Raw genomic sequence first — 57671 nt, 5'->3', positions numbered from 1 at the left:
GCCGCTGCAATCTTTTTCTATTCGATGCGACACCTGGGGGCGGCACCGGAATACACCCAGAAGAAGCTGCCACTGGCGTTGCTCGAAGGCTTTACCGAAGTGCGGAAAAGCCGCGCGATTTCAGAACTGGTGCTGCTCGTGGGCTTTAACGGGCTGGTGCATATCGGCGTGTTCCTGGTGGTGCTGCCCCTGCTTGCCGACAATTACGGTCGCGGTGCGGGGTATTACGCGACCCTGCAGATTGCGTTTATCGCCGGTACCGTGGCGGCTACGGTTGTCATGTTGCGGCGAGGGCAGGGGGAGTACCCGGGGCGGGGCGTACTGATGTGCCTGCTGTATAGCGCGGCTCTGCTGATCGCGATCAGCTTCGGCCCAACGCCGCTGGGGCTGATGATGCTGTGTGCCTGCTGGGGGGCGGTTGCCGCGGCTTCTGCAGCTTTGGGCAAGGCTATCGTCCAGTTGCTGGCGCCGGAGCAGGTGCGCAGCCGTATCATCTCGATTTACCAGTTGTCCCTGTTCGGCTCCGCCGCCGTTGGTGCTTTGCTGGCGGGCGCGATCAGCGAGTTCGCCGCACCGCTGGCCACGTTGCTTTGGGCCGGCATCTTTAGCCTGGGTGCGTTTGTCCTGGCATGGTTCAGTGGCGCACTGCGCCAGCTGTGTATTCACCAATCGGAAGTATCCGGGAACTGATCCGTTATGTTGACTCAATTCAACTGGCGCCGGCCAGAAATCCTGCTGCTGTTGCTCGCGCTCGCCATGCCTCTGTCATTTGGTGTGTGGCAGGCGCTGCTGAACAACTTTGTCATCGAGCGGGCGCAGTTCACCGGGGCCGAAATCGGCCTGCTGCAAAGTGTACGGGAAGTCCCGGGGTTTCTGGCCTTTACCGTAGTGTTTGTACTGCTCCTGATCCGGGAGCAGCGGCTGGCTTTCATCTCGCTGATTGCCACCGGCATCGGTGTGGCTGTTACCGGTTTTTTCCCGAGCACACTGGGATTACTCTTGACGACACTGCTGATGTCAGTGGGATTCCATTATTACGAAGCACTCAAGACATCCCTCGCGCTGCAGTGGCTGCCGAAAGAAAGCGCACCTATCTGGCTCGGACGGATCATGGCCGCGGGCTCCTTTGCCTCGCTGGTGGCCTACGCACTGGTATGGTTGACGTCTGAGCAGTTGCAGCTGGATTACACCTGGATCTACCTGCTCGGCGGCTGCCTGACGGTGTTCATTGTTGCGGCCCTGTGGGTGGCATTTCCCGCGTTTGCACAGCCGCACGTGCAGCACAAGAAACTGATATTGCGCAAGCGCTATTGGCTGTACTACGCGCTGACGTTTATGAGTGGTGCGCGCCGGCAGATTTTTGTGGTTTTTGCCGGTTTCCTGATGGTGGAAAAGTTCGGCTACAGCGTGGCCGACGTTGCCCAGCTGTTCATTGCCAATCACCTGCTGAACCTGTACCTGGCGCCAAAGATCGGCCGCTTGATCGTGCGTTTTGGCGAGCGCCGCGCGCTGACGCTGGAATACGTTGGTTTGATCCTGGTGTTCGGCGGCTATGCCCTGGTGGAAACCGCAACGGCAGCGGCCGCCCTGTATATCATCGACCACCTGTTTTTCTCGATGGCGATCGCCATCAAGACTTACTTCCAGAAGATTGTGGATGAGCGCGACATAGCCTCTTCGGCTGCGGTGAGCTTCACCATCAACCATATCGCGGCCGTGGTTATTCCTGTGCTGTTCGGGCTCCTGTGGCTGGTGTCTCCCGCGGCCGTATTCTGGTGTGGTGCTGCCATGGCGGGTTGCTCGCTGCTACTGGCGCAGAATATTCCTTCGCTTCCCGGCAAAGGCAATGAAGTCAGGGTTGGGCACTGGGCGCCACCGGCGCGTGAGCAGAACCCGGGCTGATCGGCCTGATACTGTTTTTGCCGGCCGCCTGAGGTGAGCCCGATACTTTAGGTGGCCCGAAACAGATCGGGACGAGCTGATTTTCCGGCACCCCCGCTTTATTTTCTCCCTATCCGCTGCCGCACCAAGCTGCCTAAGAGAGCTTTTGTTACTTTTGGTTTGGTATGAAAGTGCCAACCCATTCCCATCCTGAACACTTTCCGGCTTCGAAACAGGAAACGTTGGCGCGGCGTGTTGCCGTTTCGGATGTTATCTTCTAACTTTGTGTTGATGTATTTGTGGTAGTTATTTTCATTGCGCGTTTTGCAGTCGTCGCCATTGCGGTCGCGTAGTTTGAGTGACGGCAACCTGCCTGGCGCGCGCAAGGGCTCCAATGCATATGGGCCGCAGCTCACAAGGATAACAAGATGCAAAAACACGCAACCGCAGTACTTCTCACCTGTATCGGACTTTTCATGGCAATACCGGGATTTGCCTTCGACTGTTCCGGATTGCCAGCCTGGGACAGGCATGTCAGCTATCAGGCTGGCGATCAGGTGCAACACAACAGCACCGCATACGAGGCGCTCGCCGCCACCAGTACCAAAGACCAGCCACAGAGAGGGGATCCCTGGGTTTCCCTGGGGGCCTGTGAGGCAAGTGGATCGTCCTCCAGCTCCGGCGGCGGCTCCTCATCGTCCAGCTCCTCTTCGGGAGGCTCGTCCTCTGGCGGCAGCGGTACCCCCATGTCGATTTATGGGGTGTGGCACTGTGGCAACCACTATTGCGACTGGAGCCAACCGCGGGACACGGCGGCCGGTGCGGAATTCGATCAGGCAAATCACTGGATCATCGACCGCGGCGATGGCACCCCGTCGGTCAACCTCGTGGTTCTGAGTTTCCTCGAGCCGATGAAGCTGCTCGAACAGACCACCGATGAAAACTTCCTGAACGGCGTCCCGCGGGGCATGACCAGAGATGTCGTCGACTACTTCAAGGCACACGGCATCCGCGTCATGGTCTCCATGGGCGGTATCACCTACACCGATGCCTGGGATACGGCACTCACCACCGATGCCGCCGGGCTGGCGATGTTGTCGCACCAGTTGGTGCTGGATCTGGGCCTGGACGGTTTTGAAATTGACTGGGAAAACGGCACGCCTGCCCCTGAGCACCTGGCTGGAATCGAGACGTTCATCGATACGTATCGCTCGTTGAGTGGCGGCGGACTGTTGACCATGGACCTGGCGGTGGGCAATCGCTATCTGCAGGAACTCAGCCGGCGAGCGTCTGCGGACTGGCTGCCAAACGGCAAACTGGATTACATCAATGCCATGGTGCCGAGAGGTGAGCCGACCACGGATCAGTGGCAGGAGCATGTGGATGGAAAATTCAACTACAACCCGCCCATACTGCCCAAGGCGCCGGCCAAGGTCGCTGTAAGCATGTGGTTGACCGATGGCAACCAGCCAAACGAAAACTGCGTGGATTTCCTGAACTCTACACAATTGCAGAAGGCTGAGTATGTGCAGACGGTGCAGCCGAACGGTGCCGGCAGCACTGCCGGCTTCCTCGGTTATATGTTCTGGGCGGCGGAATGCCCGTCTACCCGCAACGTATGCACGCTGCCGCCGAACAGTTGCGAAAGTGGCATGGGTGCGGGGGCTGACTACTTCGATATTCCAATCCCCATGGGGACTCTGCGTCAGGACTGATGCGTAGTCTGGAACTGCGATAACCAGCGGGCCCGGCACCTGTTGCCGGGCCCGCTTTTTACTTTAGTGCCGATTTGTAATCCATAGCGTTTGATAGGGATCAAGCGTTACGGATCCCAGCATATCCTCAAAAATTTCCTCACTGATCAGATCCTTCCAGCGGTCAGTGCCGATCAGGTTGATGGCATTGAGGGAGATGGTCTGCGGCTGATCGGAGATATTGTTCAGGCAGAAAATGCTCTGCCGGCGATCCAGGCTCTGGCGCCAGAATGCAAATACCTGTTCACCGAGGTGCAGGGTGAACTGGGTGGCATTGGGGTGGAATGCGGGCTGCTCCCGGCGCAGCTGGATCAGCCGGCGCAGCTGGTAAAACACCTTGTGGTGGTGGCTTTCCGGGTCGGCGAGTTTTTGATTCAGCTCCTGCTCCTGCCACTGGCGGCGGTTGATCGCGCGGTTGTGACCATGCTCTTTCATGCGCTCATAGTCGTTGGTGGTGCCGACCAGGCTGTGCAGGTAAAACGCCGGGATGCCTTCCAGTGCCAGCATGATGGCATGCGCACAGATAAAACGCCGCAATTGCCAGTCGTCTTCGCCTGCGGTGGTTCCCTTCAGGGCATCGAACAGGGAAATGTTGATTTCGTAGGGCTTGTTGCTGCCATCATCCAGCGCACGCCAGGAAATCTGGCCACCGAAATTTTCCATGGTCTGGATCAGCGCTTCCTGCTCGTCGTCTTCCAGCAGCCCCTCCACCGGGCGCAGGCCGATACCATCGTGGGATGCAATGAAGTTGAAATAGGTGGTGCCGTTCTGTGCCGGCGGCATGCTCATCAGCCAGTTTTTCAGGTGTCTGCAGTTTCCGGAAATCAGCGTATTGACCAGCAGCGGAGGCAGGGAAAAATTGTAGATACAGTGCGCTTCGTTGGCATTGCCGAAATACGACAGGTTTTCCCGGTTGGGAATGTTGGTCTCGGTGATGATCACCGCGTTCGGGTCCGCATGCTCTATCAGGGTGCGCAGCAAGCGCACAATTTCGTGGGTTTCCCTTAGGTTGATGCAGTTACTGCCGGCGCGCTTCCAGATAAACGCGACGGCGTCCAGGCGGAAAATGCGAACCCCCATATCCAGGTACAGGCGGATGATATCGACGATTTTCGCCAGCACTTTCGGGTTGCGGAAGTTCAGGTCGACCTGATCGTGCCCGAAGGTACACCAGACATGGCGGGTTCCCCCTGGCGTAGAAGTGGCGCGCAGCAGGGGGCTGGTGCGTGGGCGCACCACCAGGCTCAGGTCCTCTTCCGGATCAACTTCGAGGAAAAAGTCACTGCCTGGATCCTTGCCTTGCTGGTAGTTCACAAACCATTCGTGCTGGGCAGAGCAGTGGTTGATCACCAGGTCGGCCATCAGGTGGAAATCCGTACTGATCCGCAGGATGTCATTCCAGTCACCCAGTACCGGATCGACCTGCTTGTATGCCGACACGGCGAAGCCGTCGTCACTGGTATAGGGGAAAAACGGCAGGATGTGCACGCTGTTGATCAGCATGGGGAAATGGGTTTTTAGGAAATGGTGCAGTGTTTTCAGCGGCGGCTGATCCTGGCTCAGGATGGTGTTGCCGTAGGTGATCACGGCTACATCGGTCTGATCCCAGAGATTTTTGTGTGCGAGAGGGCTCTGGCAGTCTTCGTCGAGGCGCAGGGTGTGCACCAGTTCATGTGCGATCGCCTGGGGGTCGAGATCCGGATAGATGACGTTCAGGTGGTCGACCACTTTCTGGTGCAGTACTTCTCTGATGGGTAACTCGGCCGAAGGGTTTGTCACAATGGCTCCCCAAATACTTGGATGTTGTCGTATGCGGGTTATCGGTTGAACTCGTCGTAATCCGCTTCCACGGCGTGTTTCAGTTGTTGCAGAAAGCCGGGCTCAGCGCTGGTGATCCGGTTCCAGCTGGGAATAAACGGCGTTTCCATGGGGTTTTCGAGAAACGCCTGCCCGGCTTTTACCAGGTTACTGGCGAACAGCTCTACGGTTTGCTCCTCTTTGTGTATATCAAAATTCAGGCCATTTATGATCGCGTCGTTGCGGTAAGTCTCGACGAAATCCAGCGCCACGCGGAAATAGGTGGCCTTGATACTGCGGAAGGTTTCGGACGAAAACACGGTGCCCTGGGTGGCAAGTTTGCGAAACAGCGACTTGGCAATATCGATGGACATCTTCGATAGGCCACCGTGTTCGTCATCGAAAGACACATCCTGGTGCTTGTGATCGTAAGCGTGCGCGATATCCACCTGGCACAGGCGGTTGGTGGAATAATTGCGGTGCATTTCCGACAGTACACCAATCTCCAGGCCCCAGTCGCTGGGGATGCGCAGGTCGTTGATCACATCGCGGCGGAAGGAGAATTCACCGGCCAGGGAGTAGCGGAAACTGTCCATGTACTCGAGATATTCTGTGTGCCCGTAAATTTTCTTCAGCGTGCGTATGAGCGGGGTTACCAGCAGGCGGCACACGCGGCCGTTGATCTTGCCTCCCGCAACGCGCGAGTAATAGCCCTTGCAGAATTCATAGCTGAAACTGGGATTGGCCACGGGGTAGAACAGGCGCGCCAGTAACATGCGGTCGTAGGTGACGATATCGCAATCGTGCAGCGCGATGGCTTCACCTCGCCCGGATGCGAGAATGTAGCCGAGGCAATACCAGACGTTGCGCCCTTTGCCAGCTTCTTTCGGGGCGAGTCCGTCCCTTTGCAGTTGTTCATCCAGCGCCCGCAAGCGCGGCCCGTCATTCCACAGCACCCGCACGTGCTGCGGAAGCACGCTGAACTGGCGCAGTGCATCCCGGTACTGCGATTCATCGGCGCGGTCGAGGCCGATGACGATCTCCGAGAGATAGGGCACTTCGGCCAGAATACTCAGAATACGCGGCAGGGCTTCCCCTTCCAGCTCGGAATAGAGCGATGGCAGCAGCAGGGTCATGGGGCGCTGGCGCGAAAAGCGCATCAGCTCGGACTCCATATCCTCGAGCGAGCGATTGCAAAGGTTGTGCAGGGTGGTGATGGCGCCGTTCTGGAAAAAATCTGTCACGGGTTACTCCCTCCGGTGTGAATTTGTTGGGTCTCTGGCGATAAAACGCCCTGAATGGCCTGGCCCCAGCCAAATGGACCGAGTGCCCGGGTGACAATAAGTTGGGGGTGGGCAAGTGGCGGTGGCGGGTGGGCCGGAGAGCGGACGAGGATGGCAATATCCGCTACTTTCAGCATGTCCAGGTCGTTGGGGCCGTCACCGCTGGCGATCAGCCGGTACGTCTGGTCGCTGAAGTGCTGGTAGGTTTTTTTCAGCAGGCGGGTGGCGACCCCTTTGTCTGTTTGTCCCAACAGGTGCAGGAAGCGGCCGCCCTGCAGGGTGGTAAATCCGGCGGCATTAGCGCGAGCGACAAACGCCGCTTTCTGCTGTTCGTTCCCCTGCCACAATAAAGGCTCGGAATAATCCCGCGCCTGCGCCTGCTCGGCTTCGGCGCCGGACAGCCCGGTAGCGGCGACGATCTCCTCGGTAGAGGCGGCATGGAAATTCAGGTAGGTGCGTGGGTGTTGTTGCTGATCCCGCTCGAGAAAATCGAGCAGGCTGGCGCGCGGCGTGCCGGGCTCCAGTATCCAGTACCCGCTTTCTTCGCGGGCGTGCTGGGGTTTCTGCGGGAAATAGCCGACGGGAATAAAAATGGCGGATCCGTTCTCAACGATAAACGGGTGGTGATTGTTCAGGGATCGCCGGAGTTCCTGCATTTCATCGCGGGTTTTACTGCTGTTCAGAATGAGGGGGATGCCCTTTTCTTCCAGAAGTTTCAGTGCGGGTTCCGCCGCCGTATGGGAATAAGTGAAGTGATCGAGAAGGGTGCCATCCAGGTCGGTGACGATCAGCCATGGCTCCCGTTGTGGTACTTGCTGGTTGGTTTTGTGCGGCATCGTTTCCAGTGTCTGGTTTTATTTTGAGGCGACGATGAATCGCGCCTGGTTTGTTTGGTAATCCAAAAATAGTGCCAGTCCACGGAATGTGAGCCACGGCGGTGCTTTCCGGGCGGTATTTGGCGGACTTTTGCCTATTTGGCCAGGCGAAAACTGCTTTGCCCTCAGAGAGTGCACAAAGTTGGTGATTGCGGGTGTTTGCTGGAAATGGCGTGCGCAACTGTGGTGCAGGCGGGATTGGTGCGGGCGCCGGTGCCTGGGAGTTGGAGGGGAATGCTGGGAGGTCGAAGGAGTCCGGGCTGGACAGACAAAACCGCCGGAGGCCGGCGGTTTTGTGCGGGGGTGGGGATCAGTAAGCGCGGACCCAGGAGCCGTCCTGCTGTCGACAGGCGGTACCCTGGGTGCTGCGGCTGTCGCCAGTTCCGAACATCTCTGCGGTAAAGTCACGGCAGTAGCGGTCGCCGCGCATCTCCACGGCGCCGGGGGTGACCGCGTAATTTTGGCCGCCCTGGTCGTTCTGCCAGGTAATGCGCTCACCTTCGGGGGCAAACTCCAGCGCCTGGGCAACGCAGGCCTGGTTGCGCTGATCCATACGGTTGCCCACTTCTCCGCCGATCAGCACGCCGGCAATGGCTCCGCCGATCGTGGCCGCGGTATTGCCCCGGCCGTCACCAATCTGGTGCCCGATCACGCCGCCAATCAATCCGCCCAGCACACTGCCGACCTGGCGGCTGTTGCAGCGGGCTGAGGAGGTCTGCACGGCAGGGCGCCACTCCGGGCGGTACTCCGGCTCCGGGGCCTGCTGGTTGAACCAGGGCGGCAGAACCACTACGCGAACACCGCGGTCGTGGTGGTGATGGTGATTGTCCGCGTAGCGGCGGTTTTTGCATTTGCGCTCTTCTTTGTAGTCACCGTTGCGCTTCCAGGTACGCTCTACTTTGCAGTGACCATCCCAGTACTCTTCCTTGCGCTCGTGACGGGAATGCTTGTCGTGCTTTTTCCAGCCGCGCCCTTCGGGGGGATCAGCGTACAGGGCCGTTGATAGGCTGCCACACAGCAGCGCGGCGAGAATGGTCGAAAAGTATTTCATGTCGAATCACCAGGTCGCATTCGGTTTCTGTCAATGGCGGGAAATATAACAAGAGTCATCTGAACCGGGAGTGAATGCGTCAACATTATTGGCATCTTGCCAGGAATATTTGTGTGTGAAATTTGACCAGGATGCGGCGCAGGAATGGCCTGCGGTGTGCCGGGATCACATCGGGGAGGGGAGCGCTTTGCGGCAGCGGGCTACCGCAAAGCGATCTGGGAGGGGTGCCCGGTTAGGGCGCCGCGCAGTTCATGCAGCGCACATAGAGTGCGCGGGGATCGCGGAAAGTCTTGAGCTCGCGCAGCGGGTTCAGGGCCGGCTGCACGCTGTTGAACCAGGCGCCCAGCGGCAGGTTTTGCTCCACACTGGCGGCGATGCGGGCGTCCACATTCTCTGCCAGGGCGCGCATGAATTTTTCGCCCGGCGTCAGCTGGCGTTCGATTTCCACAACCTCGTAGGACTCGAGCTTGGCAATCTGGGCGGCGTCGGCAATGGCATCGTTCAGGTTGCCAAGTTCGTCCACCAAGCCCAGTTCAAGCGCTGCTCTTCCGGTCCACACCTGCCCCTGGGCAATTTTGTGGACTTCTTCCGGGGTGCTGTTGCGGGCTTCGGCTACCAGTCGCAGGAAGCGCGCATAGGTATTTTCGACACCCTGCTGAATGAGGTCGGCGGCGGCCTCCGGCAGCGGGCGGTCGAGGCGCATGGCGCCGGCAAGTTCGGTGGTGCCGATACCATCGTTGTAGATACCCAGGTGCTCAAGTGAATCCTCAAACGTCGGGAAGGCACCGAAAACCCCAATGGAACCGGTAATGGTGGAAGGCGATGCCCAGATACGATCGCCGGCGGTGGCGATCCAGTAGCCACCGGATGCGGCAACACTACCCATGGAAATGATTACCGGAATACCGGCTTCACGGGTAGCCAGCAGTTCCTGGCGGATGGTCTCGGACGCAAACGCGGATCCGCCCGGGCTGTCGACGCGCAGCACCAGCGCTTTGACTTTTTTGTCGCGCGCGTCGGCAATCAGGTCACTCAGGGTTTTGCTGCCAATCTGTCCTGCGGGCGCCTCGCCATCAATGATCGCGCCAGCGGCGGAGATCAGTCCGATCTTGTCGGCATGGACGCGGGGATTGGACAGGTCGGCGAGTTTCTGATGGCGCAGGTAGTCGCTGGCATCAATAAACTTGTACATGCTCTTGTCAGCGTCGCTGACCCCGATGGCCTCCTGCAGTTCGGCGACGGCAGCGCGATGGCTGGCGAGCACATCGACGAAGCGGTGAGTCAGTGCGGTCTCGGCCCAGTTGCCTCCCTCGGCGCGCAGGTTCTGCGGCAGGTCGGCAATAAAGGCGTCGATGCTGTTGGGCGGCAGGTTGCGCAGGCCCGTAACCTGCTCGGTATATTCAGTCCACAGGCCGTGCAGCCAGCGCTGGTTATTTTCGCGGGAGGCGGGGGACATATCGTCGCGGGTGTATGGCTCGATAAAGTCCTTGTAATCCCCAACGCGAAACACATGGAAATTGATCTTCAGCTTTTCCAGTGCGCTCTTGTAGTAGTTGCGGTAGCTGCCAAAGCCAGTGAGCAGCAGCGAGCCCATCGGGTTGAGGTAGATTTTGTCCGCGTGGCTGGCGAGGAAATACTGTCCCTGGGTGAAATTGTCACCAATGGCGTAAACCGGCTTGTCGCTGGCCTTGAAGCGCTGGACGGCTTCGCCAACTTCTTCAAGCTTGCTCAGGTTGGCGCCCACCAGCGTGTCCAGCTCGAGCACCAGTGAGGAAATCCGGTTGTCTTTTGCCGCTGCGTCAATCGCGTCTACCAGGTCTTTTACCCGGGTTTCCTGCGGCGCGGACTGGCCGCCGAGAAACATGGGGATACCGGTAGGCTGGCTCAGTTCATCGACGAGATAGCCGCCGGGTGAGACTTTCAGTGCCGCGCCCTGGGGAACGGTAATCCGCTCCTCACCGCCAAAAATGGCTGCGCAGACAATGACCAGTAAAAAAAGGAACAGCAAGTTGGTTACCACCCGGCGCAACCAGGTGATGGCGGCGCCGATGCTGCCGAAGATGCGGCGCAACGGCCCGCGCTTGTGGGTCGACTCTGTCAAACCTGAAACTCCTTGTTTTCGATCCGTTTTAGGGAGACCGCTTCAGTTACCGGACGATTGGATTTTGACCTGCCAGCGGCTGGTCATCATGGCGGAAACAAACAGGGTAAGGCTGAGTGCTGCCAGGGCGCCATGCTGCCAGCCGCGTGTAGGCATCATTACGTCGACAATTCCTGCGGTGATATATAACAACAGGATAAAACACAGCCAGAGATAGCTGCGCTGATTGCCTTTTAACAGGCCAGGCAACACCAGCAGTAATGGAAAGCTCTGCAGCAGCCACCACTGGACAGAGCCACCGGGCAGGAACAGGTTCCAAACGGCAAACAGCACCAGCAATGCGATATAACAGAACCAGTTCAGGCGTTTTGCCAGTACCAGCTTGCGCTTAAGGGCGTTCAACGAATCGTGTTGTTCAGTCACTGGAAGCCTCCAGCTGGCGCGCCAATTTGCCAATACGCTGGCCGAGTGCCCGGCACAGGGTAATTTCATCTTCGCTCAGCGCGCCGTCATTGCCGGCGGCCCAGTGGGAGGCGCCATAGGGGGTGCCGCCGGTCTTGGTGTGCATCAGCGCGGCTTCCGAGTAGGGGATACCGGCAATCAGCATGCCGTGGTGCAGCAGTGGCAGCATCATTGAGATCAGGGTGCTTTCCTGGCCGCCATGGAGGCTGCCGGTGGATGTGAATACGGCGGCGGGTTTGCCGGTTAGGCTGCCGTCGAGCCACATGTCACTGGTCTGGTCGAGGAAATAGCGCAGGGGCGCGGCCATATTGCCAAAACGTGTCGGGCTGCCGAGCAGCAGTCCGGCGCAGTGGCGCAGGTCATCGCTGGTGCAGTATGGGGCGCCGGCGTCGGGCACTGGCGGCAGGCTGGCATCGGTGTCGGGTGATACCGATGGCACTGTGCGCAGTCTGGCGCTCATGCCACTGGCTTCCACGCCGCGCGCGAGCTCTGCGGCCATGCGCGCGGTGGCGCCACTGCGGCTGTAATAAAGGATAAGGATATAAGCTTCTGCAGGCGCCGCCATTTAGATCAGCTCCAGAACATTTTCCGGGGGGCGGCCGAGAACCGCCTGATCGCCTTTCACGACGATGGGGCGCTCGATCAGCTTGGGGTGCGCCACCATGGCATCAATCAGTTGTTCGTCGGTCAGCGCGGGATTTTTCAGGTTGAGCGACTTGTAGTCGTCTTCGCCCTTGCGCAGCAGGTCGCGGGCGCTGATGCCGAGCTTGGCCAGCAGTGTTTTCAGCGTGGCTGGGTCTGGCGGTGTTTCGAGATAGAGCACCACTTCCGGCTCTACCTGGTTGTCCTGCAGCAGTTGCAGGGTTTGACGGGATTTTGAGCAGCGGGGGTTGTGATAGATCGTCCACATTGCAGCGGTATCCTGTTAAGGTTTCGCGTATTCTAACAGTCTGCGGTGACTCGTCTACGCTGGGGGTTGTGGTATTTTTTCCGCGTGTTGGGCGCAATTGCTCGCAAGATCAAATACGGAACGGATTGACCGGATCACACCAAGAGAAGACCCATGACAGAAATGGTGCATCGTTGGCGTCGCTTTTTTACTTCGCTGTGGACGCTGTTTAACGAAAAAAACTGCCGGCAGAATGCCGCGGCCCTCACCTACATGACCCTGTTTGCGATAGTGCCGCTGGTCACGGTGAGTTACGCGATGCTTTCGCTGTTCCCGGATTTCGCCGGCCTGCAAAGCAAGATCCAGCAGCAGATTTTCTCGCACTTCGTGCCGGAAAGTGGCCGTGAAGTGCAGGAATACATCAGTAATTTTTCTTCCCAGGCCCAGCGCCTCACCGGTGTGGGGATCGGCTTTCTGCTGGTGACCGCGGGACTGATGCTGAAAAACATCGAGGGCACCTTCAACGCGATCTGGGACATTCCCCGCGGCCGTCGCGGCGTATCCAGCTTTCTGCTGTACTGGGCGATCCTGAGCCTGGGGCCAATCCTGCTCGGCGCCGGTATGGCCGCCAGTACCTATCTGTTCTCGCAAAAATTCCTGTTGCAGAACGACAGCCTCGGTCTTTTGCCGATATTTCTGCGGATATTGCCGTGGCTGTTTACCGCGACTGCCTTCACTCTGCTGTTTATTGCCGTGCCCAACTGCCGGGTTCCCCTTCGCCACGGTGTAGTGGGGGGTATCATCACCGCGTTTGTTTTCGAAGGTGCCAAGTACCTGTTCGGAACCATTGTTGCGCGCACTTCGGTGCAGGCGATATACGGTGCCTTTGCGTTTGTGCCGCTGTTTCTGATCTGGATCTATCTATTGTGGATGATCGTGCTGGCGGGGTGTGTTCTGGTGCGCACCCTTTCCGCATATCACGCCGCCGCCCAGGGGCGCAGCTATTCGGATCTGGTCGCAACCATGGTGCTGATGTGGAAGTTCTACAGCCAGTACCAGAAAGGGCTTCCGGTGTGCGATCAGGATATCTCCCGCGCCGGTATTCGCCCGAGCCAATGGCGGCGTATACGCCAGGTACTGCAGGATCGCAGCATCATTACCCAGACGGATCGCAATGACTATGTTCTGTTGCGGGATCTGGACGCGGTGACGATCCAGCAGATGATGGACTGGTTGCACCCAGCGCCGGTGCCGGAGCACGGCCACCGGGAGCTGGAGAACCGGCCCTGGTTCCGGGCCATGGCCGCGCGCTTTTCGGAATCCCGTGCCTACGCTCGCGAGCACCTGTCTCAGACCCTCGGTGAACTGTTCCGCGAGTCAATGGAAGAGGAAAACCGGGGCGAAGGTGGGCACGCCGACAGTGCAGGGTCCACCCAATCTGAACCAGAGGCTGCAGTCGGCAGCAAAAAAACCAACAGGAGAGGTGGCAGCCGCAATGCGGGATCATCAAATAGCACTGCGAAAAAAGGCGGCGCCAAAGGCGCGGACAAATCCAGCAAGGCGGATGAGGACAGCCGCGGCCTGGCTGTTGTTGGTCGCGGTGACGATAAGCGGGTGTGACGCGCCGTCACCGAAAAGCCAGTGGCGGGATCTGGAGGGCAATACCGTAGAGACCGGCGGGCGGGTACTGGTGGTCAACTACTGGGCAGAGTGGTGTGCGCCCTGCCGGGAGGAAATACCGGAACTGAATGCGTTTTACCGGCAGCACGCTGAGCGGGTGCTGGTATTGGGCATTAATTTCGACCAGCTGCCGGCGGATCAGGTTCGTGCCCAGGCAGAAAAATTCGGCATCGAGTTTCCTGTGCTGGCCAGTGAGCCTGCCGAGCGCTGGGGGCAGCCGCGGCCGCAGGTATTGCCGACTACGCTGTTTATTGATGCGGATGGTGTGTGGCGCCGAACCCTTGTCGGCCCGCAGACGGCGCAAAGCCTGCAAGAGGCTTTGGCTAACATGAAATAGGTTCGTCGCGTCAACCTTGGCATTTGCTTATAGCGCTATAACCAATGCGTCTTTAAATGAAATGCGTGCCAACTGCTAGGATGCGGCCGATTTCCTTTGCCCGCATTTGTAAAACTGGACGCTTTCCCCGATGCAACTGAGTGCACTCCTGCTCCTCGCGATCTACCTGTTTTTGCTCTGGCCGCTTGCCCGCTGGCACCGCAGTCGCCAGTCACTGGCACCTGCAGTGTTTGCCGGTTTGCTCCTTGGTTTGTTGTTTGGTGGCTCTATTCACCTGGCCAAAGGCTGGGGAGTCGATACGGAATGGGTGCTCGGCTGGGTCGGGTTGATTGGCGATGGGTATGTCAACCTGCTCTACGTGCTGGTGATGCCGCTGGTACTGGTTTCGATTCTCGGGGCGGTAGTGCGGGTCAGTGATACCCGCGCGCTGGGCAAAATCAGCGTATCGGTACTTGCGGTACTGCTCGGCACAACGGCTATTGCCGCGTTGATCGGGGTGGTCATCGCTCAGCTGTTCGGCCTTACCGCGGAAGGGCTGGTGGAAGGTGCGCGCGAGGCCGCCAGGGTCGAGGAGCTGAACGAGCGCATTGGCCGTGTGAGCGAGTTGAGCATCCCGGAAATCCTCACCGGCTTTATTCCGCGCAATATCTTTTTCGATCTCGCCGGCCATCGCGATAATTCGGTAATCGCCGTCGTTTTATTTGCTGTCCTTTTGGGCGTCGCAGCGCTGGGGGTGCGCAAGGACAGCCCGGAGCAGGGTGCGGCCATAGAGCGGTTTGTGGGGGTTGCCCAGGCCTGGGTGATGAAACTGGTACGCCTGGTAATGGCTTTTACGCCCTATGGCGTAATGGCGCTGGTGACGGCGTTGATTGCGGATTCAAGCTGGGCGGACATCTTCAATCTGTTCAATTTCGTGGTGGCCTCTTTCGTTGCCATCGCCCTGATGTTTCTGGTGCACGGCCTGCTGTTGTTCATCAATGGAGTCAGCCCGCTGCACTTTTTTGCCAAGGTCTGGCCGGTACTGGTTTTCGCTTTCAGCTCGCGCTCCAGTGCCGCCACCATTCCGCTCAATATCGAAACCCAGATCGACGAGCTGAAAAACGCACCGGCGATTGCCAATTTCTCTGCGTCCTTTGGTGCGACTATCGGCCAGAACGGCTGTGCCGGTATCTACCCGGCCATGCTGGCGGTGATGGTGGCGGTACCGATGGGTATCAACGTGTTTGATCCCGTTTGGCTGATGTCGCTGATTACTGTGGTGGTGATCAGCTCGTTCGGAATTGCCGGCGTCGGCGGTGGTGCGACCTTTGCTGCGCTGGTGGTACTGCCCACCATGGGTTTGCCGGTAACCATCGCGGCGCTACTGATCTCGGTGGAGCCACTGATCGATATGGCGCGCACGGCCCTTAACGTCAATGGAGCCATGACGGCGGGGACCCTGACCCAGCGCTGGCTGGGTGGTCAGCGGGAGCCCAGCGCGGTTTGATCCCGGTTCGGTCGCAAGGTTCAGCAAGTATTCAGGCACAGCTTATTACAGTGCTCCCATCGGCTGAGAAGCCGGACTGTTGCCATCGGCATATCGCTACGATGGCTGGCGGATGACTAAGGAACCGCAGGGAGAACTGAGATGGCTTACCCACACACATTCCAGAGCATCAAAAGGCTGGCTTTCGCCGGCCTCACCGCTGTCATGGTAGGCGTCAGTGCGACGGCCTCCGCTGGCGGCAGTGGCTACTACGAGGGCCACGATGGCTACGACTATGCCATGGTGACCGCTGTAACGCCCATCTACAACGATATCCAGGTGATTGAGCCCCGCACCCGCTGCTGGGATCAGCCTGTGACCTACCAGCAGCCTTCCCCGGCCGGAGCCATTATCGGCGGCCTTATCGGTGCCGCCGTCGGCCGCAACATTGGCCATGACGGTCACCGCCGTCACGGCTGGCGTCGCCACCATCATCACGCGAGCAAAGGTGCCAAAACGGTTGCGGGCGCCGCGGTGGGTGCGGCAATCGGCAGCGCCATCAGCCGCAGCAACGCCCCCGTGCAACACGGTACCCAACAGCAGTGCCAGGTAGTTGAAGAGGTGACCACCCGCCGGGAGCTGGTAGGATACGACGTAAACTACCGCTACAACGGGCAGGAGTTCTTGACTCGCACTGACCGCCATCCAGGGGATAGAATCCGGGTTCGCGTGGATGTGACACCGGTGTGGTAATCCCACCCGGGTTTACTGGCCGGCACTTTGAATTAACAGGAGCTGCATTGTGAAACTGACCGGCGCCATTATTTTTGTGGTCGCATTGCTGTTGAGCCTGACTCCGCCGCCTTCGCAGGCGGCCGCGGAGCGGGCTTATGATGTCCCGTATCGGGCGGGTCTGGAGCACAGTGCGGCCCCTCACCGGGCTATCCGGGTGCAACAGAAAGGCATTTCCCGGGATGAAGCCGCATCGATCGTGAAGCGGCGCTATGGCGGCAAGATTCTCGCGATCAAGGAAATACAGAAAAACGGCAAGAGCATGTACCGGGTAAAGGGGCTTTCGGACAAGAGCCAGGTTTACGTGGTGTACGTGGATAAACAGAGCGGTAGCATTTCCCGCTGAGCCGTGAGCGCCTGCCGAAGCGGGCTAAAAACAGAGGATTAGACATGCGCGCACTGTTGGTAGAAGACGAGAATGTCCTGCGCGATCAGCTGGCGGCGTCCCTGCGCAAGGCCGGTTATACCGTCGACGAAGCGCCGGATGGGGAGGAGGCTCTGTACCTGGGCCGGGAATACCCCTACGACGTAGCGGTAATGGATCTTGGGCTGCCGAAAATTGACGGTATTCAGGTGATCGAGACCCTGCGCAAGGAGTCACGGCACTTTCCCATCCTAATTCTTACTGCGCGAGGCCACTGGCAGGAGCGGGTGCGCGGGCTCGAAGCCGGCGGAGACGATTACCTGGTCAAACCCTTCCACAATGAGGAACTGCTGGCGCGCCTGAATGCACTGGTGCGTCGTTCCGCGGGTTTTTCTTCCCCCACCATCACGGTGGGCCCGATCACGCTGGATACCAGTGCGCAACGGGTAACCGTGGCCGATAACGAGCTGGAACTCACCTCGTTTGAATACAAAGTGCTTGAATACCTGATGTTGCACCCGGATGAGGTGGTGTCCAAGACCACGCTGACCGAGCATATCTACGAGCAGGATTGCGATCGCGACAGCAATGTCATCGAGGTATTTATCGGTCGGCTGCGCAAAAAACTCGACGCAGCTGGCGGTATCAAGCCGATCGAAACCCTGCGCGGGCGCGGCTATCGCTTCCGACCCGCGGATTAACCCTTGCTCGCGCGTCTGCTGCACTCCCTGTCTGGCCGTCTTTCGCTGATGGCGACGCTGGTGCTGCTGGTTTTCCTGGCGGTGCTTTCCAGTGTATTGGAGCGGGCCTATCGCACCTCGCTGGACGAGGCGAAGGCCCGTGAAATGCAGCTGCATATCTATACGCTGCTCGCCTATGCCGAACCCAATGGCGACAGCCTGGAACTGCCGCTTATTCTTCCCGAACAGCGATTCAACCAGCCGGACTCCGGCCTGATCGGTGCGGTGATGGATTCCCGCGGCCGGGTCATCTGGCGTTCCCAGTCTGCGCTCAGTATGCCAAATTTTTCCGCAATGCCACTGCCTCTGCCCCTGCGCCAGGGGCAGCAGGTATTTGCCGAAGTGCGGTTGCCGGATATGCCCACTCCCTACAGCAGTTTCCGCCAGGGAATCGCCTGGGGGCTGGACAATGAGCGGCAGTTTACGTTTGTGGTACTGGAGGATGCGGCGCCCCTGCATGCACAGGTGAGCCAGTTCAGCAGCACACTGTGGCGCTGGCTTGGCCTTGGCTCTCTCGCCCTGATCGCGGTGCAGTTACTGGTATTGCGCTGGGGACTTGCGCCGCTGCGCTCGGTGGCCAGCGCCCTCAAGCGGATGCAGCAGGGGGGCAGCGATACATTACAGGGCAACTTCCCGCGCGAGCTGGTGCCGCTCACGGACAACCTCAACCTGTTGATCGAGAACGAGCGCCGCCAGCGGGAGAAAACCCGGCACACACTGGCCGACCTGGCCCACAGCCTGAAAACGCCGCTTGCCGTCCTGAAGGGGATGGATCCTGTGGCTGACCCCAAGGGCGCGCAGGAAGTGTTGGCGGAACAGGTAAAGCGCATGGACAGCATCATCAGCTATCAACTGCAGCGCGCAGTGGCCAGCTCGCCCAAATCGATTTTGCGTGGCGTGGCGGTTCAGCCGCTGGCGGAGAAGATTCTGTCTGCTCTGGACAAGGTGTATCGCGATAAGACCGTGGATGCGGAACTGCTGTGTGGCAACGATGTGCTGTTCTATGGCGATGAAGGCGACCTGATGGAAATGCTGGGTAACCTGCTCGACAACGGTTACAAGTACGGCGGCGGCAAGTTGCTGGTGGAGATTGCCAATACGTTGGATCATCGCGGGCTTGAAATTGTGGTGTCCGACAATGGGCCCGGTTTGACTACCGCGCAGTGGGAACAGGTGATCCAGCGCGGAGTTCGGGCGGATCAGCAGCAGCAGGGGCAGGGGATTGGCCTCGCGGTGGTCGTGGATATTGTCGAAAGCTACCACGGCAAAATTGGCGTAGGCGCCTCGGCCCTGGGTGGTGCCGAGATCAAGGTGACGCTTTAAGTCGTCGGTGAGTGATCCCGGCGGTTGGGGAATTTTTTGCCCTGCGGATAGTTGGCGGCATGCGCACGCAGTGAATGGAACTCAAACAATAACCCGGCAAGGAAATGCAAATGTCTGGCCTTACGACGCACATCTACACTTTCACACTCTGCCTGCTGGCAGCCGCCGCGGCTCATGCCGCTGAAAAATCGTCTCCCTGGCCCGGAGGAGCGGAAGCGGCGGTGGTTCTGACCTACGACGACGCGCTGGATTCCCACCTCGATGTGGCCATGCCGCAGTTGGCACAGTTCGGCCTGACCGGCACCTTTTACCTGAGCGGGGCGCGCCCCTCCATCCGTCTGCGCCTTGAGGACTGGCGCAAAGCGGCAGTGGCGGGCCACGAGCTGGGCAACCACACCCTGTACCATCCCTGCAGCAAATCCGCGGCCGGTCGCGACTGGGTGAAATCCTGGCACGACCTGGATCGCTATTCCCTGGAACAGTTTATCGACGAGGTGCAGACCACCAACAGTCTGCTTACGGCCATCGACGGCGAGCAGGCGCGCAGCTTTGCCTACCCCTGTGGTGATATGCGTGCGGGGGGCGCGGACGTGGTAGAGGCAATCAAGCCAGTGGTGGTCGCTGCACGTTTTTTCTCGGAAGACGGCCTGCATGCCCTGGGCGACCCGGATTTTTACCGGCTGGAAGCCTATGACGGCGCCGGCAAAAGTGCGCAACAACTGATTGCCGTGGTGGAAGCGGCGCGGGCGAACAATAGCCTGGCGGGATTTATGTTTCACGGGGTTGGCGGTGACTACCTGAGTGTGTCCGCCGAGGCGCACCAGGCGCTGCTCGAACACCTGCGTGCGCACCCGGAACGCTATTGGGTAACCACCGTGCGCGAAGCCGTTGCGCACCTGGAACGCGCGCAGCACGTGCAACAAGAGTAAACGGGCCGGTTTATTGTTCCGTGGCTGCCGCTGTGCCCGTGGCGAAAGAGTGGCCGCGGCCGGGCGCCACGGCCTCCCAGAGACCGGCAGACAGGGTTTCCGGGGACTGGTGGCGACCTTCGGCAATCCAGCGCACGATCGTTGCCGCCACGTCCGGCCAGCGGATGCGGATGCCGGTTGGATCTTCTGTCAGCCACGCGCGAATACTGCGTGCATCGATCTTCTTTACCACCCGCGCCAGCCGCAGCTCCTGCAGCGCCATGGCGTTGGCCTCCTGCTCAAACTGGCCCTTCAGCGGGCGCGTGAGAATAGGTTTGCCGAGCGCCAGGGTCTCTGCGATCAACTCAAAGCCACTGTTGCAGATTACCCCCCGCGCACGGGCCACATCGCTGCGAAACCCGTCGACTGATGGCGCCTTGAGGGTAATGTTGTCGGCGTGAGGCAGTTCTTCCGGCAGGCCATAGACGACAAATGCGCAAGGCAGCTGCGCCAGTTCTTCCAGCAGCGGGGCGGCATGTTCAAACGGCAGGTATACCAGTACGTGATCGCCCGACGCAGTGACGTCGCTGGCGTGTGCAATCGGCGGCAGGATCGGATGTCCGAAGTGATACCAGTGCATCCCCAGCCCCACCTGCACCGGGGCAAAGTTTTTCATGATCGCGCGCGCCATCCAGCCGAACGCGGGGCGCGGGATGGCGTAATTGAATGCGTATTGGTGGCCGAGCCCGAGGCTGGGGCGCCGGTGTTTCTTTGCGGCCCAGGCACAGACGGGTTCAAAATCGCTGATGATCAGGTCGTAATCCTGCACCGGCAGTTCCCGGATATCTTTAAACAGGCGGCGCAGGTTCAGTTTCCGCGCCGTCGCCAGCTGGTCAATCCTGCCTTCACGGTGCACAAATGTGAGCCCCTCCCTCCACCAGTAATCGCCGAAGTCTTCCATGGCGAAGAGTTTTTCGGGCGGCCGGCCTGAAAACAGCCACTGTACTTCCAGTTCCGGGTACTGCTGAAACGCCCTGGCCATGGCGCGCGCGCGGGAAATGTGGCCGTTGCCGGTACCTTGAACGCCATAGAGAATCTTCAATGCAATGCTCCAGTCAGTGCCCGTGATGGGGCGGGTTTGAACTCAAGGGGGGCGCAAGTGTGGTGGCCAGCGAATCGCTACATCAGGTAGCCGCTCACAGCCAGCCCCACACCGGTACCGAGCAGGGCACCAGCGCATACATCGGTGGGAAAGTGCACACCCAGCCCGACGCGCGACATACCCACACCGGCCGCCCACAAGTAGCCCAGGGAGAAAGCGGGGTTGAGGCATTGGCTGAGCATAGTGACGAACAGGAAAGCGCCGGACGTGTGTCCCGAGGGCAAACTGAAACGGTCGTTGGCAATAATGATCGAGCGCAGGCCGGGGATGGCCTCGGGCGGACGGTTTCTTTTGGTGGTGTTCTTGATGGTCCAGTACAGGGATCTTTCCATCGCAAACGCGGCGCCACAGATGTACAGGAACTGCACTGCCACAGCGGTATTGACCAGCGCCAGGAGCAGCGGCGACAGCAGGTAGAGCCAGCCATCGGCCGAGCGCGACAGCAACAGGTAATTCCGGCGGGAGGCCGGCCTGGCAGCCCGCTCTGCCATTCGCAGTACCAGTGATACGTCTACTGCTTTAAGGGTGATAGGTAAGCTTCGCATGGGTCTAAAAGTACGAAGCAAATATTGCGCAGGCTTGAATGAAATATGTCAGGTATGTGAATTATGCGGAGGCAAGGCGGGCGGGGCGGCAAAATGGATGGGTTGGCAGGAGGCGCAGAAGCGCTTCCCGCCCGCTGGTTTATCAGTCGATCCCGAACTGGATTTTGCTGGAACCCGGTAGCTTTTCCACCAGATCGTGCCCGCAAAGTCTGGATGGGGTGAAGTAACCGCCGGATCCGTTGTAATTGAGCAGGAATTCCATAACGGCAAGCGAGCCGCTGACCGTTACATCGTAGCCGTTGGCGGTGGTGACTCGGCCTATCCGGCGCTCCCCGCGGCGATCGTTGCGTACCTCGCCCCACACCCAGGTTTTCTGTTCTGCGCGCTGGTTCTCGCTGGGGCCGCGCACTTTGCGATCTACCTTGCCCTTGAGCCAGTTCTGAACCCACTGCATACGCAGCAGCCAGCGCAGTTTATTCAGCTTTTTCATTTTCTTGGCCCGGCCCGGGCTCATGGGGATGTACACCTCGATATTCGGGATCTCAGTCGAGTAGTAGGCGGTGGCGACATCGCCCCAGGGAATGGCCACCGCGAATTTTTCGCCGCGCCCGAAATTGATTTGCCGCGTCAGTTCTCCGTGGGGGATGGTCTCGATCTGGCCGTTGCGGCGCACGGCGCCGCCAATGCCCAGGCTTTCGATCGAGGTTTTCGCGGTGCCGGGGCTCAGGCCTGAGTCCGAGTCAAACCCGAGGGTGAGATGCGTGGCGCTGGGCATGGCTTTGTGCAGTGCTGCGGCCAGGCAATCGGTGGGAATAACGTCGAAACCGGTACCCGGGCAGAGCACCACGTTGGCGGCTTTGGCCTCGCTGTCCAGTGCGTGGGCCTGCAGGTATACCGACATTTCGCCGGTGATGTCCTGGTAGTGGGTGCCACTGGCGATACAGGCGCGCATCATCGGCTCCGCGGTGGCCGAGAAAGGGCCGGCGCAGTGGATGACCACGGCGACATCGCGCAGTGTACGCGCCAGGACGTCTTCGTCATCGAGGCTCACGGCGATGGCCGGCAGGCCCAGCTCTGACGCGAGGGGCTGCAGTTTGCTGGCAGAGCGGCCGGAAAGAATGGGCTTCAACCCCTTGGCCACGGCTTTGCGCGCAATCAGTTCGCCGGTATAGCCGTACGCGCCGTAAATCATGATCTGCTTGTTGTTCACCGTGAATCCTTGTTGTTGTGGTTTTGTGGCGGCAACTGCTTGCGTTTTCGCTCAGTCGAGCGCTCGTTCGAGGGCGAAACGGGGAATGCGCTCGCCATCCTTCTCAATGGTCTCTGCGAACATGGCCAGGGGGCGGGCCCACACGCCGTACTCATCATACAGAGCGCGATAGACGGCCAGTTGTTCCCCGGTTTCACTGTGCGTGGCAATTTCCATCAAATGGTAAAGATTGCCCTTGTAGTGGCGATAGATACCTTTTTGCATACATTTCCTTGCGGGTCTGTCAGGCCAGGTGGTACGGGGAGAGCTGAATCTGGGTGATGCGCTGGCCGTGGAGCACGGCGATACCGCTGTAGCGGCGCTCCCCGGTGGAAGTGAACTCAAATTCGTACTGGCGCTGCAGGCGCACCTGGCCGCTGCGGTCGCGCTTGAGGCGGGTGCGTGTCAGCATGACGGTATCGTCCAGCAGCTGTACGCCGGTTTCTGCGCAGTGTGCCTTTACGATTCGCCTTACCCGGTCTTTGGCCGCCATCCCGGACCAGAAGTACCAGACAGCGAGGGTTATCAGGAATAGCCAGATCAGGTCGCCCAGTGAGTAATACATAGCCGTGTCGTTTTGCTATCTTTCGAGCGCGCAAGAATACCATTTGAGGAGGGACTATGCCCGGCACCATTTTCATCACCGGTTGCAGCCGGGGTATCGGCCTGGAACTGACGCGACAATTCAGTGCTGCAGGGTGGGATGTGATCGCCACCTGCCGAAATCCGGCCGCGGCCTGGGCGCTGGCCGATCTCGCGAATGAGTTTGGCAACATTGAAGTGCATGCACTGGATGTGACCGACTACAGGCAGATGGCGGATCTCGCCCGGCAGCTGGATGGCCGCCCGCTGGATATCCTCTGCAGCAACGCGGGCTATTACGGCCCCAAGGGGGTGGCTTTTGGCCATGTTGATATCGAGGAGTGGCGCAAGGTACTCGAGGTGAACACCATCTCGCCCTACAAGCTGGTAGAGACGTTCATGCCGAACCTGCTTGCGGGTAACAACAAGGTGGTGGGGGTGCTCAGCAGCAAGGTCGGCAGCATCGCCGACAACAGCTCTGGCGGTGGGTATATCTATCGATCGTCGAAAACCGCGGTCAATCAGGTCGTCAAAAGCCTGTCCGTGGATCTGGCGGGGCAGGGCATCACTGTGCTGGCATTGCACCCGGGCTGGGCCAGGACGGAAATGGGCGGGCCCAATGCATTGATCCCGGTAGAAGAAAGCGTGGCTGGCCTCAAAAACCTGTTACTGCAGGCAACCCAGGAAAGTAGCGGCCATTTTTACAACTACGACGGTTCCGAAATCCCCTGGTGATCGGCCAGCATCGCCGCGCCGTTCTGGATCAGCTGCTCCTTCTTTTTCTTTGACCAGCGCTTGATCTCGGCCTCCAGCTTGAGCGCGTCGGACTTGCTGCGCATACCGCACTGGAACTCCAGTGACAGGGGGCCGCGACCGCGCAGCGCCTTGGCCGCTTTCGGGCCTCCGCTGTCGTGCTCGGCAAAGCGGCGCGCTACATCGCGGGTAACCCCGGTGTACAGTGCGCCGCTATTTGTGCGTATTAAATAAATGAACCAGCCGGCCAAAACAATTCCAATATCCAGTTTTACTTACGTCACTCAAAAGAGACTCTGCTGATCCCCGGCCTTGGGTGGCACTGTAAATCTTTGGCAGTCGAGCGCAGACCTGATTTGGTTCAGGCCGAGCTTGCGACAGCTTACCCGAAACCGCTGTTCCAGTAATTGTGCAAAGACCCCGGTACCGGTCTGGCGCTGGCTGAAATCACTTTGGTAGTCGCGACCGCCGCGGCTCTGTTGCACCAGGCTCATGACATGCTCGGCCCTGTGCGGGTAATGCTCGGCGAGCCACTGCCGAAACAGCGGCGCCACCTCATAAGGCAGGCGCAATAGGATGTAAGCAGCCTGATCGGCGCCGGCATCCCGGGATCGGCTGAGGATTGCTTCCAGTTCTGAATCATTGAGGGCGGGAATGATCGGCGCCGCCATGACCGAGGTGGGGACACCCGCTGCACTCAGGGCCTCAATCATCCGCAGGCGCGCGGCGGGGCCTGCGGTGCGGGGTTCCAATGCGCGCTTGAGTCCGTTGTCCAGGGTCGTGACACTGATCGCGACCCGGGCCAGGCCGTCGGCCGCCATCTCGGCCAATAGGGGCAGATCCCGCAGGATCAGCTGCCCCTTGGTGACAATGGTCACCGGATGCTGGAAACGTTGCAGGGTCTCGAGGATTTCACGGGTGATACGCTTGTGCTTCTCAATGGGCTGATACGGATCCGTGTTGGTTCCCAGCGCGATCGGCGTGCAGCGGTAGCCGGGTTTGCGCAGGGCCTGTTCCAGCAGCTCAGCGGCGTTGGGCTTGAAGAACAGGCGCGTTTCAAAATCCAGCCCCGGGGAAAGATCCATGTAGGCATGTGCCGGGCGCGCATAGCAGTAGATGCAACCGGTGCTTATCTCATTAGTCAAGTGTTTGGGTGATGTGTGTCTATATTGCTATATTCTTTCGTTCCTGTGCGATACAGATTGAACCATGGTCATGCGTAATCTAGTGGTTCATGGAGCAATTCGGCTACATGCTACATGTAGGAGTAGTGGAACCATTGCTTGAGGTGATCTGCGTTCAGTGGGGCGTAGGGGGAGCTATGAGAGCTAAAGGGCGAAACTGGTGCTTTAGTTCTTCTTGCCTCTACTTTTTGTAAGAGCTTCTATCAAAACATCGACCCCTTCATGGGGGTCTGCCTGTAGCACCAGGCAATACTCTACAAATTCCGCGATGTCAATCCGCTTCCGCTCCTGTTCAATCTTTCCAATGATCGAGTGATGTCGGCCTACGAGGTCAGCTGCTGCGCGGATAGACAAACCCCGCTCCTCCCGCTGCTGTTTAAGCCATTCGCGGAGCTTCTCGTGTTCGTATGAGTAGTGGGTTCGCTTCATTGTCTCGATGTTAGAGACGAAGTACAATGGCGCGAAATTCGAGACACTTAGATGTATTATGAAAGCCTTGAAGGTAAAGCCCGAGATTGTCTCCCTACTACGCTCGGGGAGATTTGAGACCTTTTCTGTACCCCGGTTCAGGGATGCATATCAAGAGCTGGTTGGCGATACCTCCAAGCCAAAGAAAGTAGTCAGTCAGCTAGTAAAGCGACACCTACGTAAGCTGGAAGAGTGCGGAGCTGTCGAGCGGATTAATACTGGCAAGCCTTATCCGATCGAGTACTGTATAAAAGATCGTTCGCGATTGGAGTCGCTGACGAATACTCGTACTGGCACAGATGGTGCACCGATAGCGGCGGCAGAGTCATTATCTGCCGAAGTAGTGCGTACCCTCAGACAAAAGCTGAACAAATATCGTACAGATATGCTGTCGGCAACGGGTGCTCTCGAGGAGTATGAGGCTATTGTCCAAGCAGAGCCGATCCTGAAATCTAGGATTCAGGGCCAGTACGACAAGACCCGAGAGGAATACGCTAAAACTCTTGGGAAAGTAAGAGCTTTAGAGTCTCTGATAGACCTCAATCCGGCCCCTTAATCACTATGAACCTACGACGTTGGCAGTCCGAGAGTATCTCTCGGGCCTTTGGACTGTATTGCTCAGGCTTTCGCCACTTCATGTGTTTGGCTACACCTGGGGCTGGAAAGACTGTAATGGCATCCGTTCTCGCTAAGCGGCTGTTTGACGCTGGCATGATCGACATGGTGCTGTGTTTTTCGCCTGCGATAGTGGTAGCGGAAGACTTTCGTCGAGAGCTTGAGGACAGTACTGGCAGGAGTTTGAGCGGACGTATTGGTGCAGGCGGTTGCTCTCTGACTTATCAAGCGATGAGCTCTTTGGACACTTCTTTTTGGGAGATCCTAGACAGCTATCGAGTTTTCGTGATTTTTGATGAAATCCATCACTGTGCGGCCGACCAGGAAGGGAAGAGTAATAGCTGGGGAGAAACTATTCACCGCAATATCCGTGGCAGAGCTCTGTATTCACTTGCTTTGACGGGCACTCCATGGAGGTCGGATAACATTCCTATTGTATTGGCGGATTACTGTAAAGAGTCGGGCAAGGTACATTGCGACTATCGTTATGGTTTAGCTGAAGCAATCTATGATAGCGTTTGTAGGGAACCGAGAATTATCGCGGTTGATAACTCTAAAATATGTGTTACAGATGGCCCTGATTCCCATTGCTATTCCTCTTTTTCTGAGTTGCTATCGGACTCAGATTGTAGTTACCAGGATCTTCTTGATAACGAAACATTAATCACTGAAATTCTTCGTAGAGCGGCCGACAGACTGGAAAGGTTGAGAAGTAAATCTCCTAATGCTGGAGGGCTTATCGTTGCAACTTCCGTTAGTCATGCGCGAAAAATTGCTCACTTGCTGCGTAGAGAGCTCAATGTGACAGCGGAGATCGCAACGTATGTCGATAATAATCCGTTAGCAACTATTCGTAATTTCCGTAATAGCAGCAATAAGTGGATCATCTCTGTAGGCATGATCAGCGAAGGCACGAACCTGCCGCGTCTGAAAGTATGTTGCTATTTAACTCGTGTAAAAACGGAGCTCTATTTTCGCCAAGTACTCGGGCGAATCCTTCGCGCTACAGAGGAGTCAGGTGAGAAAGGCTATCTGTTTATGCCTGCCGAGCCGACTCTAGTCGAATACGCTCAGAGGGTATCTGAGGATATTCCGGAATCAAATATTCTAACGTTTAGTTCCATTTGCTCGGGCAGTCAAAGAAGTTATGTTTCTAACCCGTCTCACTATGATCTGGATGGCACAGGATGTGATAATCGGTCGGAAGTAGAAATTTCTATTAATTCTGATGATGAGCTAGTTGGATCCTTAACGACAAGCGATTCCTTGGCGACACTGGCTCAATCATATGAAGCAAGTATTAATATTTCCGGAAGCTTCGCTCAGAAGCTGGTAGAAATAAGCAATAGTGACTTTGGCTCCCGCGCAACGTTATCTCCTGAGCTATTGCCCCATCCATTAGGGTAATCATCGTGCTAGGAAAAGCTTTGCGTTGTGTTCTAGTGACTGAATACGCTGAAGGTTGATGGACGCTCGGTTTGTTTTCTTGGATTTCGATGGTGTTGTACATCCGGCGGGCCAGGTGGTGCCTCTCCCCTGGAGTCAGGTCAAGCCATTAATTGGAACACAGTTTTTCCTCCCGGGTTCGGTGACACAGCTTCGTTCGCTTTGTCTACAGACCGGAGCCAGGATTGTAGTTACTTCAACTTGGCGCCTTGAATTTCCGATCTCGGTATTTCAACCGATATTTGGTGACTTGATTGTAGGCAGTACTCCGCTCGTGAGTCGGATACCGGCTGGTATGCCAATGCGTTGGATGGAAATTCAGGCATTCCTAGCAGACCAGGATAAGCCATCGAGATATGTGATCATCGATGATCAGGCCGGCCTTTTTCCTCTGGACCACCCGCGAACTATTATTACTGACCCGCGATCTGGCTTCCTCGAAGGAGATTTCGAGCTGGCCCTGTCCATACTCCTCGGTTGAAGTGGCGGAGCCCTTCATAGAGTCTCTGGATCTAACGCCGTTGGACTAAAAGCTTGGCTCTGTCGCTTACAGTTTGCCGATAAATGGCAGTGATTTGGCGGTTAAAGCATCCAGCGCCAAATGGCTGAGATACGCGGCCCCGCCTAACAGCAATAATCCTCGTAGCATTTTATCGAGATTGTTCTGCGGATCCCATTGATAAGCCTTGTACACACCGGTTCCCAGTAAGCTCAACGTAACGATACTGTGAAAAAACTGCCGATGGTTAGGGTTTCCCAATGATGGCTCGATAATATCGGGTAACCGACCAAGAAATGCACCCAGAGGCATCGCTGCTGCCGGGTGATGCAACATCGAGGCTTTATCCTCCGCGTCACTTTGTGTGATAGCCAGTGCTGCAATTGCACCGGCGAACTGGTGAGTTGGACCGTTCATTCTTGCTCCAATCTTTATTTCAATTTTTTCTTTATGGTTTCGATCAGCTGGTCACAACACCCGGATATTTCAAGGCTCAAGGACTCAAGATTGCGTCCCTTCACTTTAATCTTCGGAGCCTGGCCATGAGTGGGGCATCGCGCTGAGCCAACGGACTTTTTGATAGATTCCTGCACAGACTGTAAAACAGCGACTTCCAGAGCGTTGCCCATATTGCGTGGTGACACCTTCCTGCCGTTTATTTCAAACGAAATATCGATCATCACGGTTTCCTCAGCTGAATGTATATTCTTTCCAGGGGATGCGACTCGGGTGGACGTTCCTTAGAAAATTTACAATATCCCGACGACCCCAGTAGCTTGGAGTGCCGCGGCAGTCTTGCCCCATCAGCACAATAGGTATGCCCGGGAACAGGGGTTGGAAGGATTGAGCAGCCTGCAGACACTGCATCTGCGAATTCATGATGTGCTGTTTCACTATCGCAATTGCAAACGTTACGCCTTGTTCTTTGATGACCGCACCTTGGAGTTTAACCATCGGGATGTCTCTGCTATCCGCCATTAGGTGAGGCCCCCCAGGATCTGCAGGGGCCGCCCATTACTTTTCTTTCCGCACGCCCTTAAACGGGTCCTTGCTGGAAGTCTTCACGTCCATAAAGCGGCCAGTGGCCGTATCCCGCTTTACATAATTGCCAGACGGGGTTTTGGTTTGGGAGCGGCCACGAACTGCGCCATTACGATGACCGTCGCCCTTGGGAGGATTTGTTGCCATGAAAGTCTTCTCCGGATGAGTGAGGAGTCAAAGCCATCTATGACCCTGGCTGTAGAATATACTGATCAAAATGATGATGTCAACAGATACAAATAGTTACCAGTTGGAAAAGTATTACTATGTGGCGTCAAAATAGTGCAAAATCCCAAGGTCTTAATCAGGGGAGTTAGGCTAGGGTGGATTTATCTGACATCAGTCAGGCGCAACAAGAGCGCCTGTCACATATCGACTTTCGCACCTTCTTCCTCGGCGAAATTGGCCGTAGCGATCTGGTTGCCCGCTTCGGGATCGGGGAGGCGGCTGCCACTCGCGATATCACCCTATATAGAGAGCTGGCGCCGACGAATCTGGATTACGACACCAAGCTGAAGTCGTACGTCAAATCAGAATCCTTCCAGCCTCTCTTCGAATACTCGCCACCACAGGTCTTGGCGGCCCTTTCCCAGGGGTTTGGAGAGGACTTCATAGGTAGTCACAAGCCCATGGTGCGGTGTGAGACGCCCGCAGAACTCAACCGGCCGTCACTGCCAGTGTTAGCTGTTCTGACTAGGGCCATCTACCACAAAAAAGTGGTGAAGATTCAATATCGCTCTATCGGTTCAGGGTTGAGTGAGCGTGAAATCGTTCCTTTTGTATTAGTCGACAATGGTCTGCGCTGGCATATTCGGGCTTTCGACCGCAACCGACAGGCTTTTATCGATTTCGTGGTCACGCGAATCTCAGATCCTGTAATTGTTTCTGATGAGCCTAAAGAGCACGAATCGAGTGAGGCTGACATTCAGTGGAACCGAATTGTTGAAATGAATTTAGTGGCGCACCCGAACCTTGCCCATCCTGAAACTATCGAGATGGATTATGCGATGAAGGATGGCGTGCTTAAGGTGAATGTTCGTGCAGCTGCTGCGGGCTATGTGTTAAGGCGATGGAATGTAGATTGTACTGAGAATCACAGCTTGCGAGGGTCTGAATACCATTTGTGGCTTAAAAATTGGCAAGCCCTTTATGGTGTTGAAAACCTAGTTATTGCGCCCGGATACGAATTAAGCAAAGGAAACAATTAATGGACAACGTGTTTAATTTTAGGGATGAGTTGATCGAAGAATACAGTTCGTTTTCCCGAAGCTTTGTATCAATCGCAGCCAGTGACATAAAGAATGTCGTTGAACACGAATACTCAGAAGGCCGTTACTGGCCGCAACCGCTAATACAGATTAACCCTAACTACCAGCGAAAGGGAACAGTTCAGGAGCTCTCCAATGACGGAGTTTTGCATCCAAAGTGCGGGGATATTTTTCGTACCGGAAAAACTGAGGGCAAATCAGGCCCTCTTTTTTTGTACAAGCATCAACTTGAAGCTCTGGCAAAAGGGCAGCAGAAGCAAAGCTATGTAGTGACTACCGGTACAGGTTCTGGGAAGTCGCTTTCGTTTTTTATACCTGTTGTTGATTCCATTCTAAAAGGTAAAGAAGCAGATCCAAAACCAAGAACCAGGGCCATCGTCATTTATCCAATGAATGCGTTGGCCAATAGTCAGCTAGAAGAGTTGGATAAGTTCCTGGTTGATTTTCCGGCTGATGATAGACCATTTACGGTTGCGCGTTATACCGGGCAGGAAAGTCGCACGCAAAGAGAGTATATAGCCGATAATCCGCCGGATATTCTGTTAACCAATTTCATGATGCTCGAGCTTATCTTGACGCGCTATGAAGATGTAGACCGTCGTGTGGTGGAAAATTGCAAGGGTTTAGAATTTCTGATCCTAGATGAACTTCACACTTATAGAGGTCGTCAAGGGGCAGATGTGGCGGTTCTGGTAAGGCGGCTCAGAGAGCGTTTGTCTGCAGAAAGCATGACCTGTATTGGTACTTCTGCAACCATGTCGAGCACAGGCAAGCAGGTGGATCGAAATCGTGTTGTTGCTGAAGTTGCTACTAAACTCTTTGGTTCCAAAATATCCGAGCACGATGTTATTGGGGAGACCCTTGAAAGGGTAACCACCCCTTCGAAAGATGTTAATTCGATTCGGCATCTCCTGAACATCGAGATCCAAAAGGCGAATTTTTCCTGGGAAAGTTTCGAAGCCTTTAAAGATTCGCCATTGGCGATATGGGTAGAGTTAAATCTCGGAATAGAAATACCTGAAGACGAGCCGCCGAAACGCGCGAAGCCGAAAACCCTTGATTCCGCCGCGGGCTTGCTCGCAAATGATGCGGGTGTAACGCAACAGGAAGCCTCTATAGCGCTCCAGAAATTTTTAGTCGCGGCCCACGATGTTAAAACACCCCAAGGTCGCGCTCCCTTTGCTTTCAAGTTACATCAGTTCATTAGTGGTCCCGGCAAGGTTCTGGCAACACTTGAGCCCAGTGGCGTCAGAGCTATTACGCTTGATGCGCAGCGATTTGCTCCAGGGCGGCAAGAACAAGCTATTCAACTTTATCCTACGCATTTTTGTCGAGATTGTGGCCAAGAATATCACCCGGTTTGGAAGACCACTCATGGGCAAATCAGGTTTGACCCAAGGGACATAGGTGAAATTACAACCGCGGATAATGATGAGCTAAATTTCGGATTTCTTTGCCCGGTAGCTCCAAAACTGAACTTCAAGGGCGGTCTTGAAGACCTTCCTGAATCGTGGCTGGACTTCTCAAAAGCTGAACCAAAACTGAAATCCAGCTACAAAAATGCCCGTCCGATAGAATTTACTATCGATCCTCAAGGCGTTGAGGGTAGGGGAGAGCGGTATTGGTATATCCCCGGTAAGTTTCGTTTTTGTCTGTGTTGTGGCCAGCTTCATGAAGCCCATGGTAAAGACATTAATCGTCTTGCCAGTTTGTCTGGTGAGGGCCGTTCATCGGCAACAACAGTTCTAACCCTTTCGGCGCTGCGTCAGCTTTTTTCGACTGAGGAGTTACCTGAAGGTGTTCCTGACCCAAGGAAACTCCTGGGATTTTCTGATAACCGGCAAGATGCGGCTCTTCAAGCAGGGCATTTTAATGATTTCGTTTTTCTCCTCACACTTCGGGCGGGCTTGATTGGGGCGCTTCAGGCCAATCAAGGACTTTTGGATGAGGAGAAGCTGTCTGAGGAGGTCTTCAAATCGCTGGGTTTCAGTGGTGTTGACGAGGCGACCTTGGCCGAATATCTAAAAACGCCAAAGTTAATGGGACTGGCCAGGCAAGAAGCGCAGAGAACACTGCGCTATATCATTGGCTATCGGCTCATTCGCGACCTTCGCCGGGGCTGGCGCTTCAACAACCCAAATCTTGACCAGCTGGCCTTACTTAAAATCGACTATCGTGGCTTGGAAGAGTTCTGTGCTGAGGAAGAACTGTTTAAAGGCAGTAAGAACTCTGTACTGGCAAAACTCAATGCATTCAACAGGGCCAATCTATGTCGAGTCCTTTTCGATGAAATGCGTCGTGCGCTATGTCTTGAAACTCGCTATCTGGATTCTGTTGAGCAGGATAAAGCACGAAACAGCGCCTTTAGTTATTTGAATGAGCGTTGGGCATTCGCTTCCGACGAAAAGTTAGAAACTTCCAAATTTCTAATTTTGACGAAGCGCCCCGAATACAAAGGCAAGCCAAGAAATGATCTGGTCTCTGCTGCAGAGAGATCGCGAATTTTAAAGATCATAAAGAATGCTGACTTCTGGAAGTCTACCTCATTCGCAGGGCAGGTAAGCAGCTGGAAGGATGCGGAATGGGTCGAGATTGTTGCCGCGCTTTTGGAGATGGCTGTCCTCTATGGTTATGTGCAAAAGCACAGTGTGGAAAAAGGTTTAGCTGGTTTTCGCCTGAACGCATCCGCATTGGAGTGGTTGCTCGCTGACACTGCTGATGAGGAAAGTAACTCCACCAACCAATACTTTCGCCAACTTTATCTGAACCTGGCCGAATTGCTCAAACAGCCAAGTCACCCCTTGTTTTACTTCGAGGCTCAGGAGCATACCGCACAGGTTGATGCCGCTCGTCGCCAGCTATTGGAACAGCGTTTCCGTTACACCGAGAAAGACCAAAAAGAGTGGTTGGAAGAACCCGGCCACGAAACGCCGCTAGAGCGGCTACCGGTGATGTTTTGTTCGCCAACCATGGAGCTTGGTGTAGATATTTCCGCGCTGAATACTGTGTATCTTCGGAATGTACCCCCGACGCCCGCTAACTACGCGCAGCGCAGTGGTCGCGCTGGTCGGTCCGGCCAGCAGGCGCTGGTGATTACCTATTGCGCGTCACTTAGCCCCCACGACCAGTGGTTTTTCCACAATGCGAATGAAATGGTTCATGGGGTGGTTAAAGCGCCCACCCTCGACCTGGGCAATCGCGAGCTAATTGAAAGCCACTTGCATGCAGTCTGGTTGGCTGCAGCAGAGGTAGAGCTAGACAGCAGTATTGCTCCCATGGTTAACCTTGAAGAATCAGCCAAGCCGCTAAAGACGGCATTAATGCAGAAGTTGTCTGATCCGGAAGTAATAAAAAAGGCTAGAACTTCTGCCCAAGGTGTGATTAAGCAGCTGGAACATGAGTTGAATACCAGCCACTGGTTCACCACAGATTATATTGACTCTGTCATTAATCAGGCCCCCCAAAACTTTTCAGGGGCCCTAGACCGTTGGCGCGCTCTGTTTGATGCGACTCGTAAACAGATGGATATGGCGGAGGCTATCGCCAAGAGCCACACCGCTACTGATCTGGAAAGAACCAACGCGAAACGACGCTGGGGCGATGCCGCCAATCAATACGGCATATTGCTAAAAACCGGCAACACTCAAAATTCTGACTTTTACACTTACCGATACCTGGCCAGTCAAGGGTTCCTGCCTGGCTATAACTTTCCACGGCTGCCTCTCATGGCGTGGATCCCTGCTCGCGGTGGTCAAACTCCGGGCAAAGATGATGAAGGTAGCATGGTCAGTAGGCCACGTTTCTTGGCATTGTCCGAGTTCGGGCCGCGTAGCCTTATTTATCATCAGGGCAGAATGTATCGTGTTGTGCGGGCCAAGCTGAATGTCGGCAATAGCGAACACATTTCTGGCAATAGCACTTTGTCCACCATTACCTCTCGAGTTTGCAGCCAATGCGGTTATGGTCATCTAGGGCTGCCGGGTGGTGAAGAACCCTTGGTTGAGCGCTGCGAAAACTGTGATGCCCTGTTAACAGAAGAAGATTGGGTGAAAGAGCTTTATCGCATTGAGACCGTAGAGACCCTTCCCGTCGAACGCATTTCCATTAACGATGAGGACCGCCAGCGTCAGGGTTTTGAGCTGCAGACTACCTATCGGTTTCTGCCTGGGCCAGATGGGAAAATTCAGCAGCAAAAAGGGGTTGTGAAAGCCGAGGAAGAAGCGCTAGCGGAATTGACCTACGCACCTGCCGCGCGAATCTGGCGCATAAACCGAGGCTGGCGCCGCCGTAAAGATAAAAATCAACTCGGTTTTTATATAAACCCAATTACCGGAACCTGGAGTAAGCAGGACGACCCTAACAGCGAAGATGACACCAGTAATGACGAAGGCGCCATGGAAAAAGTGGCGAATCAGCGCATTGTGCCTTTTGTGGAAGATCATCGAAACCTGCTGATCCTGCAGCCGGTAAAGCCACTCTCTATTGAAACTATGGCAACCGTGCAGGCCGCATTAAAGCGCGGTATTGAGATGACCTTCCAGATTGAAGAGTCTGAGCTAGTTGCGGAGCCGCTGCCCAAGCTGGATGACAGAAAATCTCTGTTGTTCTACGAGGCCGCTGAAGGTGGGGCAGGTGTCCTTACCCGCCTGGCCTCAGAGCCGGAAAGCCTGGCGCTGGTGGCTAGCAAAGCCCTGGAGATCATGCACTTTCAAAAGCCGCAAGGTGATTGGAATACATCCCAACTGCCGGAATTGGAGAAGAAGGACGAATTGAACAACGCGCTGTGCGAGGCGGGTTGTTATCAATGTTTACTTTCTTATTTCAATCAACCAGATCATGAAAACATCAATCGCCGCAACGCGGATGCTTTGGCGCTATTAGTGGCATTGGCCAATGCCAATGTAAAACCTGCGCAGCAACCGGCACAGCCGGTACCTGGCACAGGTGATAGCTTCAAAGATAGTGACTCAACAGGGCAGGCATGGCTGAACGCCGTCGATGAACAGGGATGTAACAAGCCCGATGCCACATTCGTCCCAGTGTCCGGAGGCGCTGCCATCGCCACTGCACAATATAAGCGTGCCCGAACATTGGTATTTACTGAGATGCCAGCGGCAGAGATTATTCAACAATTGACCGACAAGGGTTGGTCCTGTATCGATGCCTCAGATCCGACCGGTTGGAGCAGTCTGTTTAGCCATTTCACCGATGTTTTTGGTGGAAGCGAGGAACAAGTCTAATGACGCAAGAATTTAATTATCAGCCCGGCAATTTGGTACACGCCCGAGGCCGCGAATGGGTAGTACAGAATGAATCAAGCCCTGAATGGCTAAGGCTTCGGCCGTTGGGCGGAACCGACGACGACATTGTTGCCCTGGTTCCGGAACTAGAACTGGAGCCGGTAAAGTCGGCAACCTTCCCTTGGCCGGATGCCGAAAAACCCGGCAACCACTCCGGCGCTTTATTGTTGCGTGATGCACTACGGTTGAAGTTGCGCACCGGGGGCGGTCCATTCCGTTCCTTTGGCAACATTGCGGTTGAACCTCGTGCTTACCAGTTGGTACCTCTTTTGATGGCATTGAGGCTGAGTACGGTGCGCCTGCTGGTCGCCGACGACGTGGGGATTGGTAAAACCATTGAAGCCGGATTGATCGTTCGCGAGCTGATGGACCGCGGCGAAATTTCCAAGCTTGCGGTGCTGTGCCCGCCTCACTTGGTGGAACAGTGGCAGTCAGAACTTGAAAACCGCTTCAATTTGCATGCCGTGGCGTTGACGTCAGCCACAGCAAGTCGAGTTGAGCGGGAAGTACCCCATGGTACCAGTCTGATGGATCACTTTCCGATCGTTGTCGTAAGTCTCGATTACATCAAAAGCGAGCGCCATCGGGAGCATTTTCTCTCCATCGCACCAGAATGCATTATTGTCGATGAAGCCCATACCTGCGCAGCGTCCGGGCAGGGCAAGCAATTGCGCTTCGAGCTGTTACAGCGTCTGGCAGCCAATGAAGAGCGCCACTTGATCCTGTTGACAGCGACACCCCACTCAGGCGACGAAACGGCTTTTTATAACCTGATATCGCTGTTAAACCCCAAATTTTCCGATCTGCAGAATCGCACATCCGCAAGTGACCCGCTTCGGCAAGAGTTGGCCAGGCATTTTGTTCAGCGCCGCCGCAAAGACATCACTGAATGGCAAGCGGAAACCAATGATGGAGCCGGCTTTCCCCGCCGTATGAAGGCCGAAGTCACCTATAAACTCAGCGGTGATTGGGGCGGCTTCTTCGATGCCGTGCAGAACTACTGTGTTGAATTGGCTGAAAGTGTTGAGCAGCAGGGCGAAAACGATGCACGCCTGATCTGGTATGCCACGCTAGCCTTGCTGCGCTGCGTTGCCTCCTCCCCTGCGGCCGCAGTAAAGGCCTTGAGCAATCGCCTGGAAGGCGTGCAATCGCCCGATGAACTGTTGACCGATGAGCGTATACACGATGGTGAAGCTGATGATCTGTCAGCTTCCGACATGGAGCCGCCGGCACAATTGAGCAATCAGGCATTGCAGGGGCTGATCAGAGAGGCCGAACGCTTGAGTGGTAAGGAGGGCGACCCCAAGCTGGCTGCACTTATTCAGCATACGGAAGCTTTGGTTAGGGAGGGCTTTCATCCTGTCGTGTTCTGCCGATATGTCGCCACAGCGCATTATGTGGCTGAGCACCTGCGCAAACAGTTCCCCAAAGCCACCATCGAGTCTGTTACTGGCGAGCTCACACCTGAAGAACGCCGCCTCAAAGTGGAAGAGATGGTCGACGGCAACCAGCGTATTCTGGTCGCCACCGACTGTCTGTCTGAAGGTATCAACCTGCAACACCTGTTTACCGCCGTGGTGCACTACGATCTTGCCTGGAACCCCACCCGCCACGAACAGAGGGAAGGTAGGGTCGATCGTTTTGGTCAGCAGGCCAGCGAAGTGCGATGCACCATGCTCTACGGGCAAGATAACCCCGTAGATGGATTTGTGCTGAATGTGATTCTTCGCAAAGGGGAGGCGATTCAGAAAGAGCTGGGCGTACTAGTACCTATGCCGGAAGACGACACCCGCATCAATCAGGCGCTGGTAAAGGCTGCCCTGATGAAGCGCACTGCAGGCAACGCTCCCTATACCCCTGATATGTTTGCCGATGCCGAAGAGTTACTCGCACCAGTTGAGTCGCAGTGGCAAGACGCACTCGCCAAGGCCAAAGCTAATCGCACGGTGTTTGCCCAGCGCAAGATTAAGCCCGATGAAGTGATGCCGGAGTGGCAAAAGCAACAAGAGTCATTAGGCACCCACGAAGATGTCCAACGCTTTATTAAAACCGCCTCGGCCCGCCTCAATGCGCCATTGGAAGCCGCCCGCGGAAATCGCTTTCGCTTTCTGCCGCAAAGCACACCCGAAAACCTGCGTCAGCGTTTGGCCGATGAAGGCATAGAGCAACCACTCACCATCGATTTCAATGAGCTGCACCGCAGTCACCCGCTGGTTAGCGTTCTGGCCGATCACCTGATTGAAGAGAGTTTGCAGGGTGACAGTAATCTGGCCGCCCGTAGCGCCGCTGCTGAGACCGACAGTGTCGAGGTCGTTACCACCATTTATCTGCTGCGCCTGCGCCACCAACTGGAGTATGTGCGCCGCCGCGAACCTTTCCAGCTGATGGCCGAGGAAACCGTCGCATTCGCGGTAAAGGGACGCACCAACCCGCAATGGCTAACCGGCCATGAGGTTAGCCGGCTGCTTGAATGCGTGCCCACCGGTAATCTTCCAAAAGAGGCCATGACACGGGAGATCAATCACGCAATCGACTTCCTCAAGGCAAATCAGCAAAAACTGGAAGCTCTGGCGACCGATCGCGCTCAGGTGCTGCTGAATGATCACAAACGCGTGCGCGAAGCCGCGCGCGATGTCGGTCAATACAGTATCAAGGCCTGCTTGCCGGTGGATGTGATTGGCGTGTACGTACTGCTGCCTGACGCGCTCTAAGGAATAACAATGAAAAAAGTCAAACGCCAGGCCAAAAGTGCCCTCAACTTGCCGAGTGTTACCCTCGAAGGGACCCTGTTTCTGCCCGATCAACTGGAAAAGGCGGCGCTCGGGCAGGCCAAACACCAGAGCGAGACAGATTACCAAACCCCAAAAGGCCTGCGCCTGAAAGACGATTACAGTCGCGCCTTCCAGATCGCTTGCGCCCAATGGAAACACTTTGCTCCTGCGCTGGAGCGCGAAGACGTTGACGCCCTGGCCATCACCGAGAACTTTGTGGCAGAGCTGCTGCGCGATGTGTTCGGCTATAGCACGCTGTTAGCCACTGCGCCCATCCAGGTCAACGAACGCGCTTATCCCATTACCTTTCTGGCCAGCCACATACCGGTGGTGGTCGCGCCCTTTAATGCCAAACTGGATGACAGCCTGCCCGATTTCGCCACTGTAGGCAGCGGCAGCCGCAAGAAATCCGCATTCCAGCTGGCACAGGAGCTGCTCAACGCCAGCGATGCGCACCTGTGGGCTATTGTTAGCAACGGCAAGCAGCTGCGCCTGCTGCGAGATGCAGCCAGTCTCACTCGCCCGAGTTTTCTGGAAGTTGATCTGCAGGATGTGCTCGAAGGCCAGCGCTTCAGTGAGTTCGCTAGTGTCTGGAGACTGCTACACGCGAGCCGAGCCTGCCTCCGTAACAAGCCCGAGCATAGCATTTGGGAGGCCTGGCGATGTGAAGGTATTTCCTTAGGAGTGGAGGTTCGTGAAGGGCTGGGTCGTGGAGTAACTGAAGCATTAAAATTTTTAGGGAAGGGGTTCCTTGAACATCCTAAAAATATCGAACTGCGCGAACGGCTTTCCAATGGTGGCCTGACAAAATCAGCCTTCTTCAATCAGCTACTGCGGCTTGTATATCGGATGCTCTTTTTGTTTACCGTAGAAGAGCGGAATTTGTTGTTGATAGAAAGTCAAGAGAAAAAGAATAAGTTCGCCAGAAATGCGTACCTCGGTAGTTATTCATTATCAAGACTTAGGGATCGTTGTTTAAAACGACGTAGTTGGGATAATTTTGATGATATTTGGCAAGCTCAGCTGGTAGTTTTTAAAGCTCTTGAAACTGGCCAAGAGAAGCTTGCATTGCCGGCACTTGGTGGGCTTTTTCACGGAGATCAATGCGTAAATTTAGTCACATCTTCAATTAGCAATGCAAATTTCCTTAAAGCTGTGAAGGAGCTTAAGTGGACCAAGTTAGATAATAATAGCCCGTTAACGCCAGTTGATTATAAAAATATGGGAGTTGAAGAGCTTGGGAGTGTATACGAAGAGTTACTCGATTATGACCCTCGTCCAGATCCATATCAAAAAACATTTGAACTAGTTAATACAGCTGGAAGCGAGCGCAAAACGACAGGGAGTTACTACACCCCGGATTCCCTGGTACAGGAGCTGATAAAATCCGCGCTGGAGCCAGTCATTGAACAGCGGCTGGCAGAAAACAAGGCCAATCCCAACGAAGCTCTGCTAGGTATTCGCGTCATCGACCCGGCCTGTGGCAGCGGCCACTTTCTACTGGCCGCCGCCCGTCGCCTGGCACAGGAGTTGGCCCTGCTGCGCAGTGAAGACGGAGCTGTAAAACCCGCTGACTACCGCCACGCGCTGCGCGAAGTAGTAAGCAACTGCATCTTCGGCGTCGACCGTAATCCAATGGCACTGGAGTTAGCGCGCACCGCTCTGTGGCTGGAGGGCTTTGAAGAGGGCCAGCCGCTTTCGTTCCTCGATCACCACCTGCAATGCGGCGATGCTTTGCTCGGGCTGACGGATTTGAAAGCCTTGGAATACGGCATCCCCAAGGCCGCGTTCAAGGCATTGTCAGGCGATGAAAAGCCCGTGTGTACCGCGCTGAATAAAGCCAATACGGCTGCCTTAAAGCAATTAGAAAAGGACCGCAAGAGCCCACAGTTCAAGTTGCCGCTGGAGCAGGCCAACCAACTGGCCGAGCTGAAAGCCATTGAGGCCATGCCCCAAACCTCGACGAATCAAATTGCCAAGCAGGAGGCAGCCTACAAAGCCTTCCTGGACAAGGCACGGCACAGTCACCTGTGCCAGGCAGCGGATATGGTACTCGGGGCCTTTTTATTGCCGAAAACAGAGACTACCGAAAACACCATTCCCACCACCGCCAGCGTCTATCTGGAGCTCGTGAGTGAAAACCACAACGCCCAGCATCTTGCGCAGCGTGATGCTGCAATTAACGCCTGCCGTGAGGCCAGAGTATTCCACTGGCCGCTGGCCTTTCCACAGGTATTCGCAGACGGGGGCTTTGACTGTGTGCTCGGCAACCCGCCGTGGGAGCGTATCAAGCTGCAGGAAGAGGAATTCTTTGCCACCCGCAATGCCGATGTGGCCAAAGCCAAAAACAAAGCCGAACGCGCCCAGCGTATTCAATGGCTGAGTGAGGGTATGTTGGCCAAGCATCTGCTGCCGGAGCTGCACCATCCAGAGCACGAGTGTCAGGCCGAAGTGCGGTTGTTCAATGAATTTGTCACCGCCAAGCGTACCGCCGAAGCGGCCAGTGCTTTTATGCATGTGAACGGTGATGAGGGGGGACGTTTTGCTCTGACCGGGGTTGGGGATGTGAATACCTATGCCCTGTTTAGCGAGACCATCTATCAAATAGTATCACCCATGGGGCGGGCAGGTTTTATCGTGCCGTCTGGCCTGGCTACCGACAATTCAACCAAGGATTTTTTTGGTGAATTAATTTCAAAGAGATCACTTGACAGCTTCTTCGAGTTTGAAAACGAAGGATTTTTCGCCGGTGCCGGCCAAGGTCATATGCTGCGCTTTGCCCTGACCACTATTGTTGGCTCTGATCAGGAAATTCCAGAAACACGCTTCCTCTTTCAGGGCAAAAAAATCGAACATCTTCAAGACTCAGAACGGGTCTTTACCTTAAGTCCAGAAGATATTTTCAGGGTGAATCCAAACACCCTGACATGCCCGATTTTTCAATCGCGCTATGATGCAGAGTTGACGACTAGCATTTATCGTCGCGTGCCTGTTCTTGTTCGTGAGAAAACTGACCGTCAGCCTGAAGTTAATGACTGGAAGATTAAATTATCTACCATGTTCCACATGGCTAACGATAGTCACTTATTCAAGACGTTCGATGAACTTGTTGGCAATGGGTTTGAACAGGTCAATAACCATTTCTTTAAGGGAGATAAGGAATATTTGCCTCTCTATGAGTCCAAGATGATGGGAATGTTTAACCATCGTTACGGCGACTTTAATGATTCAAATCACGAAAGGGCCCATATCCTCCCAAGAGTTGAGGAATCGAAATTGGCGTCTCTATCTTATGTTGTGCAGCCTTTCTACTGGGTTAGCAAGGAAGATGTATTGCGTAAAAGAGAACAGTTAAGTTGGAATAAGAAATGGTGGCTTACCTGGAGGAATGTTACTGATTCTAGAGCAAGTGCAAGAACTATGATCACTAGTGTTCTTCCTGATTGCGGAATTGGTCATAGTCTTTCCATATACATGCCCGGGCTAGATAATCCTTCACTAATAATGGCTCTGTATGCAAATTTCGGTTCTATTATTTTTGACTATGTGACAAGGATGAAGTTGGGGGGGTTGAACTTTAGTTTCTTTATTTTAAAGCAGTTGCCTGTTCTTCCTCCGGATAAATATACAAAGTCGGATTTGGATTTTATTGTTGGTCGGGCAGCTTCGTTAAGTTGTAACTCGGTGGATATGGACACTCTTGGCTTTGATCTTGCTGTGGACTTAGTGAAGTACGAATCTAGTAGTAGGAAAAAGATTCAATGTGAGTTGGATGCTTATTACGCCAAGCTGTATGGGCTAAATCGCAAGGAGCTCGAATTTGTTCTGAATCCAGAATCTATAAACCCAGGTTACCCTTCAGAAACATTTTCCGTACTTAAGCGCAATGAGGAACGAGAATTCGGCGAATACCGCACGCAACGGTTAGTGCTAGAAGCCTGGGACAAATTAGAGGCGGGGGAGCTCCACTGATGCTAACCCACCTAAAGCTCGATAATTTCAAAATCTGGCGCAGCACCGGACCGCTGCGCCTGGCCCCCTTGACCTTGTTGCTTGGCACCAACTCCTCGGGCAAATCCAGTCTGATCCAGAGCCTGTTACTGATTCGTCAAACGGTAAAAAACGACGATCCGAATCTGGATTTGAATTTGGGTAATCCGGATAACGACAGCAGCAAGCCCGACTCTGTCACCCTTGGCCAGTTTCAAGATGTCCTCTGCCGCAGCGCCAGTGCAAGCCAAAGTACATCTGCGAGTCAATTTGGCATTGAATTTCGCTGGGCTGAGGAGTCCGAAGGTACCGATTCATCGCTGTTTTCTGCCCGCTACCGTAAAGGTGCCGGTAACAGTGCCGAACTCGACTATCTGCGTTTGGGCAAGGATGATCAAGGTTTCACAGTCAAGCGTCGTAAGACAAGTATTTATCAGCTGAGCCTGGCAAATCAGCGCAAGCCATTGGGCCAAAGCGCCGATTTTCGTCCTGAGCGCTCTTTTGCCTTTTCTGCAGCCACGCTCAATAAGCTTGGTGAGCAGGCAGAAGCCATCAAAGACATTGGTCCGGAGCTGCTGGATGAGCTCAGCCGCATAATCTATCTGGGCCCCGTTCGGCGGCTAGCACAGCGCGACTATGTCTGGGCTGGCCGCATGCCCGCCCATATCGGTGATGACGGTGCCAAGGCTATCGATGCTTTGATAGCCAGTGGTGTTGAATATCAACGGCTCAGGAAAGCTCACAAGCCACTCACAGAAACCGCTCAGCTATTTGAGCAAACAGAGCAGTGGTTAAGAAAAATGAACCTCGCCGACGGCCTGGACGTGAAGCAGCTGGGGCGCTCGGCCCGGTATGAGCTGCATATGACGAATTATGGTGAAGGAAGTAATATCAAAGATGTCGGGGTCGGCGTTTCTCAAGTATTGCCCGTGATTGTGGCGGCCCTGTTTGCCCAGCCTGGCCATATTGTTCTTATAGAAGAACCGGAAAGCCATTTGCATCCATTGGCACAAAGTGAATTGGCAGAGCTGTTTTCACAGGTTAGTCGTGAACGTAAAGTTCAATTCATTGTAGAAACCCACAGTGAACACCTGTTTCGACGCCTGCAAACGCTGATGGCACAGAATACGATTTCTGCGGCTAGCACGGCTATGTATTTCGTAGAGCGGGAGGGTAAAGCGGCTCGCATGCGTCCACTGGAGCTGGACGAGTTTGGCCGTGTCAAAAATTGGCCTGACAAATTCTTCGGCGATGCAATGGGAGAAACTAAAGAGCAGGCACGCCTGGTCTTTGAGAAACAAGCCAGATCGTTGCCATGAAGGATCGTTACGTTATTGACACCAATGTACTGATTGCCGCTAGTGCAGCCAATCCATCTGATCCAAAAGATATTGATGCAACTCCTGCAGAGCCGGAGCAGCGTATGCGAGTGTGGAACTGGCTTAGTGAATTTCAGGATAGTCCATCCAGAATGGTTTTGGATCGTGCCGGTGGTATTTATTCTGAGTACAACAACAAGCTGGGTTTCAATGATTACGGTATTCAGGTCGTAATGCACAAGTGGAGCACCGTTGCCGTGGATAATGTGGACGTTGAGTATGACGCTGAAGGCCACGGATTGTTAAATCCACCCTTGCGGGATGTTATTCATGATGAGGCGGACAAAAAGATGGTCGCTGCGGCGCTGGACTCACATGCCCAATATGGTGAAGGCTGCGTAGCATTTGCAGGCGATACCGATTGGCATGACTGGGAAGCTGACTTGCTGGCCAGTCTTGTCTTGCTTGAGCCCATCATCGAGGATTGGTCTCGCCAGAAACACACTGAGAAGCAAAACCGCTAAAAGTCAAACATGACCGACTTCTTTCGCTTCCCCCACACTCCCCACCTTTGCTGGCTTGGCAAAGGGTCTCCCCGTGACGACAAAGTGCTCTCTGCATCTACAGCAGATGACTTACTATCCGGTGAAGTGGTGGTAGAGGAAAAGCTCGATGGTGCCAATTTGGGCATATCAATTGGCTCAAGCGGCCAGCTTAAGGCGCAGAATCGGGGTCAGTACTTGCAGGAACCCTATGCTGGCCAGTTTTCCCGCCTTAATAGTTGGCTAGCCCAGCATCAGTGGGCGCTTAAGGATCACCTTTCTTCGAACTGCATCCTGTTCGGCGAATGGTGCGCCGCCAAACACTCCCTGGATTACAACTGTTTGCCGGATTGGTTGATGGTATTTGATGTATACGACCGCCATCAGCGGCGTTTTTGGAGCGTTCAACGGCGTAATGAGCTAGCCCAAACGCTAGGGATTGCCCATGTTCCTGCTTTGTACAAGGGAAAGATCAGTCCCGCTAAACTGAACGAACTTCTGAACGCCACACAAAGCCGGTACCGCAGTGGACCACCTGAAGGACTGATCATTCGTGAGGATCGTCATGAATGGTGTGTGCGACGGGCAAAGCTGGTCCGAGCAGAATTTACGCAGGCGATTGATGATCACTGGCGCGGGCGATCCATTGAATGGAATAAGATTAAATGAATCCCTTGCAGCGCACATTAATCGAAAAAACTGGTCACGACTTTGGCTTCGAATACACCGTTGTTGAAACTCCCGCCTCACTGACACTTGGCTCTGCCCGACATCCATTGCACGCGCAAGTGATGCTGATACAAAACGAGTATCAGCTTCATTTGATCAACGCCAAACCGCTGCTGATCAATGAGCTGGGTCGCGATTTTTCCGTCACTGGGAAAACTATTACTTGCGACAACATTGAACAGCTGTCAATTGTGCTCCGTCGAGCCGCATCCCTGGCGCATGCGTTGCCAAATCAAGCTGAACACGATTTTGAGTCTGCCCTGGAGGCAGCTTTTAAAAAGCTCCCCAAAGAAATCAAAAACACCGAAGTCGAGCGCATGGTGCGTCAGCGGGTAGGGCAGGACACCTTTCGCAAAGCCATGCTCGACTATTGGGGTGGCGCTTGCGCGGTTACCGGCGTCGCCTTACCTGAAGTGCTCCGTGCCAGTCACGCTCTACCTTGGGCCGAATGTGCTTGCGATGCCGAGCGCCTGGATGTATTCAATGGCTTTCTGCTCACTGCAAATCTCGATGCACTATTTGATCGCTTTCTAATCAGTTTTGATGCGACGGGTGGTATTTTGATTTCCGATTTGATTTCGGAAAGTGACAGAGAGTTTTTGGGGATAACCAGTTGTCTGAAGCTGCGCTGGTTGACAGATCAACATGACAAATATTTGGATTTACATCGGGCTCGATTACAGGTTGCCTGACTTATAGTGGGGAATATTTTTTAAGATGCCGTTCTTATCACTATTAGATGACCGCGCCAAACCCAAAGGATCGAGAGATCCGCTAGGTTTCGAATTGATATGGACACACTACGGTCGGCAGGTCATTGGCAATCTCACAACCATAACAGGTTCATTGACTAACTTTGCTGTTGCGATTCTCGGGTTCAAATGGGCGAATGATCTGCATGCGCACGTTCCAGAGGCTGATCGGCAGTCCAGGATTCGGGATTCTTTCCTTCGGTACGAGCAGTTGGCGGCCTATCTACGCTATCTCTCCGGTGATATGCAGATCATGGGCATTACGAGAGTTAAGCAGAGAATGGGGGGCAAGCAAACTCAGGTAAGTTTTGGCGTGGGTTCCGATGCACAGATACTAAGCGACCAGGCCAGTTATGGGCTCTGGGGTTTGTACTCTTCAGCTATGCGTGATGCTGGTCTGGTTCAGGGGGATAACCGGCTGCCAACTCCCATAGGCTTGGCTATTGCCGAGAAGATTGAAAAAAAATTAATTCATACACACTTCTTGGATCGATTTTCCTCCTTAAAGCCAGTCGCCATAGCGGAACTTGAGCCATTGTCTACTGCGTTTAAGCAAGCCATTAATAACAAAGTCGCTCGAAAAGAATTGATGCATACCCTGATGGGTGGGGGCCAATATAAACAATTGCAGCAGAAACTCTGGCTGCAAACCCAGGGAATGGCAGATGAGAATTCTGTCATTGCCGGTATCCCTGATTTTATTACTCAGGTCAAAGCTCGTAATAATGGTTCTGATCTCGCGCAAAGATTGACAGAAATTGAATGGGTGGAGCGTGTACTGGTCGCGGCCAACAATATTTTTAACTATTGCCGCCGAAAGGACGGCGCAATGGTCACCGAGTTAGTGCGCGAGTTAGAGCAGCGATATAGCTATAGCCATTTATCTGAAAGCTTTAGCTTTGAGAGCTTACGAGATGTTCTGGGCATTCAGCGTGTTGATATCTTGCAGCGCCTTTTACAGGCCTTAAGGAACCATAATCAGTGCGATGTCGTAATGGCATTGCTAGAGCTTAACCGAGTAGTGATGGAGCTCCGGGGTGGTTGCCCTTGGGTTGAATTGGAGAATGGCAGCACACTTCGTGTGAAGGTGCCCAATGAAACCGCTACTTTGTTAGATCAGGATGAGCTGGAATCCCGCTGGGATTACGACTACTTCATTGGTTCGTATATCAATATAGCAAGCCAGGGATTGGGGTTATCATGGAAAACGCAGTAGTCTCTGATCACCTGGGGGCGCTTCTAGCCGATCGTCAGGTAAAAGCAGCAGTATTTACTACTTATAATTTCGAGCCAGATTTCTTTGAGTTAGAAGTGATCCCACTGCTGTTGCCAGGGAATATTCAGCTATCCTCCCACGCTGCTATCAAGTTGTTTCAGGTGAGGGAAGCCCTGCGTGAGTCAGCGGTAGAGTTGGAAGTTTTTTATGATCTAAAGATTTTTCGGGAAAACGCCAGCTGTTCCCCTGCCATGGAATACCCGTTTCACGGGGTTTATCGCGGAAATAATGCTTTTCATCCAAAGCTTGTATTTATCCTGGTTTATGACGAAGAGACCCAGAGTGACTGTGTGCTGGTGGGCGCTGGGTCCAACAATCTGAGCCTGGCTGGGTGGTGGGACAATATAGAAGGTATTCACTGGGAGGAGGTTTGGCCCTGGACGGTCGATACTGGCTTTATTGAGCGCCTGAAGGCAGATATTGAATGGCTCCAGAGTGAGCGCTATCTGGTATCAAATAGTGGGCCGTCAGCCCTTGATCTTGTGGCGAAACATCTGGATTTTTGCCTGGAAAGCTCAGAGGCCTCCGCCCCGGAAATGACTGTTCCATATTACGGAATCGCCAGCAGCAGTGAATTCCAGGGTTTTCAGGCATTCCTGGACATTGACGTCAGGCAGAAGTTGGCGACTTATAACAACTGGACGCTGGAGATTATTTCTCCGTACTTTGCGGAAGACGCCCACAACAACCTGCATGAGTCCTTTTTTGATCTTGGTGTGCGACAGATTCACCTCCTGTTACCGGTCAATCAGGAAGGTGCGGCAGTTTGTACGCCCGAGTATTTCAATCACATCGAAACGCAATCCAATGTTCACTGGGCGCTGTGGTCGGAGCCGGTAAGTCGCAGTTTGGGCTTAACCGGGCAGCATTTCCGGCGTTTGCATGCGAAGCTCTACCATTTCTACAACAAAGTACAGTCCTGGGTATTTGTGGGCTCTGTAAACTTCACATATAAAGCGTTTTCAGAAAATATCGAGGCGGGTTATTTCGTTAAGCTGAAGAAGGCCGGACCGTTGTTGCAAGCGATTGAGGATACTCAGGTATTTGATCGTTTTGAGCCCCCAGCCGAGTCCGCGCCCGGGGAGGAGGAAACAGCGGCATCGGAATTATTGCCGATAATTGACCTGGTTTTTGACTGGCGCACTCGAACACTTACAGGCGTGACAGAGGCCCGGAAGAGCTACCGCATCAACATACACAGGCCTGAAGGTGACTCAGCTGTCGCAGACTGGGCATTAACCGGGACACCCCGTGTATTTGAGGGGGATTTAGTAGCCCTGGAAATTCTGCTTAAAAATGGTTCGCTGGTGAAGGTGAGCGGGATCAATCAACGGTCCAAAGAAGCCTTCGAGACTCATTGGGTAATGATGAAACAAACTGGCTGGACCCACAAGCCGCTGGACTTGCCGGAGATGTCACCCGAACAGATTCTTGCGATTTATGCGGGAATGTCTCCGGACAAGCGCCAGGCGTTGTTGATGAATGCCCATATCCGTAAGCTGGTTTTGGCCGGACAGGGTGGTGATATGACTTTCCCTGCCGATGACTTTGTCGCGGAAGAATTTTTCAGTGAATACGCAGAGTTATTCCATGCTTTCCGGCAGTTACAGAGAAAATTGTCTGAGGCACAGAATGATGATAACGAAACCCTTGTGGAGTATTACCTGACAGGTGCTGGTTTCGACAGTCTGCCAACACTGGTTGACAACATTCTAGAGGATGGCGAAACCCGTAGCGTTATGGCGTACCTTATTCTCTTGTGCGCCAAGGAAATTTATCAAACGCGTCAGTTTAGCGGGTATTTCGGCGTGCCAGAGAATCTGCGGCAAGTAGATTCTGCGATCGATGAGCTGAAAGGTAGTGGTGCGATTACTCTGGAGAAAAATACACCGGAAGACCGAGCACGATTCTTCACGTGGTTTGAAACGCAGTTTTTCAAGACCTATCGGCAGCAGGAGGTAGTGGAGTGAGCCTCAGACCTATTGACTTGGATACTGCGCGCCGAATTCTGGATTTTTCTGGAGGTGATAAAAACCTCGCTAGCCTCGGGGAGCTGCAATTGGAAGGTGCGGTTGCGCTTTACAATATGATAGCAGACCGCAAAGTCGGGATCGGTTACCTGGCCGACGAAGTGGGTATGGGTAAAACCTACATTGCCCTGGGTGTAGTAGCATTGATGCGCTATTTCAACCCGACACTGCGTGTACTGTACATCTGCCCCAGCAATAACGTGCAAGAAAAATGGCATGCACGGGAATATCGTAGTTTCTGTAAGCACAATGTTCGGGTCAACCAGTACCGCGTTCGGACTCCTGATGGAAAGTCTGCAGCTCCGGCGATCAGTTGCCGAAGTGTGACGGAATTGATTCGTCACGCAGCGACGGGGTATTACGCCGATTTTTTTGTGGGTATGAATGCCTTTAGTCTGGCGTTAAGCAAAGATGATAAGGCTGCATGGAAGGCAAAGCTGAGAGAACTCCATCAGCTACTGCCTGCCTTTGAAATTCCAACTTCTGGAATTTCTTCCATGGCTGTAAAGGACAAGTACGCAGAAGCTTTAAACTATGTATTGCCTTCCTTCGATCTTGTCGTAATCGATGAGGCCCATAATTTCAAACACGACTTCGAAAGCAGTCACCGAAACCGCGTGTTATCGGCAGCGCTTGGGTTTCGTGAGGGAAAAGGGCAAGTTCAGAGGGTTAAGAATGCGCTGCTGTTGTCAGCGACACCCTATGACCGAAACATCAACCAGTTACGAAATCAGTTAAGGCTGGTAGGTCATGGGTCACTTCTCCCGGATGAAATTGCACACGATGAAAAGGATCGTGTAGAAGTTCACTTATCCCGTTTTATGGTCCGTCGACTGAATGTGCTGCAGATAGCTGGGAAGGACCATACCCGTAATATGTATCGTAATGAATGGCGATCCGGCGAGCGGGCTGAAATTCGACTGACTTCTGATGAGCAAAAGTTGGTGACAGCCTTGGTTCAAAAGAAAGTTGGAGAGATGCTGGTAAAAAAGAACGGATCACCAAGCTTTCAGACGGGCTTATTGGCGTCGTTTGAAAGTTATGCTGAGTCCACCCGTTCCGGTCCAGTTGAATTTGATGGTGAACTTGCAGAGAAGGACGGTTCGGATGCTCAAGATAAGCACGTCATAGCTGCGATTTCGGATAGTTATATCCAGTCCGATCTGGGAAGGACGCTCCCTCACCCCAAGATGGACTCCGTCAGCCAACAGTTGGCTGAAGAGCTGTTTCATCGCAGCCGAAAGCAAATAGTATTTGTCCGTCGCGTCAAGAGTGTAAAGGAAATCAAGCGTAAACTTGATGACCTCTACAACGAGTGGTTGTCGACCTACATTCTGAGTCAATTGAATGCGTATCCCGAGGCATATCAGTGCATGGATGGCGTTATCGGTGTGTACCTCGAGTGCAGCCGCTTCCAGGATGAGGACATTTCCGGTGGGGATTATGTCAGTGGCGATGCAGATGAGACCGATGACCGTCAGCCACCAAAGAAGGACACATTATTCGCCTGGTTTTTCCGGGGGGAGTTAGCGGCCGATGCCGCGTACCTGTTTGATCAAGGTCAAAATTCCCTGATTGTGCCAGAAGCCATGCGCAAAGGACTGGTTGCCAAGAATCAGAGTGTCTCTTTATTACTGGAAATAAATTGGGCGAATCTTCTTGCGCACTGTCTAGGAGAAGACCTTGAACAGTTGCTCCAACAACATGGTGAAGAGATCTGCGGCATAGCTGCCAAATACATTGATGATGCCTCCATAGTGAACTGGCAGTCAGACTTTGTTGCCTGCCAGTTGGCGTTTTTGGTTTGCCTTGCACGGCATCGAAATCTGCCAGGATTACAGCAGTTGGTAGATCACCTTGAACCATCTGAGCCAGCTACGAATTCCGCATCATTATCATTGAAGCGTTGTACCGAGTTATTGCAGACCCATACTCTATATTGCGCACTTTGTGAAATTGGCTTGCTTGATGAGCTTTTCCCACGTGTCTTTCCGTTACTGGAGAAACTAATCGCTAGTCAAGATGTGGATCGAGAGCAGTTTCAAACCCTTGATATACACAGTGCGTTGTTATCGTTATGCCTGAGAACCGGACATGGGCTTGTTGATCTGTATCTGGCGCGAATACGTCGTGGCTCCGGTGATTTAAGCTCAGATTCACGAGCAGAGTGGATGGATGATCTTGCTTCGGTCTTGTCTCGGCAGTCCGGTGAAAAAGGGTTTAATACTTATTGGGAGTGCCGTCAGCTTGCTTTGCATCTCGATTTAATTATCAAAACCAACTTTCCCGGTATCTACGATAAATCCTCGGGTCAATACCGATTGTATCTGGCCCGTTCGCTGAATCCGGTAGCGCCAATCATGGGGGCTACCGGTGATACTGCCTCCACGCGTTCGGCTCAGGCAAGAAAATTTCGTATGCCGGGTTATCCATTGGCGCTGATAAGCACGGATGTCTTTCAGGAGGGGGAGGATCTGCATACCTTCTGTGACTCTGTCATGCACTATGGTCTTTCAGGGTCACCCGTCAGTATCGAGCAAAAAATTGGGCGCGTTGACCGAGTTGGCTCACAAGCTCAGCGCCGGTTGTTGGCCTTGGAGAAAAAAGTCGCTCCGGCCGATGATGATTTTATTCAGGTAACTTACCCTTTCGTACGAGAAAGTATCGAAGTTTTTCAGGTTCGGCAGCTCTGCCATAACATCAACGACTTTATCGAGTCGCTGAATACCCTTGGAGCGGGCTCTCATGCCGTGCTGGATCATATAGATGCTGATGCAGCTGTGGCGGATCGGTCCGAAATACCTGAACAAATCCGGAGCTTCCTGAAATCGCCTTATTTACCACTGGTGACTGAGAGAGATTCCGCTCTAAGTCGAAAGCAGTTTGTAGAAGGCCAGGCGCTACATACTCAGCGCGTGATCGACAACATCGGAAAATTGCTGGCAAAGAAGTTTGGCCGATCATCTGTCCTTGATGCAGAAGGTATTCATATCCCATTGCGGGAAGGTAATTCAACTCCGGCAATAGTAAGCCTAAGGGCTGCGCGCGCCAGCAGTGAGATGCTATTGCATGTATTTTGGGAAGGCGAGACGGTTTTTTTACGCGATATGGATCGAAGTCTGTTACGTGAACGGATGCAATATTCCTGGCGCACCTATTTCCGAACATATGCGAAGGAAACGGCTCATCGGACGCTTCAGTTAGGCTACGATGCTGAGTTATTGGTGGGCGATGAAGAGGCTACCTCACGCGAGGAATTGGATAGTTTCTTTAATCGTTTCCAACAGACGCATGATCCCAATAACTATCATAAACCCACTTCGAATCAGGTGCTTCGCTACTGGTCGAAGGCTGCGCGACAGGGAAAGGCGGATTTTGGTCAGTTTCCTGCGCAAATGGACGTATACGAAAAGGCAAAGGAGCTGGGAATAACCTTCAGGTTTGGAGTTGGTAATCAGGAACGAAAACACCATGTGCGCATCTACGAGCTAGATGGCCGTTGTATCTTTTTGGCCCAGGCTGCATCAGCAAATCGCGTAGAATCGCTGTCGATAGATCAGATCGTTCGGTTTACTTGGTTATTCAACAGTAACATCGATTTGGCTGAATTTATGCTGGATGACAGGATGGCACTGATAGGTAGGACCGTACATCCAGTTAACGGTATGGACTATAAAGAGTTTGTTTATTGTGCATATACCTTAGCTGTGACAACAGATCGCCTGGAATTTTTGATTCAGAGACCGGACCGTTATTAGTGGATTTTGTTTTTCCAAAGTTTGTGGTGGTGGTTTTCAGGCAATGTGGAGCACATTGATAGATGAAGTCGATAGTTCATTTTTTATTGGTTCCTGACGGCAGTGCCGCTCGCCGCCTTCGCCGAATACTTGCGACACAGTCTCCATGCATGGGGCTAATGGTTGGGACCTGGCCGGAGCTGATTGAGCAGGCAAAGACCGCCTATTTGGTCACGCCGCTATCGAGCGATTGGAAAACACGTTTTTATAGCGCGTTGGAGAGTGTAGCCGATGCGTTCTGGTCCAACAGTTTTGAGGTGGCGCCTCAAGAAGTGGCTGCAGAAGTTGAAGCCGCTTTATCCCTGGTTGTGTCTGCTACTCAGTCAGGCATAGCGACAAGTAGTGACGCACTGAATTTAGAGGGGATTGCCGATCGCCCGAGAAAGCACGTTGAAGATATCGTGCGTTTGCTGGTTAAGTTGGATGGTCTGCTACCTGACGAGCTACTGGGCATACAGCAACTACTTACTGCTGAATCCTCCTCAGTCATACGACAAATCGCGGTTTATCACCTGGCGGGATTTCCGTCGCTGACACGCTGGCAGGGGGCGTTGATTGACAAGCTCAACGCGGATTCTGGCATAGAGCCTGACCCGGCATTGACAGGGCTGATAGCGTCGCTTTTGCTCGATCCTTCTCCGGGTACACCACAGACCAGCATTCAGGCTCTACAACAGCGACTTTTTGCTGTGCCAGACGAGACCGCGCCGCTGGATGATACGGTGCAATGGGTAGGCGTCAGGGATTTTCTGGAAGAAGCCGAAGTGGCAGCGGGCATGGCTCAGCAAATGCTCGCTGAAACCCCGGGGCTCGTCCCAGCTGACATCGGCTTGCTGTTGCCTGATACCTTTGAGTATTCACTGGCCGTCAATGATGCATTTTCCGCGGCGGGTCTGCCGCTGTCCGGTTTGCCTGTGGATAAATGGCACCGGGATCTGGGGCATGAAGCCCTGTTCCACTTTCTGTATTGCCGTCAAAAGCCTTCACCGGCCATGGCTCTGGCCGTTTGCTTGTCGTCTCCTTTAATGCCCTGGTCGAAAGAGCAGGGCGCCGAATTGGCCCAGGCCGTGATGGATGGTGACTATCGATTGCGCCCATTTCCGGCGGCGACTCGGAGTGCGCGGCAGATGTTGGAGCTGTTGCGTGAGGGCGATGAGCGTCCCGACACCTTAGCAGCGGCGATTCAGGACTTTGTCGGCTTGCTGGACGGCAGCGAGCAATTGGAATCCCACGTCTATCACGTGAAGGCAACGGCCGACGAGTTGTGTGCGGTATTAACCGGCAAGACGGATATCGACTGGAGCTTGCTGCGGCGCCTAGCTAGCCCAAAGAACATCAGCACCGGGGAATCGCCCGATTTCAACCTGGAAGGGATTACAGTTTGGCGTGAAGCCCACGAGGCCTGGCGTCCGGTTCGGTTTCTGATGGTGTTGGGGTTCGCTTCGGGGCATTACCCGATGGCCAGCAGCGATTCCGCGGTGTTTGTCACTGAGGATTTGCTGGCGCTTCGGGACACGCTCGGCTTATCGCTGGCAACACCTGCAGACCAAATGCGCGATCGACGGGCGCGATTTAAACGCCAGTTGGCATCTGTTGCTGAGTTCGTCTGTTTCACGATCCCCCGCAGGGATGCCAGTGGTGCATCCCAATCGCCGTCGGAGTCACTGGTATTCATGGGCCAGTTGTACAGCGGTATCGATGATGGAGAGTCCCTGATTCTGGAGATGGATGTGGCGGTAGACCGCGATCGCATTCGTTTCCTGCCGCAGGCCGGATCACAGCCGCCGCGGCTACCGCGTGCGATTGTCGCGGAAGATATACAGTTTGGATGCAACCTGCTGGCGTTACGCACCGATGCCGAGGGCAAGCTTCGGCCCGAATCTCCCAGCAGCCTGGAGACATTGATGGTGTCCAGGCTGGCGTGGCTGTTACGTCGCATCAACGCGGAGCCCCAGGGCTGGGAGCCGGAGCGGCCCGATGTCATGCTGTTGGGCACACTCACTCACCAGGTCTTGGAGGAGCTGTTTCAGGCATCGCGCCCGATACCCGATCCGCAGGCCATCAGCGCACAAGTTGAGCCACTGCTAGACGGGGCCATCAGAACCCACGCACCCTTCCTCCGCGCTGCGCAGTGGCAGGTCGAGCGCAGGCATTTGGCCTCTGGCATCACCAAGGCCGCCTTGGCCTGGCGAGACGTGTTGGTGACCCTAAACGCCGAGATTCTCGGTACTGAAGAGTGGCTGGAAGGGGACCTTGATGGTCTGCCTATTCATGGCCAGGCCGATATATTGTTGGGCCTGCCCGATGGCCGATTGCTGGTGGTCGACTACAAGCGCTCCAGTGCCAACAGCCGCAGGCCCCGGATGCAGAAGGGCTACGACAGTCAGGCAAACCTGTACCGCACCATGCTGCAAACCGGAGGGCCTAAGAGCGAAGACAATACGGCCTTGCTGGATAGACTGAAGGCCGGGGATAGCACCGGTATCGTCTATTTCATGACTAACGACCAGACGTCGCTGGCCGATGCATTGGTGGTCGAATCTGGAGCCATTCCGGGTTGGGAGGTGCTGGATGGCGATGTGGCCCAGCAGGCGATGACTCTGATCAGGGAGCGATTGGGTGAGGTGGGGGCAGGTCAGCTGTATTTGAATCGGGATGGCGATGCGACGTTCTTCGATAAACAGGCAGGCGTGAAACCCTACGCCCTGGACAACAGCCCATTGATCCCGCTGTTCACAATTCCCGGTGATGCCAGGGAGGCCGAATGATGTTGCCAGCACTCACCATTATTCCCGCTGGTGCGGGCTCCGGTAAGACCTACACCATTCAGCAGCAGTTGGGTGAGTGGGTGGTTGCCGGGTTGATTGCTCCCGAACGTATCGTGGCGGTGACCTTTACCGAAGCCGCTGCAGCAGAGCTGCGGGAGCGGATTCGCGCCAAGTTGCTGAGTCTTGGTCGCCTGGAAGAAGCCTTAAAGCTGGATCAGGCCTACATCTCCACCATCCACGGTTTCGGCTTGCGCTTGCTGACGGAATTTGCCTTCGATGCAGGGCTGTCTCCTCGGCCCCGACTGCTGAATGAAGACGAAGAAAACACGCTGATTCGTTTGGCGCTGGCGCGCACGGAAAAGGCGGATGTCATCACCTCAGACCTGGCCATGTTTGGCTACAGCTTTGATTTCAACTCCCAGAAGAGTGCCGAAGAGGGCTTTCGTGATGATCTACTGAGGATCGTCACCTTGTTGCGATCTGCCGGTTGGTCCGAAGAGAGTGATAGCTACGCAGCGTTTGCCGCCGAATGGATCAGAGAGCGTTACGGCGTCACCGGAGACGGTGACCAACTGACGGCACGGTTGCAGCAGGCGGCAAGTCGTCTGTTGGAGGCCTTCCCGGAGAATTTATCCAGAGAATTTGGCAATAGCGCCACGGCTGCCAAGGAATTTCAGCGCGACTATCGAAATTTGCGGGCTGTCGCGACAGGTGATGGTTTAAACACCGATTGGAAACTGTGGAAAGAGCTGCGTGCGCTGCGCAAATCCAAGCGGGGTTGTCAGCTACCCGACGGCTATGACGAGTTGGCCGATGCCGTTATCGAGGCCGCGGACGCATTGCCTACGCATCCCGGCCCGCGTGAACAGGCCGTATTGCACATTGAATCCCTGATCGCCGCCGGCCAGGAAGTGCTGGTTCACTATGCGCAAGCCAAGCGTGAAGCGGGACTGGTCGACTACGGCGACATGATCGCCATGGCCGCAGACATGCTGCGCAACCGCCCGGAAGTATTGAACACTCTGGCGCAGCGTATTGACTGCCTAGTTGTGGACGAGTTTCAGGACACCAACCCGCTGCAGTTTGCCTTGCTGTGGCAGTTGAGGGACGCCGGTGTACCCACTGTCACCGTTGGCGATTTGAAGCAGGCAATTATGGGCTTCCAGGGTGCCGACCCGCGTCTGTTCGATGCCCTGATCTACCAGAATCAGGATGTGGTCGAGCCCTTGACCAGCAACTGGCGATCTCAGCCAACCCTGATGCACTTTATCAATGCGGTTGGCCCCGGCTTGTTCGGTGATGAATACGTGCCTCTGGCGCCGCAGGGGGCTGCGAGCACCCAGGAACCAATCGAGCTGATTGATTTTCCTGTGAAGGCCAAAAAAGGTCAGCATGCCGTTCGGGCGCTTTCCGTGGGTGAGCGGCTACAGGTGATACTGGAAGATCCTGCTCAGCAGATTACGGATCGACGCACAAAACAGCTGCGTCGACTGCGTGGCGGGGATATTGCGGTGCTCTGTCCCACCCACAGGATGCTGGCAGATTACGCCGATGTGTTGCGGGCAAAGGGGCTGCGGGTGCGATTGCAAGAGGACGGCTGGCACGCTTCGCGGGTGGTGCAACTGGCCTGCCAGGCCATGGCCTATGTAGCCAACCCGACGGATCGCCATGCCGCCTTGTACCTGGCTGTCACCGAATTGGGTAGCCTCGATTTGAAAACGGCCCTGGAACAGCTGATTGCCAATGGGAAAATCGTTGATCCGGTGTTGGCACGTTTGGATGCGCTGGCCGCGAATGTCAAAGACCGCACCCTCTTTGCCTTGGTGGCTGACACCTGTGCGGCACTCGATCTGTTTGACGAGGTGTCTGTATGGCCGGATGCC

The 57671-nt window shown here is 54.8% G+C and carries 46 protein-coding genes (2 of these 46 running past the window's edge); 28 read left to right on the top strand and 18 right to left on the bottom strand.

The window, feature by feature from the left end; translation table 11 throughout:
* From ACNKU7_RS05900 to ACNKU7_RS05890, 3 genes are all read left to right on the top strand, one after another.
* Positions 1–690, top strand: the 3' portion of a protein-coding gene (locus ACNKU7_RS05900; protein ID WP_418296040.1) for an MFS transporter. Its footprint begins 564 nt before the window's first position; only the last 690 of its 1254 coding nucleotides appear in the window; its start codon lies beyond the left edge, outside the window; its stop codon occupies positions 688–690.
* Between the two features lie 6 nt (positions 691–696).
* A complete protein-coding gene (locus tag ACNKU7_RS05895; RefSeq protein ID WP_418296039.1) occupies positions 697–1902 on the top strand; it encodes an MFS transporter in 1206 nt (401 codons plus the stop codon).
* A 407-nt stretch (positions 1903–2309) separates the two neighbouring features.
* Positions 2310–3596 (top strand): hypothetical protein, encoded by a 1287-nt coding sequence (locus tag ACNKU7_RS05890; protein ID WP_418296038.1) that lies wholly within the window; start codon positions 2310–2312, stop codon positions 3594–3596.
* Between the two features lie 63 nt (positions 3597–3659).
* Here the strand turns inward: ACNKU7_RS05890 and ACNKU7_RS05885 are convergent, their stop codons facing one another.
* The 8 genes from ACNKU7_RS05885 to arsC all read right to left on the bottom strand — a co-directional run bounded on the left by ACNKU7_RS05885 (position 3660) and on the right by arsC (position 12114).
* Positions 3660–5414 carry an alpha-amylase family glycosyl hydrolase gene (locus tag ACNKU7_RS05885; RefSeq protein WP_418296037.1) on the bottom strand — a complete coding sequence of 585 codons (1755 nt, stop codon included), beginning with the start codon at positions 5412–5414 and terminating at the stop codon, positions 3660–3662.
* A 38-nt stretch (positions 5415–5452) separates the two neighbouring features.
* Positions 5453–6676 (bottom strand): glycosyltransferase family protein, encoded by a 1224-nt coding sequence (locus ACNKU7_RS05880; protein WP_418296036.1) that lies wholly within the window; start codon positions 6674–6676, stop codon positions 5453–5455.
* Entirely contained in the window at positions 6673–7551 is an 879-nt protein-coding gene (locus tag ACNKU7_RS05875) for an HAD-IIB family hydrolase (RefSeq protein WP_418296035.1), read from the bottom strand. Before ACNKU7_RS05875 ends, ACNKU7_RS05880 begins: the two co-directional genes overlap by 4 nt.
* Positions 7552–7900: 349 nt before the next feature.
* Positions 7901–8641 carry an RT0821/Lpp0805 family surface protein gene (locus ACNKU7_RS05870; protein ID WP_418296034.1) on the bottom strand — a complete coding sequence of 247 codons (741 nt, stop codon included), beginning with the start codon at positions 8639–8641 and terminating at the stop codon, positions 7901–7903.
* A 232-nt stretch (positions 8642–8873) separates the two neighbouring features.
* Positions 8874–10742 (bottom strand): signal peptide peptidase SppA, encoded by a 1869-nt coding sequence (gene sppA, locus ACNKU7_RS05865; RefSeq protein ID WP_418296033.1) that lies wholly within the window; start codon positions 10740–10742, stop codon positions 8874–8876.
* A gap of 42 nt (positions 10743–10784) precedes the next feature.
* Positions 10785–11165: a DUF2069 domain-containing protein gene (locus ACNKU7_RS05860; RefSeq protein ID WP_418296032.1), complete on the bottom strand. Its 381-nt coding sequence runs from the start codon at positions 11163–11165 to the stop codon at positions 10785–10787.
* Positions 11158–11769: an NAD(P)H:quinone oxidoreductase gene (wrbA, locus tag ACNKU7_RS05855; RefSeq protein ID WP_418296031.1), complete on the bottom strand. Its 612-nt coding sequence runs from the start codon at positions 11767–11769 to the stop codon at positions 11158–11160. Before wrbA ends, ACNKU7_RS05860 begins: the two co-directional genes overlap by 8 nt.
* Positions 11770–12114 carry an arsenate reductase (glutaredoxin) gene (gene arsC, locus ACNKU7_RS05850; RefSeq protein WP_418296030.1) on the bottom strand — a complete coding sequence of 115 codons (345 nt, stop codon included), beginning with the start codon at positions 12112–12114 and terminating at the stop codon, positions 11770–11772.
* A 153-nt stretch (positions 12115–12267) separates the two neighbouring features.
* On the opposite strand from arsC, the gene ACNKU7_RS05845 reads away from it, so the two are divergent.
* The 8 genes from ACNKU7_RS05845 (at position 12268) to ACNKU7_RS05810 (ending at position 19723) form a co-directional block, all read left to right on the top strand.
* On the top strand, positions 12268–13713 hold the full coding sequence (locus ACNKU7_RS05845; protein WP_418296029.1) for a YihY family inner membrane protein: 1446 nt from the start codon (positions 12268–12270) through the stop codon (positions 13711–13713).
* Entirely contained in the window at positions 13658–14110 is a 453-nt protein-coding gene (locus tag ACNKU7_RS05840; protein WP_418296028.1) for a TlpA family protein disulfide reductase, read from the top strand. Before ACNKU7_RS05845 ends, ACNKU7_RS05840 begins: the two co-directional genes overlap by 56 nt.
* Positions 14111–14240: 130 nt before the next feature.
* On the top strand, positions 14241–15596 hold the full coding sequence (locus tag ACNKU7_RS05835) for an L-cystine transporter (RefSeq protein ID WP_418296027.1): 1356 nt from the start codon (positions 14241–14243) through the stop codon (positions 15594–15596).
* 141 nt (positions 15597–15737) lie between these two features.
* Complete coding sequence (locus ACNKU7_RS05830) at positions 15738–16328, top strand: glycine zipper 2TM domain-containing protein (protein WP_418296026.1); 591 nt, start codon at positions 15738–15740, stop codon at positions 16326–16328.
* A gap of 49 nt (positions 16329–16377) precedes the next feature.
* A complete protein-coding gene (locus ACNKU7_RS05825; RefSeq protein WP_418296025.1) occupies positions 16378–16713 on the top strand; it encodes a PepSY domain-containing protein in 336 nt (111 codons plus the stop codon).
* Between the two features lie 44 nt (positions 16714–16757).
* Positions 16758–17432 carry a response regulator transcription factor gene (locus ACNKU7_RS05820; protein WP_418296024.1) on the top strand — a complete coding sequence of 225 codons (675 nt, stop codon included), beginning with the start codon at positions 16758–16760 and terminating at the stop codon, positions 17430–17432.
* A 3-nt stretch (positions 17433–17435) separates the two neighbouring features.
* The gene (locus ACNKU7_RS05815; protein ID WP_418296023.1) at positions 17436–18794 is read left to right on the top strand and encodes an ATP-binding protein; all 1359 of its coding nucleotides are present in this window, start codon (positions 17436–17438) and stop codon (positions 18792–18794) included.
* A 110-nt stretch (positions 18795–18904) separates the two neighbouring features.
* Positions 18905–19723, top strand: coding sequence for a polysaccharide deacetylase family protein (locus ACNKU7_RS05810; RefSeq protein ID WP_418296022.1), 819 nt, complete (start codon positions 18905–18907; stop codon positions 19721–19723).
* Positions 19724–19733: 10 nt separating this feature from the next.
* Here the strand turns inward: ACNKU7_RS05810 and ACNKU7_RS05805 are convergent, their stop codons facing one another.
* From ACNKU7_RS05805 to ACNKU7_RS05785, 5 genes are all read right to left on the bottom strand, one after another.
* On the bottom strand, positions 19734–20804 hold the full coding sequence (locus ACNKU7_RS05805; RefSeq protein ID WP_418296021.1) for an MJ1255/VC2487 family glycosyltransferase: 1071 nt from the start codon (positions 20802–20804) through the stop codon (positions 19734–19736).
* 77 nt (positions 20805–20881) lie between these two features.
* The gene (locus ACNKU7_RS05800) at positions 20882–21355 is read right to left on the bottom strand and encodes a phosphatase PAP2 family protein (RefSeq protein WP_418296020.1); all 474 of its coding nucleotides are present in this window, start codon (positions 21353–21355) and stop codon (positions 20882–20884) included.
* A 196-nt stretch (positions 21356–21551) separates the two neighbouring features.
* Positions 21552–22619 carry a saccharopine dehydrogenase family protein gene (locus ACNKU7_RS05795; RefSeq protein WP_418296019.1) on the bottom strand — a complete coding sequence of 356 codons (1068 nt, stop codon included), beginning with the start codon at positions 22617–22619 and terminating at the stop codon, positions 21552–21554.
* A 51-nt stretch (positions 22620–22670) separates the two neighbouring features.
* Positions 22671–22883 carry a DUF1653 domain-containing protein gene (locus ACNKU7_RS05790; protein WP_418296018.1) on the bottom strand — a complete coding sequence of 71 codons (213 nt, stop codon included), beginning with the start codon at positions 22881–22883 and terminating at the stop codon, positions 22671–22673.
* A 19-nt stretch (positions 22884–22902) separates the two neighbouring features.
* Positions 22903–23223: a DUF3301 domain-containing protein gene (locus ACNKU7_RS05785; protein WP_418296017.1), complete on the bottom strand. Its 321-nt coding sequence runs from the start codon at positions 23221–23223 to the stop codon at positions 22903–22905.
* 56 nt (positions 23224–23279) lie between these two features.
* On the opposite strand from ACNKU7_RS05785, the gene ACNKU7_RS05780 reads away from it, so the two are divergent.
* The gene (locus tag ACNKU7_RS05780) at positions 23280–23975 is read left to right on the top strand and encodes an SDR family oxidoreductase (protein ID WP_418296016.1); all 696 of its coding nucleotides are present in this window, start codon (positions 23280–23282) and stop codon (positions 23973–23975) included.
* On the opposite strand, the gene ACNKU7_RS05775 is transcribed toward ACNKU7_RS05780, so the two are convergent.
* The 3 genes from ACNKU7_RS05775 to ACNKU7_RS05765 all read right to left on the bottom strand — a co-directional run bounded on the left by ACNKU7_RS05775 (position 23948) and on the right by ACNKU7_RS05765 (position 25606).
* Positions 23948–24244: a GIY-YIG nuclease family protein gene (locus tag ACNKU7_RS05775; protein WP_418296015.1), complete on the bottom strand. Its 297-nt coding sequence runs from the start codon at positions 24242–24244 to the stop codon at positions 23948–23950. The two genes, ACNKU7_RS05780 and ACNKU7_RS05775, sit on opposite strands and share 28 nt — an antisense overlap.
* Before the next feature lie 33 nt (positions 24245–24277).
* The gene (locus ACNKU7_RS05770) at positions 24278–25138 is read right to left on the bottom strand and encodes a PA0069 family radical SAM protein (RefSeq protein ID WP_418296014.1); all 861 of its coding nucleotides are present in this window, start codon (positions 25136–25138) and stop codon (positions 24278–24280) included.
* Between the two features lie 204 nt (positions 25139–25342).
* A complete protein-coding gene (locus ACNKU7_RS05765) occupies positions 25343–25606 on the bottom strand; it encodes a helix-turn-helix domain-containing protein (protein ID WP_418296013.1) in 264 nt (87 codons plus the stop codon).
* A gap of 58 nt (positions 25607–25664) precedes the next feature.
* Here ACNKU7_RS05765 and ACNKU7_RS05760 point away from each other — a divergent pair, with 58 nt between their 5' ends.
* The 3 genes from ACNKU7_RS05760 to ACNKU7_RS05750 are packed head-to-tail and all read left to right on the top strand — an operon-like array spanning position 25665 to position 28187.
* A complete protein-coding gene (locus tag ACNKU7_RS05760; RefSeq protein ID WP_418296012.1) occupies positions 25665–26201 on the top strand; it encodes a hypothetical protein in 537 nt (178 codons plus the stop codon).
* A 5-nt stretch (positions 26202–26206) separates the two neighbouring features.
* On the top strand, positions 26207–27667 hold the full coding sequence (locus tag ACNKU7_RS05755) for a DEAD/DEAH box helicase (RefSeq protein WP_418296011.1): 1461 nt from the start codon (positions 26207–26209) through the stop codon (positions 27665–27667).
* 58 nt (positions 27668–27725) lie between these two features.
* Entirely contained in the window at positions 27726–28187 is a 462-nt protein-coding gene (locus tag ACNKU7_RS05750) for an HAD domain-containing protein (RefSeq protein ID WP_418296010.1), read from the top strand.
* A 66-nt stretch (positions 28188–28253) separates the two neighbouring features.
* On the opposite strand, the gene ACNKU7_RS05745 is transcribed toward ACNKU7_RS05750, so the two are convergent.
* Together ACNKU7_RS05745 and ACNKU7_RS05740 are read right to left on the bottom strand one after the other, a co-directional pair.
* The gene (locus tag ACNKU7_RS05745) at positions 28254–28622 is read right to left on the bottom strand and encodes a metal-dependent hydrolase (RefSeq protein WP_418296009.1); all 369 of its coding nucleotides are present in this window, start codon (positions 28620–28622) and stop codon (positions 28254–28256) included.
* 14 nt (positions 28623–28636) lie between these two features.
* Positions 28637–28885, bottom strand: coding sequence for a hypothetical protein (locus tag ACNKU7_RS05740; RefSeq protein WP_418296008.1), 249 nt, complete (start codon positions 28883–28885; stop codon positions 28637–28639).
* 684 nt (positions 28886–29569) lie between these two features.
* On the opposite strand from ACNKU7_RS05740, the gene ACNKU7_RS05735 reads away from it, so the two are divergent.
* From ACNKU7_RS05735 to ACNKU7_RS05675, 13 genes are all read left to right on the top strand, one after another.
* A complete protein-coding gene (locus tag ACNKU7_RS05735; RefSeq protein ID WP_418296007.1) occupies positions 29570–30454 on the top strand; it encodes a WYL domain-containing protein in 885 nt (294 codons plus the stop codon).
* Complete coding sequence (locus tag ACNKU7_RS05730) at positions 30454–35754, top strand: DEAD/DEAH box helicase (RefSeq protein WP_418296006.1); 5301 nt, start codon at positions 30454–30456, stop codon at positions 35752–35754. Before ACNKU7_RS05735 ends, ACNKU7_RS05730 begins: the two co-directional genes overlap by 1 nt.
* Complete coding sequence (locus ACNKU7_RS05725; protein ID WP_418296005.1) at positions 35754–38525, top strand: helicase-related protein; 2772 nt, start codon at positions 35754–35756, stop codon at positions 38523–38525. The genes ACNKU7_RS05730 and ACNKU7_RS05725 overlap by 1 nt, the downstream gene beginning before the upstream one ends.
* Before the next feature lie 9 nt (positions 38526–38534).
* Positions 38535–42557: an Eco57I restriction-modification methylase domain-containing protein gene (locus ACNKU7_RS05720; RefSeq protein ID WP_418296004.1), complete on the top strand. Its 4023-nt coding sequence runs from the start codon at positions 38535–38537 to the stop codon at positions 42555–42557.
* The gene (locus ACNKU7_RS05715; protein ID WP_418296003.1) at positions 42557–43894 is read left to right on the top strand and encodes an AAA family ATPase; all 1338 of its coding nucleotides are present in this window, start codon (positions 42557–42559) and stop codon (positions 43892–43894) included. Before ACNKU7_RS05720 ends, ACNKU7_RS05715 begins: the two co-directional genes overlap by 1 nt.
* Positions 43891–44418 (top strand): hypothetical protein, encoded by a 528-nt coding sequence (locus ACNKU7_RS05710; RefSeq protein WP_418296002.1) that lies wholly within the window; start codon positions 43891–43893, stop codon positions 44416–44418. Before ACNKU7_RS05715 ends, ACNKU7_RS05710 begins: the two co-directional genes overlap by 4 nt.
* Before the next feature lie 9 nt (positions 44419–44427).
* On the top strand, positions 44428–45105 hold the full coding sequence (locus ACNKU7_RS05705; protein ID WP_418296001.1) for an RNA ligase family protein: 678 nt from the start codon (positions 44428–44430) through the stop codon (positions 45103–45105).
* Entirely contained in the window at positions 45102–45857 is a 756-nt protein-coding gene (locus ACNKU7_RS05700; RefSeq protein ID WP_418296000.1) for an HNH endonuclease, read from the top strand. The genes ACNKU7_RS05705 and ACNKU7_RS05700 overlap by 4 nt, the downstream gene beginning before the upstream one ends.
* Before the next feature lie 25 nt (positions 45858–45882).
* On the top strand, positions 45883–47133 hold the full coding sequence (locus ACNKU7_RS05695) for a hypothetical protein (RefSeq protein WP_418295999.1): 1251 nt from the start codon (positions 45883–45885) through the stop codon (positions 47131–47133).
* Positions 47118–49163, top strand: coding sequence for a phospholipase D-like domain-containing protein (locus ACNKU7_RS05690; RefSeq protein WP_418295998.1), 2046 nt, complete (start codon positions 47118–47120; stop codon positions 49161–49163). Before ACNKU7_RS05695 ends, ACNKU7_RS05690 begins: the two co-directional genes overlap by 16 nt.
* Entirely contained in the window at positions 49160–52981 is a 3822-nt protein-coding gene (locus tag ACNKU7_RS05685) for a DEAD/DEAH box helicase family protein (RefSeq protein ID WP_418295997.1), read from the top strand. Before ACNKU7_RS05690 ends, ACNKU7_RS05685 begins: the two co-directional genes overlap by 4 nt.
* Positions 52982–53043: 62 nt before the next feature.
* A complete protein-coding gene (locus ACNKU7_RS05680; protein WP_418295996.1) occupies positions 53044–55788 on the top strand; it encodes a PD-(D/E)XK nuclease family protein in 2745 nt (914 codons plus the stop codon).
* On the top strand, positions 55785–57671 hold the 5' portion of the coding sequence (locus ACNKU7_RS05675; RefSeq protein ID WP_418295995.1) for a UvrD-helicase domain-containing protein. Its footprint extends 1341 nt past the window's final position; only the first 1887 of its 3228 coding nucleotides appear in the window; it begins with the start codon at positions 55785–55787; the stop codon falls past the right edge of the window. The genes ACNKU7_RS05680 and ACNKU7_RS05675 overlap by 4 nt, the downstream gene beginning before the upstream one ends.

The organism is Microbulbifer weihaiensis (assembly GCF_048323715.1).
Classification (GTDB): Bacteria; Pseudomonadota; Gammaproteobacteria; order Pseudomonadales; family Cellvibrionaceae; genus Microbulbifer.
This window is presented reverse-complemented; position numbering and strand designations above follow the sequence as displayed.

Bases quoted from the DNA above. Each gene is read 5' to 3' on its own strand.
- ACNKU7_RS05895 (WP_418296039.1), top strand. From the start codon at position 697: ATGTTGACTCAATTCAACTGGCGCCGGCCAGAAATCCTGCTGCTGTTG.
- ACNKU7_RS05890 (WP_418296038.1), top strand. From the start codon at position 2,310: ATGCAAAAACACGCAACCGCAGTACTTCTCACCTGTATCGGACTTTTC.
- ACNKU7_RS05875 (WP_418296035.1), bottom strand. From the start codon at position 7,551: ATGCCGCACAAAACCAACCAGCAAGTACCACAACGGGAGCCATGGCTG.
- ACNKU7_RS05870 (WP_418296034.1), bottom strand. From the start codon at position 8,641: ATGAAATACTTTTCGACCATTCTCGCCGCGCTGCTGTGTGGCAGCCTA.
- wrbA (WP_418296031.1), bottom strand. From the start codon at position 11,769: ATGGCGGCGCCTGCAGAAGCTTATATCCTTATCCTTTATTACAGCCGC.
- arsC (WP_418296030.1), bottom strand. From the start codon at position 12,114: ATGTGGACGATCTATCACAACCCCCGCTGCTCAAAATCCCGTCAAACC.
- ACNKU7_RS05845 (WP_418296029.1), top strand. From the start codon at position 12,268: ATGACAGAAATGGTGCATCGTTGGCGTCGCTTTTTTACTTCGCTGTGG.
- ACNKU7_RS05840 (WP_418296028.1), top strand. From the start codon at position 13,658: ATGAGGACAGCCGCGGCCTGGCTGTTGTTGGTCGCGGTGACGATAAGC.
- ACNKU7_RS05835 (WP_418296027.1), top strand. From the start codon at position 14,241: ATGCAACTGAGTGCACTCCTGCTCCTCGCGATCTACCTGTTTTTGCTC.
- ACNKU7_RS05830 (WP_418296026.1), top strand. From the start codon at position 15,738: ATGGCTTACCCACACACATTCCAGAGCATCAAAAGGCTGGCTTTCGCC.
- ACNKU7_RS05820 (WP_418296024.1), top strand. From the start codon at position 16,758: ATGCGCGCACTGTTGGTAGAAGACGAGAATGTCCTGCGCGATCAGCTG.
- ACNKU7_RS05810 (WP_418296022.1), top strand. From the start codon at position 18,905: ATGTCTGGCCTTACGACGCACATCTACACTTTCACACTCTGCCTGCTG.
- ACNKU7_RS05800 (WP_418296020.1), bottom strand. From the start codon at position 21,355: ATGGCAGAGCGGGCTGCCAGGCCGGCCTCCCGCCGGAATTACCTGTTG.
- ACNKU7_RS05790 (WP_418296018.1), bottom strand. From the start codon at position 22,883: ATGCAAAAAGGTATCTATCGCCACTACAAGGGCAATCTTTACCATTTG.
- ACNKU7_RS05785 (WP_418296017.1), bottom strand. From the start codon at position 23,223: ATGTATTACTCACTGGGCGACCTGATCTGGCTATTCCTGATAACCCTC.
- ACNKU7_RS05780 (WP_418296016.1), top strand. From the start codon at position 23,280: ATGCCCGGCACCATTTTCATCACCGGTTGCAGCCGGGGTATCGGCCTG.
- ACNKU7_RS05765 (WP_418296013.1), bottom strand. From the start codon at position 25,606: ATGAAGCGAACCCACTACTCATACGAACACGAGAAGCTCCGCGAATGG.
- ACNKU7_RS05760 (WP_418296012.1), top strand. From the start codon at position 25,665: ATGAAAGCCTTGAAGGTAAAGCCCGAGATTGTCTCCCTACTACGCTCG.
- ACNKU7_RS05755 (WP_418296011.1), top strand. From the start codon at position 26,207: ATGAACCTACGACGTTGGCAGTCCGAGAGTATCTCTCGGGCCTTTGGA.
- ACNKU7_RS05750 (WP_418296010.1), top strand. From the start codon at position 27,726: ATGGACGCTCGGTTTGTTTTCTTGGATTTCGATGGTGTTGTACATCCG.
- ACNKU7_RS05745 (WP_418296009.1), bottom strand. From the start codon at position 28,622: ATGAACGGTCCAACTCACCAGTTCGCCGGTGCAATTGCAGCACTGGCT.
- ACNKU7_RS05740 (WP_418296008.1), bottom strand. From the start codon at position 28,885: ATGATCGATATTTCGTTTGAAATAAACGGCAGGAAGGTGTCACCACGC.
- ACNKU7_RS05730 (WP_418296006.1), top strand. From the start codon at position 30,454: ATGGACAACGTGTTTAATTTTAGGGATGAGTTGATCGAAGAATACAGT.
- ACNKU7_RS05725 (WP_418296005.1), top strand. From the start codon at position 35,754: ATGACGCAAGAATTTAATTATCAGCCCGGCAATTTGGTACACGCCCGA.
- ACNKU7_RS05720 (WP_418296004.1), top strand. From the start codon at position 38,535: ATGAAAAAAGTCAAACGCCAGGCCAAAAGTGCCCTCAACTTGCCGAGT.
- ACNKU7_RS05715 (WP_418296003.1), top strand. From the start codon at position 42,557: ATGCTAACCCACCTAAAGCTCGATAATTTCAAAATCTGGCGCAGCACC.
- ACNKU7_RS05710 (WP_418296002.1), top strand. From the start codon at position 43,891: ATGAAGGATCGTTACGTTATTGACACCAATGTACTGATTGCCGCTAGT.
- ACNKU7_RS05705 (WP_418296001.1), top strand. From the start codon at position 44,428: ATGACCGACTTCTTTCGCTTCCCCCACACTCCCCACCTTTGCTGGCTT.
- ACNKU7_RS05700 (WP_418296000.1), top strand. From the start codon at position 45,102: ATGAATCCCTTGCAGCGCACATTAATCGAAAAAACTGGTCACGACTTT.
- ACNKU7_RS05695 (WP_418295999.1), top strand. From the start codon at position 45,883: ATGCCGTTCTTATCACTATTAGATGACCGCGCCAAACCCAAAGGATCG.
- ACNKU7_RS05690 (WP_418295998.1), top strand. From the start codon at position 47,118: ATGGAAAACGCAGTAGTCTCTGATCACCTGGGGGCGCTTCTAGCCGAT.
- ACNKU7_RS05680 (WP_418295996.1), top strand. From the start codon at position 53,044: ATGAAGTCGATAGTTCATTTTTTATTGGTTCCTGACGGCAGTGCCGCT.